This is a genomic window from Mycobacterium sp. Dal123C01 (genome assembly GCF_052566995.1).
Window position 1 is genome coordinate 57,672 of record NZ_CP199580.1, and the last position, 56,929, is coordinate 114,600.

At 66.5% G+C, this 56,929-nt stretch carries 50 protein-coding genes and 4 pseudogenes (2 of these 54 only partly in view); 29 read left to right on the plus strand and 25 right to left on the minus strand.

Annotation, left to right across the window (positions count from 1 at the left end; translation table 11 throughout):
- Positions 1–733, minus strand: partial view of an L-lysine 6-transaminase gene (lat, locus tag ACTXG5_RS00240; protein ID WP_445161799.1) — the 5' portion only. Its footprint begins 590 nt before the window's first position; the window shows 733 of its 1,323 coding nt (coding positions 1–733); its start codon is at positions 731–733; its stop codon lies off the left edge, out of view.
- Between the two features lie 43 nt (positions 734–776).
- A complete protein-coding gene (locus tag ACTXG5_RS00245) occupies positions 777–1,229 on the minus strand; it encodes an Lrp/AsnC family transcriptional regulator (protein ID WP_445161800.1) in 453 nt (150 codons plus the stop codon).
- A 15-nt stretch (positions 1,230–1,244) separates the two neighbouring features.
- On the opposite strand from ACTXG5_RS00245, the gene hglS reads away from it, so the two are divergent.
- From hglS to nei2, 5 genes are read left to right on the plus strand one after another with little or no spacing between them, the layout of a single operon-like run.
- Positions 1,245–2,495 (plus strand): 2-oxoadipate dioxygenase/decarboxylase, encoded by a 1,251-nt coding sequence (gene hglS, locus ACTXG5_RS00250; RefSeq protein ID WP_445161801.1) that lies wholly within the window; start codon positions 1,245–1,247, stop codon positions 2,493–2,495.
- Positions 2,492–4,015, plus strand: coding sequence for an L-piperidine-6-carboxylate dehydrogenase (gene amaB / locus ACTXG5_RS00255; protein ID WP_445161802.1), 1,524 nt, complete (start codon positions 2,492–2,494; stop codon positions 4,013–4,015). The genes hglS and amaB overlap by 4 nt, the downstream gene beginning before the upstream one ends.
- A gap of 46 nt (positions 4,016–4,061) precedes the next feature.
- The gene (locus ACTXG5_RS00260; RefSeq protein ID WP_445161803.1) at positions 4,062–4,736 is read left to right on the plus strand and encodes a TetR/AcrR family transcriptional regulator; all 675 of its coding nucleotides are present in this window, start codon (positions 4,062–4,064) and stop codon (positions 4,734–4,736) included.
- A 34-nt stretch (positions 4,737–4,770) separates the two neighbouring features.
- The gene (locus ACTXG5_RS00265) at positions 4,771–9,369 is read left to right on the plus strand and encodes an ATP-dependent helicase (protein WP_445161804.1); all 4,599 of its coding nucleotides are present in this window, start codon (positions 4,771–4,773) and stop codon (positions 9,367–9,369) included.
- 3 nt (positions 9,370–9,372) lie between these two features.
- Positions 9,373–10,128: an endonuclease VIII Nei2 gene (nei2, locus tag ACTXG5_RS00270; protein WP_445161805.1), complete on the plus strand. Its 756-nt coding sequence runs from the start codon at positions 9,373–9,375 to the stop codon at positions 10,126–10,128.
- 16 nt (positions 10,129–10,144) lie between these two features.
- Here nei2 and ACTXG5_RS00275 read toward each other — a convergent pair whose 3' ends face one another.
- Complete coding sequence (locus ACTXG5_RS00275) at positions 10,145–11,062, minus strand: alpha/beta hydrolase family esterase (RefSeq protein ID WP_445161806.1); 918 nt, start codon at positions 11,060–11,062, stop codon at positions 10,145–10,147.
- A 202-nt stretch (positions 11,063–11,264) separates the two neighbouring features.
- On the opposite strand from ACTXG5_RS00275, the gene ACTXG5_RS00280 reads away from it, so the two are divergent.
- A complete protein-coding gene (locus tag ACTXG5_RS00280; RefSeq protein ID WP_445161807.1) occupies positions 11,265–11,585 on the plus strand; it encodes a DUF732 domain-containing protein in 321 nt (106 codons plus the stop codon).
- A gap of 80 nt (positions 11,586–11,665) precedes the next feature.
- The gene (locus ACTXG5_RS00285) at positions 11,666–11,866 is read left to right on the plus strand and encodes a hypothetical protein (protein WP_445161808.1); all 201 of its coding nucleotides are present in this window, start codon (positions 11,666–11,668) and stop codon (positions 11,864–11,866) included.
- Between the two features lie 2 nt (positions 11,867–11,868).
- Here the strand turns inward: ACTXG5_RS00285 and ACTXG5_RS00290 are convergent, their stop codons facing one another.
- The 3 genes and pseudogenes from ACTXG5_RS00290 to ACTXG5_RS00300 form a co-directional block, all read right to left on the minus strand.
- Complete coding sequence (locus ACTXG5_RS00290; protein ID WP_445161809.1) at positions 11,869–12,732, minus strand: pseudouridine synthase; 864 nt, start codon at positions 12,730–12,732, stop codon at positions 11,869–11,871.
- Positions 12,729–14,435, minus strand: coding sequence for a glycerol-3-phosphate dehydrogenase/oxidase (locus ACTXG5_RS00295; RefSeq protein ID WP_445164623.1), 1,707 nt, complete (start codon positions 14,433–14,435; stop codon positions 12,729–12,731). Before ACTXG5_RS00295 ends, ACTXG5_RS00290 begins: the two co-directional genes overlap by 4 nt.
- A gap of 54 nt (positions 14,436–14,489) precedes the next feature.
- Positions 14,490–15,967 (minus strand): annotated as a pseudogene (locus ACTXG5_RS00300) (NAD(P)H-quinone dehydrogenase); the annotation flags it as partial.
- Positions 15,968–16,058: 91 nt separating this feature from the next.
- Between ACTXG5_RS00300 and ACTXG5_RS00305 the strand changes: the two are divergent.
- Positions 16,059–16,538 carry a gamma-glutamylcyclotransferase gene (locus ACTXG5_RS00305; protein WP_445161810.1) on the plus strand — a complete coding sequence of 160 codons (480 nt, stop codon included), beginning with the start codon at positions 16,059–16,061 and terminating at the stop codon, positions 16,536–16,538.
- Between the two features lie 68 nt (positions 16,539–16,606).
- On the opposite strand, the pseudogene ACTXG5_RS00310 reads toward ACTXG5_RS00305, so the two are convergent.
- The 4 genes and pseudogenes from ACTXG5_RS00310 to ACTXG5_RS00325 form a co-directional block, all read right to left on the minus strand.
- A pseudogene (locus tag ACTXG5_RS00310) lies at positions 16,607–16,870 on the minus strand (YbaB/EbfC family nucleoid-associated protein); the annotation flags it as partial.
- Between the two features lie 213 nt (positions 16,871–17,083).
- On the minus strand, positions 17,084–18,262 hold the full coding sequence (locus ACTXG5_RS00315; protein ID WP_445161811.1) for a M20 family metallopeptidase: 1,179 nt from the start codon (positions 18,260–18,262) through the stop codon (positions 17,084–17,086).
- On the minus strand, positions 18,259–19,443 hold the full coding sequence (locus tag ACTXG5_RS00320; protein WP_445161812.1) for a M20 family metallopeptidase: 1,185 nt from the start codon (positions 19,441–19,443) through the stop codon (positions 18,259–18,261). Before ACTXG5_RS00320 ends, ACTXG5_RS00315 begins: the two co-directional genes overlap by 4 nt.
- A gap of 50 nt (positions 19,444–19,493) precedes the next feature.
- Positions 19,494–20,102, minus strand: a complete 609-nt coding sequence (locus ACTXG5_RS00325) for a cutinase family protein (RefSeq protein WP_445164624.1) — start codon at positions 20,100–20,102, stop codon at positions 19,494–19,496.
- Positions 20,103–20,199: 97 nt separating this feature from the next.
- Between ACTXG5_RS00325 and ACTXG5_RS00330 the strand changes: the two genes are divergently transcribed.
- Together ACTXG5_RS00330 and ACTXG5_RS00335 are read left to right on the plus strand one after the other, a co-directional pair.
- The gene (locus ACTXG5_RS00330) at positions 20,200–21,006 is read left to right on the plus strand and encodes a purine-nucleoside phosphorylase (protein ID WP_445161813.1); all 807 of its coding nucleotides are present in this window, start codon (positions 20,200–20,202) and stop codon (positions 21,004–21,006) included.
- A 15-nt stretch (positions 21,007–21,021) separates the two neighbouring features.
- A pseudogene (locus tag ACTXG5_RS00335) lies at positions 21,022–22,509 on the plus strand (phospho-sugar mutase); the annotation flags it as partial.
- Here the strand turns inward: ACTXG5_RS00335 and upp are convergent.
- On the minus strand, positions 22,430–23,134 hold the full coding sequence (gene upp / locus ACTXG5_RS00340) for a uracil phosphoribosyltransferase (protein ID WP_445161814.1): 705 nt from the start codon (positions 23,132–23,134) through the stop codon (positions 22,430–22,432). The pseudogene ACTXG5_RS00335 and the gene upp sit on opposite strands and share 80 nt — an antisense overlap.
- A 103-nt stretch (positions 23,135–23,237) precedes the next feature.
- On the opposite strand from upp, the gene ACTXG5_RS00345 reads away from it, so the two are divergent.
- The 3 genes from ACTXG5_RS00345 to ACTXG5_RS00355 all read left to right on the plus strand — a co-directional run bounded on the left by ACTXG5_RS00345 (position 23,238) and on the right by ACTXG5_RS00355 (position 26,649).
- Complete coding sequence (locus ACTXG5_RS00345; protein WP_445161815.1) at positions 23,238–24,140, plus strand: alkaline phosphatase family protein; 903 nt, start codon at positions 23,238–23,240, stop codon at positions 24,138–24,140.
- A 93-nt stretch (positions 24,141–24,233) separates the two neighbouring features.
- Positions 24,234–25,577, plus strand: coding sequence for a protein export chaperone SatS (gene satS, locus ACTXG5_RS00350; RefSeq protein WP_445161816.1), 1,344 nt, complete (start codon positions 24,234–24,236; stop codon positions 25,575–25,577).
- 88 nt (positions 25,578–25,665) lie between these two features.
- Positions 25,666–26,649 (plus strand): VWA domain-containing protein, encoded by a 984-nt coding sequence (locus ACTXG5_RS00355; RefSeq protein ID WP_445161817.1) that lies wholly within the window; start codon positions 25,666–25,668, stop codon positions 26,647–26,649.
- Positions 26,650–26,659: 10 nt separating this feature from the next.
- On the opposite strand, the gene ACTXG5_RS00360 is transcribed toward ACTXG5_RS00355, so the two are convergent.
- Positions 26,660–27,667, minus strand: a complete 1,008-nt coding sequence (locus tag ACTXG5_RS00360) for a VWA domain-containing protein (RefSeq protein ID WP_445161818.1) — start codon at positions 27,665–27,667, stop codon at positions 26,660–26,662.
- Between the two features lie 47 nt (positions 27,668–27,714).
- Positions 27,715–28,749: a cupin gene (locus ACTXG5_RS00365; protein WP_445161819.1), complete on the minus strand. Its 1,035-nt coding sequence runs from the start codon at positions 28,747–28,749 to the stop codon at positions 27,715–27,717.
- 142 nt (positions 28,750–28,891) lie between these two features.
- Between ACTXG5_RS00365 and ACTXG5_RS00370 the strand changes: the two genes are divergently transcribed.
- From ACTXG5_RS00370 to ACTXG5_RS00380, 3 genes are all read left to right on the plus strand, one after another.
- Positions 28,892–29,569 (plus strand): GntR family transcriptional regulator, encoded by a 678-nt coding sequence (locus ACTXG5_RS00370; RefSeq protein WP_445161820.1) that lies wholly within the window; start codon positions 28,892–28,894, stop codon positions 29,567–29,569.
- A 159-nt stretch (positions 29,570–29,728) separates the two neighbouring features.
- Positions 29,729–30,967: a PPE family protein gene (locus ACTXG5_RS00375; protein ID WP_445161821.1), complete on the plus strand. Its 1,239-nt coding sequence runs from the start codon at positions 29,729–29,731 to the stop codon at positions 30,965–30,967.
- Between the two features lie 35 nt (positions 30,968–31,002).
- Complete coding sequence (locus ACTXG5_RS00380) at positions 31,003–32,421, plus strand: HNH endonuclease signature motif containing protein (RefSeq protein ID WP_445161822.1); 1,419 nt, start codon at positions 31,003–31,005, stop codon at positions 32,419–32,421.
- Between the two features lie 18 nt (positions 32,422–32,439).
- Here the strand turns inward: ACTXG5_RS00380 and ACTXG5_RS00385 are convergent, their stop codons facing one another.
- The 5 genes from ACTXG5_RS00385 to ACTXG5_RS00405 form a co-directional block, all read right to left on the minus strand.
- Positions 32,440–32,817, minus strand: a complete 378-nt coding sequence (locus ACTXG5_RS00385) for a hypothetical protein (protein WP_445161823.1) — start codon at positions 32,815–32,817, stop codon at positions 32,440–32,442.
- A 17-nt stretch (positions 32,818–32,834) separates the two neighbouring features.
- Positions 32,835–32,993 (minus strand): DUF6307 family protein, encoded by a 159-nt coding sequence (locus ACTXG5_RS00390; protein WP_445161824.1) that lies wholly within the window; start codon positions 32,991–32,993, stop codon positions 32,835–32,837.
- Between the two features lie 112 nt (positions 32,994–33,105).
- Positions 33,106–34,194 carry an adenosine deaminase gene (locus ACTXG5_RS00395; RefSeq protein WP_445161825.1) on the minus strand — a complete coding sequence of 363 codons (1,089 nt, stop codon included), beginning with the start codon at positions 34,192–34,194 and terminating at the stop codon, positions 33,106–33,108.
- Positions 34,191–35,477 carry a thymidine phosphorylase gene (locus ACTXG5_RS00400; RefSeq protein WP_445161826.1) on the minus strand — a complete coding sequence of 429 codons (1,287 nt, stop codon included), beginning with the start codon at positions 35,475–35,477 and terminating at the stop codon, positions 34,191–34,193. Before ACTXG5_RS00400 ends, ACTXG5_RS00395 begins: the two co-directional genes overlap by 4 nt.
- Positions 35,474–35,875, minus strand: coding sequence for a cytidine deaminase (locus ACTXG5_RS00405; protein WP_445161827.1), 402 nt, complete (start codon positions 35,873–35,875; stop codon positions 35,474–35,476). Before ACTXG5_RS00405 ends, ACTXG5_RS00400 begins: the two co-directional genes overlap by 4 nt.
- A 290-nt stretch (positions 35,876–36,165) precedes the next feature.
- Between ACTXG5_RS00405 and sdhC the strand changes: the two genes are divergently transcribed.
- Genes sdhC through ACTXG5_RS00425 form a run of 4 tightly spaced genes read left to right on the plus strand, consistent with a single transcriptional unit; the run spans position 36,166 to position 39,545 of the window.
- Positions 36,166–36,504: a succinate dehydrogenase, cytochrome b556 subunit gene (gene sdhC, locus ACTXG5_RS00410; RefSeq protein ID WP_445161828.1), complete on the plus strand. Its 339-nt coding sequence runs from the start codon at positions 36,166–36,168 to the stop codon at positions 36,502–36,504.
- A complete protein-coding gene (locus tag ACTXG5_RS00415) occupies positions 36,501–36,980 on the plus strand; it encodes a succinate dehydrogenase hydrophobic membrane anchor subunit (protein WP_445161829.1) in 480 nt (159 codons plus the stop codon). The genes sdhC and ACTXG5_RS00415 overlap by 4 nt, the downstream gene beginning before the upstream one ends.
- Positions 36,981–36,999: 19 nt before the next feature.
- On the plus strand, positions 37,000–38,754 hold the full coding sequence (gene sdhA / locus ACTXG5_RS00420) for a succinate dehydrogenase flavoprotein subunit (RefSeq protein WP_445161830.1): 1,755 nt from the start codon (positions 37,000–37,002) through the stop codon (positions 38,752–38,754).
- Entirely contained in the window at positions 38,754–39,545 is a 792-nt protein-coding gene (locus ACTXG5_RS00425; RefSeq protein WP_445161831.1) for a succinate dehydrogenase iron-sulfur subunit, read from the plus strand. The genes sdhA and ACTXG5_RS00425 overlap by 1 nt, the downstream gene beginning before the upstream one ends.
- Here the strand turns inward: ACTXG5_RS00425 and ACTXG5_RS00430 are convergent.
- A complete protein-coding gene (locus tag ACTXG5_RS00430; RefSeq protein ID WP_445161832.1) occupies positions 39,517–39,963 on the minus strand; it encodes a hypothetical protein in 447 nt (148 codons plus the stop codon). The genes ACTXG5_RS00425 and ACTXG5_RS00430 overlap by 29 nt on opposite strands.
- 91 nt (positions 39,964–40,054) lie before the next feature.
- On the opposite strand from ACTXG5_RS00430, the pseudogene ACTXG5_RS00435 reads away from it, so the two are divergent.
- Positions 40,055–40,648: pseudogene (locus tag ACTXG5_RS00435) on the plus strand (carboxymuconolactone decarboxylase family protein); the annotation flags it as partial.
- Between the two features lie 15 nt (positions 40,649–40,663).
- On the opposite strand, the gene ACTXG5_RS00440 reads toward ACTXG5_RS00435, so the two are convergent.
- From ACTXG5_RS00440 to ACTXG5_RS00450, 3 genes are all read right to left on the minus strand, one after another.
- On the minus strand, positions 40,664–41,650 hold the full coding sequence (locus ACTXG5_RS00440) for a hypothetical protein (RefSeq protein WP_445161833.1): 987 nt from the start codon (positions 41,648–41,650) through the stop codon (positions 40,664–40,666).
- 284 nt (positions 41,651–41,934) lie between these two features.
- The gene (locus ACTXG5_RS00445) at positions 41,935–43,545 is read right to left on the minus strand and encodes a metallophosphoesterase (RefSeq protein WP_445161834.1); all 1,611 of its coding nucleotides are present in this window, start codon (positions 43,543–43,545) and stop codon (positions 41,935–41,937) included.
- Positions 43,546–43,635: 90 nt separating this feature from the next.
- Positions 43,636–44,562 (minus strand): sigma-70 family RNA polymerase sigma factor, encoded by a 927-nt coding sequence (locus ACTXG5_RS00450; protein ID WP_445161835.1) that lies wholly within the window; start codon positions 44,560–44,562, stop codon positions 43,636–43,638.
- Between the two features lie 143 nt (positions 44,563–44,705).
- Here ACTXG5_RS00450 and ACTXG5_RS00455 point away from each other — a divergent pair, with 143 nt between their 5' ends.
- Complete coding sequence (locus tag ACTXG5_RS00455; RefSeq protein WP_445161836.1) at positions 44,706–45,527, plus strand: mycofactocin-coupled SDR family oxidoreductase; 822 nt, start codon at positions 44,706–44,708, stop codon at positions 45,525–45,527.
- Between the two features lie 67 nt (positions 45,528–45,594).
- The gene (locus ACTXG5_RS00460; protein WP_445161837.1) at positions 45,595–46,938 is read left to right on the plus strand and encodes an aspartate aminotransferase family protein; all 1,344 of its coding nucleotides are present in this window, start codon (positions 45,595–45,597) and stop codon (positions 46,936–46,938) included.
- Here the strand turns inward: ACTXG5_RS00460 and ACTXG5_RS00465 are convergent.
- Complete coding sequence (locus ACTXG5_RS00465) at positions 46,913–47,251, minus strand: hypothetical protein (RefSeq protein WP_445161838.1); 339 nt, start codon at positions 47,249–47,251, stop codon at positions 46,913–46,915. The two genes, ACTXG5_RS00460 and ACTXG5_RS00465, sit on opposite strands and share 26 nt — an antisense overlap.
- A 122-nt stretch (positions 47,252–47,373) precedes the next feature.
- Here ACTXG5_RS00465 and ACTXG5_RS00470 point away from each other — a divergent pair, with 122 nt between their 5' ends.
- The 4 genes from ACTXG5_RS00470 (at position 47,374) to ACTXG5_RS00485 (ending at position 52,432) form a co-directional block, all read left to right on the plus strand.
- Positions 47,374–48,618: a D-alanyl-D-alanine carboxypeptidase family protein gene (locus tag ACTXG5_RS00470; RefSeq protein ID WP_445161839.1), complete on the plus strand. Its 1,245-nt coding sequence runs from the start codon at positions 47,374–47,376 to the stop codon at positions 48,616–48,618.
- A 32-nt stretch (positions 48,619–48,650) separates the two neighbouring features.
- Entirely contained in the window at positions 48,651–48,980 is a 330-nt protein-coding gene (locus ACTXG5_RS00475; RefSeq protein ID WP_445161840.1) for a hypothetical protein, read from the plus strand.
- Positions 48,981–49,100: 120 nt separating this feature from the next.
- Entirely contained in the window at positions 49,101–49,538 is a 438-nt protein-coding gene (locus ACTXG5_RS00480; protein ID WP_445161841.1) for an MmpS family transport accessory protein, read from the plus strand.
- On the plus strand, positions 49,535–52,432 hold the full coding sequence (locus ACTXG5_RS00485) for an MMPL/RND family transporter (RefSeq protein ID WP_445161842.1): 2,898 nt from the start codon (positions 49,535–49,537) through the stop codon (positions 52,430–52,432). The genes ACTXG5_RS00480 and ACTXG5_RS00485 overlap by 4 nt, the downstream gene beginning before the upstream one ends.
- On the opposite strand, the gene ACTXG5_RS00490 is transcribed toward ACTXG5_RS00485, so the two are convergent.
- Positions 52,429–53,751 carry an MFS transporter gene (locus ACTXG5_RS00490; RefSeq protein WP_445161843.1) on the minus strand — a complete coding sequence of 441 codons (1,323 nt, stop codon included), beginning with the start codon at positions 53,749–53,751 and terminating at the stop codon, positions 52,429–52,431. The genes ACTXG5_RS00485 and ACTXG5_RS00490 overlap by 4 nt on opposite strands.
- 122 nt (positions 53,752–53,873) lie before the next feature.
- On the opposite strand from ACTXG5_RS00490, the gene ACTXG5_RS00495 reads away from it, so the two are divergent.
- Together ACTXG5_RS00495 and nagA are read left to right on the plus strand one after the other, a co-directional pair.
- Positions 53,874–55,244, plus strand: a complete 1,371-nt coding sequence (locus ACTXG5_RS00495; RefSeq protein ID WP_445161844.1) for a sugar porter family MFS transporter — start codon at positions 53,874–53,876, stop codon at positions 55,242–55,244.
- A complete protein-coding gene (gene nagA, locus ACTXG5_RS00500; RefSeq protein WP_445161845.1) occupies positions 55,235–56,362 on the plus strand; it encodes an N-acetylglucosamine-6-phosphate deacetylase in 1,128 nt (375 codons plus the stop codon). The genes ACTXG5_RS00495 and nagA overlap by 10 nt, the downstream gene beginning before the upstream one ends.
- Here nagA and yhjD read toward each other — a convergent pair.
- Positions 56,359–56,929, minus strand: the 3' portion of a protein-coding gene (gene yhjD / locus ACTXG5_RS00505; RefSeq protein WP_445161846.1) for an inner membrane protein YhjD. 458 nt of this gene lie beyond the right edge of the window; 571 of the gene's 1,029 nt are visible here — the last part of the coding sequence; its start codon lies off the right edge, out of view; the stop codon is at positions 56,359–56,361. The two genes, nagA and yhjD, sit on opposite strands and share 4 nt — an antisense overlap.

The following is a 56,929-nucleotide window of genomic DNA, read 5'->3' on the forward strand; positions in this document are numbered from 1 at the left end:
AGAACTCGGGCCGGAAGTGCCGGTCGCCGCCTTCGCCCTGGATGGGTTCGGCGACAAAGCACGCGATGTCGTGCGGGTACGCCTCGAAGGCGGCGCGGGCCTGGCGCAGCGACTCGGCTTCCAGCGCGTCCATGTCGGCGCCCGGCCGAACGTAGGGAGCGTCGATGCGCGGCCAGTCGAATTTCGGGAAGCGGGCGACGCTGACGGGTTTGGTGTTGGTCAGCGAAAGGGTGTAGCCGCTGCGCCCGTGGAACGCGCCGCGCAGGTGCAGCACCCGCGTACCGAGCTCGGGGTCGATGCCGCGCGCCTCGTTGTGCCGGCTCTTCCAGTCGAACGCGACCTTGAGCGCGTTCTCCACCGCCAGCGCGCCACCTTCGACGAAGAACAGGTGCGGTAGCGCCGGGTCGCCCAGGACACGGGCGAAGGTCTCGACGAAGGTGGCCATCGCCACCGTGCAGACGTCGGCGTTGCTCGGCTTGTTCAGCGCGGCCTCGATCAGTTCGGCGCGAAACTCCTCGTCGTCGGCGAGCGCCGGATGATTCATCCCCAGCGCCGACGACGAGACGAAGGTGAACATGTCGAGGTAGCTCCGGCCATCGCGGGCGTCGACCAGATAGGAGCCCGTCGAACGGGTCAGATCGAGCACCAAGTCAAAACCATCGACGAGCATGTTGCGGGACAACAGATCATGGACCCAGTGGGCTTCCGTCACGGCGGCAGTCATACCGACCATACTAGCCGTTTTTTACGGAATCATGACGCTATCGTCGTAAATATTATGGTATGTGTTGCCGATCACTGTAAAATGTATTGAGGATGATGGTGCTTCGGGTCTGGACATTTGCCGCTGTCCGGATCCGCTGCAGCAGCTCCTCGAGCACCCGCGCGGACCCGACACGCACCAGCAACACGTAACTTTCCTCGCCGGCCACCGAGTGGCACGCCTCGATCTCCTCGATGTGTGCCAGCCGGGCGGGCGCATCATCGGGTTGGGAAGGATCAAGAGGAGTGATGGCCACGAACGCCGACAGCAGCTGCCCGACCGCCTCCGGGTTGATCCGCGCGGAGTACCCCGAGACCACACCGCGGGCCTCCAGCCGGCGCACCCGCGACTGGACCGCCGAGACCGATAGTCCGGCGCTCGCGGCCAGCTCCGCCAGCGTGGCGCGTCCGTCGGCAACCAGCTGGCGCATCAGGATCCGGTCGATGTCGTCGAGCGTCTCACTCATGGCCGGAGATTATCCATGAGCCGCGCCAAAAGGCTGGTGAGCTGGCAGCTTCGCGAGCGCTTCGCGGCCGGGCTATCGGCCATGTACGCCGGCGAGGTGCCCGCCTACGGCACCCTGGTCGAGATCAGCGAGCAGGTCAACTCCGAACACGTGGCACGTCATCCGGGCGCCGAGCGTCTCGGCTCGTTGCAGCGGGTCACCGCCGAGCGGCACGGCGCCATCCGGGTCGGCGGCCCGGCCGAACTGGCTGCCGTCGCCGAGTTGTTCGCCGCGTTCGGCATGCTGCCGGTCGGCTACTACGATCTGCGCCGCGCCCGCTCGCCGGTTCCGGTGGTATCGACGGCTTTTCGGCCCATCGAGGCAAAAGAGCTGGCGCGCAATCCGTTTCGGGTGTTCACGTCGATGCTGGCCACCCGCGACGCCCGGTACTTCGATCCTGACCTGCGTACCCGCGTCGAGACGTTCATCGCGCGCCGCCAATTGTTCGACCCCGCCTTGCTTGACCGGGCGCGGATCATCGCTGCCGAGGGCGCCTGCGACGTCGAGGAGGCGCAGGCTTTCGTCGCAGCCGCGGTGGCCGCATTCGCGTTGTCGCGCGAACCGATCAACAAGTCCTGGTACGACGAGTTGTCGCGGGTGTCGGCGGTGGCCGCCGACATCGCGGGGGTGTGTTCCACCCACATCAACCACCTGACGCCGCGGGTTCTCGACATCGACGATCTGTATCAGCGGATGACCGAACGCGGCATCACCATGATCGATGCCATCCAGGGCCCGCCCCGCACCGACGGTCCCGCAGTGTTGTTGCGCCAGACGTCGTTTCGCGCACTCGCCGAACCATGCCTGTTTCGCGGCCGGGACGGCACGCTGAGCCCGGGAAATCTGCGGGTGCGATTCGGCGAAGTCGAGGCGCGCGGTGTCGCGCTGACCCCGCGCGGGCGCGAGCGCTACGACGCGGCGATGGCGTCCGGTGATCCCGCTCGAGGGTGGGGCGACTACTTCCCGTCGACCGACACCGAGATGGCCGCGCAGCGACTGGCCTACTACCGCGGCCGCGACCCGGCGGCACCCATCGTCTACGAAGACTTCTTGCCGGCGTCGGCGGCGGGTATTTTCCGGTCCAACCTGGACCGCGACACCCGGGCCGGGTTCCACACCGGGGACGTCGCCGCCGATTCCGAATACGACGTCGAGTGGCTGGCCGGGGCGATCGGCCACCATATCTACGACCCCTACGCTCTCTATGAGGAGGAGGCATCGGCGTGACGACCCCTGATGAGTTACGCGCCCGGGCACGTCAGGCCCTGCAGGCAATAGGCGCCGACGTCAGCCTCGGCGAGCCCGGCGGGCCGGGACTGCCGGCCAGCACGCCGATCACCGGCGAGGTGCTCTTCACCGTCGCACGCTCCACACCCGAGCAGGTCGATCACACCATCGCCGCGGCGGCCGAGGCGTTTACGGCGTGGCGAGACACACCGGCTCCGGTGCGTGGCGCGCTGGTGGCCCGGCTCGGCGAGCTGCTCGGCGAACACAAGAACGACCTCGCGACTCTGGTGACTCTCGAGGTCGGCAAGATCCCCTCCGAAGCCCTGGGCGAAGTGCAGGAAATGATCGACATCTGCCAGTTCGCGGTCGGCCTGTCACGCCAGCTCTACGGCCGGACCATCGCCTCGGAGCGCCCCGGCCACCGGCTGCTCGAGACCTGGCATCCGCTCGGCGTCGTCGGGGTGATCACCGCGTTCAACTTCCCGATCGCGGTCTGGGCGTGGAACACCGCGGTGGCACTGGTGTGCGGGGACACGGTGGTGTGGAAGCCCTCGGAGCTCACGCCGTTGACGGCGCTGGCCTGTCAGGCGCTGATCGACCGGGCCGCCGCCGACGTCGGCGCGCCACCCGCGGTGAGCGGACTGGTGCTGGGCGATCGTGACCTGGGCGAGCAGCTGGTCGACGATCCCCGGGTCGCGCTGTTGTCCGCGACCGGGTCGGTGCGGATGGGCCAGCAGGTGGGTCCGCGCGTGGCGGCGCGCTTCGGGCGGGTGCTGCTGGAGCTGGGCGGCAACAACGCGGCGATCGTGACGCCGTCGGCCGACCTGGACCTGGCGGTGCGCGCGATTGTCTTCGCCGCCGCCGGCACCGCCGGTCAGCGGTGCACCAGCCTGCGCCGGCTGATCGTGCACCGCTCGGTGGCCGACTCAGTCGTGAAGCGGGTGGCGGCCGCCTATCGGCAGCTGCCCATCGGCGACCCGTCGGCGCCGGGCACGCTCATCGGCCCGCTCATTCACGAGACCGCCTACCGCGACATGGTGGGGGCGCTGGAACAGGCCCGCGCCGAGGGCGGCGAGGTGATCGGCGGCGACCGCCAGGACAGCGGCGCCGACGAGCATCCCGGCGCCTACTACGTCGCGCCCGCCGTGGTGCGAATGCCCGCGCAGAGCGACATCGTGGCTACCGAAACGTTTGCGCCGATCCTCTACGTGCTGACCTACGAGGATCTGGACGAGGCGATCGCCCTCAACAACGGCGTGCCGCAAGGGCTCTCGTCGGCCATTTTCAGCACCGACCTGCGGGAGGCCGAGCGCTTCCTGCACGGGTCCGACTGCGGCATCGCCAACGTCAATATCGGCACGTCAGGGGCCGAAATCGGTGGTGCGTTCGGCGGCGAGAAGCAGACCGGCGGCGGACGGGAATCGGGTTCGGATGCGTGGCAGGCCTACATGCGACGCGCCACCAACACCGTCAACTACTCCAGCGATCTGCCGCTGGCCCAAGGTGTGGAGTTCGGATAAACGCAGTCTGAATTGTGACGTGTGCTTCGTGAGTACTATCTGACACATGCCAACGGCTAGGAGGCGGTTGTCCCCCGAGGATCGACGCGCCGAACTGCTCGCATTAGGAGCGGAAGTCTTCGGGAAGCGGCCCTACGACGAGGTCCGCATCGACGAGATCGCCGAGCGTGCCGGCGTCTCCCGAGCCTTGATGTACCACTACTTTCCCGACAAACGAGCGTTCTTCGCCGCAGTGGTCAAGGACGAGGCCGATCGGCTGTACGAGTCGACCAACAAAGAGCCCGTCACCGGCCTGACGATGTTCGAAGAGGCGCGGATGGGCGTGCTGGCCTACATGGCCTACCACGAGCAGAACCCGGAAGCCGCCTGGGCGGCCTACGTCGGCCTGGGGCGGTCCGACCCGGTTCTGCTCGGCGTCGAGGACGACGCCAAAAACCGCCAGCTGGAGCTCATCATGACCCGGATCGGCGAGGTGGTGGCCAAGACCCCCGGGCAAGCGGCGCTGCACAAGGACGTCGAGCGAGATCTGCGAGTCATCCTCAACGGCTGGATCGCGTTCACCTTCGAGCTGTGCCGCCAGCGCATCATCGACCCCACCACCAGCGCCGAACGCCTGGCCGACTCGTGCGCGCACACGCTGCTGGACGCGATCACCCGGGTACCCGAGATCCCCGACGAACTGGCCCACGCGATGGCCACCTCTCGTCACCAGCCGCAGTAGACGTTTTGTCGGTGGCTGTTGGCACCATGGCTAGGTGAGCACTCGTGACCCGCTAGGCCGGTTCAGCGCGATCACGCGCGAGTGGTTCGACAGCACCTTCCCCGCGCCGACCAGCGCGCAGGCCGCCGCCTGGGACGCGATCGCCGACGGCAACAACACCCTGGTGATCGCGCCGACCGGATCCGGGAAGACGCTGGCGGCGTTCCTGTGGGCCCTGGATAGTCTTGCCGGCTCGACCGAAAGGCCGGCTGGCACCCGCGTGCTCTATGTGTCCCCGCTCAAGGCGCTGGCCGTCGACGTCGAGCGCAACCTGCGCACCCCGTTGGCGGGGCTCACCCGAATCGCCGAGCGGCATGGTCTTCCCGCTCCCGACATCAGTGTCGGGGTCCGCTCCGGCGACACCCCGCCCGCGCGTCGCCGCCAACTCATCACCTCCCCACCCGACGTGCTGATCACCACCCCCGAGTCGCTGTTCTTGATGCTGACCTCGGCCGCGCGCGAAGCCCTGGCCGGCGTGCAGACCGTGATCGTCGACGAGGTTCACGCCATCGCCGCCGGCAAGCGCGGCGCACACCTGGCGGTGTCGCTGGAGCGGCTCCAGGACTTATCACAAGACCTCCGGGAAGGGCGGCCCGCCCAGCGCATCGGATTGTCGGCGACGGTGCGTCCACCCGAGGAACTCGCGCGGTTCCTGTCCGGACACGCCCCGACGACGATCGTGGCTCCCCCGTCGGCCAAGTCGTTCCAGCTCACCGTGCAGGTGCCGGTGCCCGACATGGCCAACCTGACCGACAACACCATCTGGCCCGACGTCGAGGCTCGCCTGGTCGACCTGATCGAAGCGCACAACTCGACCATCGTGTTCGCCAATTCGCGACGGCTGGCCGAGCGACTTACCGCACGGCTCAACGAAATTCACGCCGATCGTAGCGGTGTCGAGCTATCCACCGAGTCCAATCGGCGGGTACCCGGCGGGGCGCCGGCGCACATCATGGGCAGCGGGCAGACCTACGGGGCGGATGCCGTTCTGGCCCGCGCCCACCACGGTTCGGTCAGCAAGGAGCAACGCGCCCTGGTCGAGGAGGACCTCAAGCGCGGACTGCTCAAGGCGGTGGTGGCCACCTCCAGTCTGGAACTGGGTATCGACATGGGGGCCGTCGACCTGGTGATTCAGGTGGAGGCACCGCCCTCGGTGGCCAGCGGTCTGCAACGCATCGGCCGGGCCGGCCATCAGGTCGGTGAGGTCTCCCGCGGTGTGCTGTTCCCCAAGCACCGGACCGACCTGATCAGTTGCGCGGTCAGCGTGCAACGGATGCTGGCCGGACAGATCGAGACGATGCGGGTGCCCGCCAACCCGCTCGACATCCTCGCGCAACAGACCGTCGCGGCGGCCGCGCTGGAGCCGCTGGACGCCGACCGGTGGTTCGACACGGTGCGCCGCAGCGCGCCGTTCGCGACCCTGCCTCGCAGCGTGTTCGAGGCCACCCTGGACCTGTTGGCCGGTAAGTATCCGTCGACCGAATTCGCCGAGCTGCGACCGCGGCTGATCTACGACCGCGACACCGGCACGCTGACCGCCCGGCCCGGTGCGCAGCGGCTGGCCGTCACCTCCGGCGGCGCGATTCCCGATCGTGGGATGTTCACCGTCTACCTGGCTTCTTCTGTTGAAGAAGCCGAAAAACCCTCGCGAGTAGGGGAACTCGACGAGGAAATGGTCTACGAGTCACGTCCCGGCGATGTCATCTCGCTGGGGGCCACCAGCTGGCGGATCACCGAGATCACCCACGACCGGGTGCTGGTGATTCCCGCCCCGGGCCTGCCGGCCCGACTGCCGTTCTGGCGCGGCGACGACGTGGGTCGCCCCGCCGAGCTCGGCGCCGCGCTGGGTGCATTCACCGGCGAAGTGGCCGGCCTGGACCGCGATGCATTCGGGACACGTTGTGCTGCATTGGGTTTCAATGACTATGCGACCGACAACCTGTGGGTGCTGCTCGACGACCAACGGACCGCCACCGGGACGGTACCCACCGATACCACTCTGCTGGTCGAGCGATTCCGCGACGAGCTGGGCGACTGGCGGGTGATCCTGCACTCGCCGTACGGGCTTCGGGTGCATGGACCGCTCGCGCTGGCGGTGGGGCGGCGACTGGCCGAACGCTACGGCATCGACGAAAAGCCGACCGCCTCCGACGACGGCATCGTGGTGCATCTACCCGACACCCTCGAGGAAACCCCCGCCGGCGCCGAGCTTTTCGTCTTCGACGCCGACGAGATCGACCCCATCGTCACCGCCGAAGTGGGTGGCTCGGCGCTGTTCGCGTCCCGGTTCCGGGAATGCGCGGCGCGTGCGCTGCTGCTGCCCCGCCGCCATCCCGGCCGCCGCTCGCCGCTGTGGCACCAGCGCCAGCGCGCGGCCCAATTGCTGGAAGTGGCCCGCAAATACCCCGACTTCCCGATCGTGCTGGAGACCGTCCGGGAATGTCTGCAGGACGTTTACGACGTCCCGGCACTGGTCGATTTGATGACCGGCATCGCTGCGCGCCGGATCCGGGTGCTCGAGGTCGAAACCGCCAGGCCCTCACCGTTCGCGGCGTCGCTGTTGTTCGGCTACGTCGGCGCGTTCATGTACGAGGGCGACTCCCCGCTTGCCGAGCGCCGCGCGGCGGCCCTGTCGCTGGACAGCACGCTGCTGGCCGAGCTGCTCGGCCGGGTCGAGCTGCGCGAGCTGCTCGACACCGACGTCATCGCCGCGACCGGACGCCAGTTGCAGCATCTGTCCGCCGACCGGGCCGCCCGCGATGCCGAGGCGGTCGCCGATCTGCTGCGGCTGCTCGGCCCGCTGACCGAAGACGAGGTCGCCGCGCGAGCCGAGGCCGCCGACGGCATCGATATTGGAGGCTGGCTGGAGGGGTTGCGCGCCGCGCGGCGCGCGCTGACGGTGTCGTTCGCGGACCGCAACTGGTGGGTGGCCATCGAGGACATCGGCCGGCTGCGCGACGGGGTCGGCGCGGCCGTCCCGCCCGGCGTCCCGGCCACGTTCACCGAGCAGGTGGCCGACCCGCTGGGAGAGCTGCTGGGCCGCTACGCCCGTACCCGCACCCCGTTCACCACGGCCGAGGCCGCCGCCCGCTTCGGACTGGGGCTGCGAGTGACGGCCGACGTGCTGAGCCGGATGGCCAGCTCAGGTTCTTCGGGAGGCCGGCTGGTGCGCGGCGACTTCGTCGCGCCCGAAGCCGCCTCCGGCGGGTCCGGCGGCGTCGGCGGCGAGCAGTGGTGTGACGCCGACGTGTTGCGGATTCTGCGGCGGCGTTCGCTGGCGGCGCTGCGCGCCCAGGTCGAGCCGGTCAGCACCGCCGCCTACGGGCGGTTCCTGCCCGCCTGGCATCACCTGGGTACCGCAAGCGGCCTGGACGGTCTGATGGCGGTTATCGATCAGCTGGCCGGCGTTCGGATACCGGCGTCGGCGCTCGAGCCACTGGTGCTGGCGCCGCGGGTCCGCGATTATTCGCCGGCGATGCTCGACGAGCTGCTGGCGGCCGGGGAGGTCACCTGGTCGGGCGCCGGGTCGATCTCGGGTAGTGATGGGTGGATCGCGCTGCACGCCAGCGATTCCGCTCCGCTGACCTTGGCCGCGCCTGACGAGATCGACTTCACCGATACCCACCGCGCGATCCTGGACGCGTTGGGCGGAGGCGGCGCGTACTTCTTTCGCCAACTCGCCCAGGACGGGATCGGCGAAACGACGCTCAAAGATGCCCTGTGGGAGCTGATCTGGGCCGGCCGGATCACCGGCGACACCTTCGCCCCGGTGCGCGCACTGCTGACCGGCACCGGGGCCCGCAAGCGCTCGGCCCCCGCGCACCGCACCCGCCGGCCGCCCCGGCTGAGCCGGTACAACGTCGCGCATCCCCACGCTCGTACCACCGACCCCACCGTGGCCGGCCGCTGGTCGGCGCTGCCGGCTCCGGAGCCCGATTCCACCCTGCGCGCCCACTACCAAGCCGAGCTGCTGTTGAGCCGCCACGGCGTGCTGACCAGAGGCGCGGTGGCGGCCGAAAGTGTGCCAGGCGGATTCGCCACCCTCTACAAGGTTCTGAGCACATTCGAAGACGCCGGCAGGTGTCAGCGTGGGTACTTCGTCGAGTCGCTGGGCGGCGCCCAATTCGCCGTCGCCTCGACCGTCGACCGGCTGCGCAGTTACCTCGACGGTGTCGACCCGGAGCGACCGGAATACCGGGCGGTTGTACTGGCCGCTGCCGACCCGGCGAACCCGTACGGCGCCGCATTGCCCTGGCCCGCCGCAACGAGCGCGGGCTCTGATGCTGGGGCTCCTGGGGCACGCCCCGGCCGCAAGGCCGGCGCGCTCGTGGTACTGGTCGACGGCCAACTGTCCTGGTTCCTCGAGCGCGGCGGACGATCATTGCTGACATTCACCGACGATCCCGGCGCCGACCACGCGGCGGCCCTGGCGCTGGCCGAACTGGTCACCGCGCGGCGCGTCGAGTCGATACTCGTCGAACGCATCAACTCGGTGCCGGTGCTGCAGCCGCTCGCCGGCGGGCCGAGTCCCGTCGCCGCGGCACTGTCGGAGGCCGGCTTCGCCCGCACCCCCCGCGGATTGCGGCTGCGCTGAACCATGCCCGAGGGTGACACGGTCTGGCACACCGCCGCGACGCTGCGGGAGCACCTGGCCGGCCAGACGTTGACCCGCTGCGACGTCCGGGTGCCGCGATTCGCCACCGTCGACCTCACCGGCAACGTGGTGGACGAAGTGCTCAGCCGCGGCAAGCACCTGTTCATCCGGGTGGGGCGGGCCAGCATTCACTCGCATTTGAAGATGGAGGGCAGCTGGCGCGTCGGCAACCGCCCGGCGCGGGTGGATCACCGGGCCCGCATCGTGCTGGAAGCCAATGACGTTCGCGCCGTCGGCGTGGACCTCGGAGTGCTCGAGATCCTCGATCGCGACCACGACGGCGAGGTGGTCGCGCACTTGGGGCCCGATCTGCTGGGCCCGGACTGGGATGCCCGGGTCGCCGGCGCCAATCTGGCCGCAGACCCGGACCGGCCGATTGCCGAGGCGCTGCTGGACCAACGTGTGCTGGCCGGGGTGGGGAATGTCTACTGCAACGAGCTGTGTTTCGTCAGCGGACATCTGCCCACCGCGCCGGTCAGCGCGATCGCCGACCCGCGTCGTTTGGTCTCCCGAGCCCGGGACATGCTGTGGGCCAATCGCTTTCGTTGGAATCGCTGTACCACCGGCGACACTCGCGCCGGCCGGCAGCTGTGGGTCTACGGTCGCGCCGGGCAAAATTGCCGTCGCTGCGGGACATGCATCAACGTCGACGACACCGGTGAGCGGGTGGCCTATTGGTGCCCGTCCTGTCAGCGCTAAATCTGTTTGGCCTCAGTCAATCGCGGGCGTGCGCCAGGAAAAACTGCGCAATCGCTTCCGATCCGTCCAGCGCTCGCGTGGTCGCTCCGATAACCGCCTTGGGCAGATACTGCTTGCCGCCCGGCCAGGTGTGCCCGCCGTTGTCGATCTGATAGAAGACCACCTCGGTGGACGCCGCACACGCCGTTGAGTCATAACGGTGCACGACGGTGCCGTCGCCGACGTTGGGCAATATCTCTGCCACCGGATCGCCTTCGCATCCGTCGACCGAGCGCCACTGGTCCACCATGGTTTTGGCCGAGATGGAGTGGCTCAGCCCGCCGCGACCGCGTACGTCCCCACCATTGAAATGCACCAGGGGATCGGCGGTCCCGTGCGCCTCCCACACCGAAACCGGCTGTGACGGATTGCATGCCACGCCCATGCCCAGCGTGCCCGCCACGGGCGCGATCGCGGAGAAAACATCAGCACGATCGCAAGCCAGCCTGTTGGACATGAAGGCGCCGTTGGACATTCCGGTGGCGTAGACGTGGCCGGGGGCGATGTTGTAGTCGTTGCGCAGCTTGGCGGCCAGCCCAACCAGGAACCCGACATCGTCAATGTGACGGCGATCTGCGGGCGATGCCCCCCGTCCGTCGGCCCAGCTCTTGTCGTAACCGTCGGGGTAGACGACCAGAAGATTGTGGGCGTCGGCGACGGCATCGAAGTCGGTCAGACCCCGCTGACCCTTTCCGCTGCCGCCGCCGCCGTGCAGGCTGAGCACCAAACCGACGGGATCACCGGGCGGCACGTGCATGAGGTAGGTCCGGTCCATGCCGCCGGATCGGAATGTCCCGGACAGATCGCGAGGGGCGGCCGCCGATACTTGCCGCACGCCGCAGCCGACAAGGCAGACCGCCAGCAGCGCCAGCGATAACCATCGTTCGTACGGCATGGGGTCAAATTACCGACCGCGCTTGCGGAGCGATCAGGACGGGCGCCCCATACCCGTACCCGCGCTGAAAACGGACATGTTCACCCGTTCTTCAGACTCGTTCGCGTTGGCAACGATCGCGATATGCGCGATGATGAGTAGCGTGAAAATTGGCAAGCCCGGCCCCCTACACATGCCGTCAGGTACCCGGCTTGTAGTTGCGATGGCCGCGTCTCTCGGTGTGCTCGGAGCAGCCTTAGCCCCTGCCGCTCACGCCGATGCTAGCGACGACAAATTCGTACAACTCCTGATATCCGACGGCATCACCCATGACTCGGTCCCGGCCGCGATCAGTGCAGCTCGCAAGGTCTGCCAGTACATGGACGAAGGCATGACGCCCAACGAGGTCGTCGTCGACGTGATGAACAGCAGTAGCTTGCCCGACTACGACGCCGGCTACTTCGTCGGCGCGGCAATCCGCGCCTACTGCCCGAAGTACCTGCCACCGGCGCAGCCGGCACCCCCGCCGCCGCCCCCGTCCTAACGCCGACGGGCGAGCCGTCAACCTTTAGCCTCCGCCTGAGTGTAAAGTTTAACGCCAGGTAAACAAATGGAGGCTTGGAAATGATCACGAAGCTAATAATCGGCGCGGCAGTCGTTCTCGGTGCGACCGTTGGGCTGGCAGCGCCGGCCGGTGCAGACATTGCGTTCAACCAGTTGACCTGTACCTGCGGGGCACCGCCCCCGTTAGCCAGTCCACTGGTCGCGGATCGCATCAATCAGGGAATTCTGGACGCCGAAACCCGCCAACTGCCAGGCGATTGAGGTCAGCCCGCTATTTCTCGGCGGCTGACGAACTCACGGTGCGATCCGGTGAACGGATCGTCGAACTCGATGCGCTGTGCCAGCAATCCCAGCGGAGTGCTGAAGTCATCGGCGGGTACATCAATCACCTTGGGGTACAACGGATCACCGACGATCGGCAACCCCAGCGACGCCATGTGGACGCGCAATTGGTGAGTGCGCCCGGTGCGCGGCGTCAGCCGGTACCGGCCATCGGGAGATAAAAGCTCCACCAGCGTCTCGGCATTGGGCACGCCCGGCTCGATGACCGCCTGCAGGTGGCCACGGCGTTTGACGATGCGGTTTTTCACCACCCGCGGCAGCACCAGGGCCGGATCGACCGCCGCGCGGGCCAGATACGTTTTGCCCACCAGACCGCGGGCGAACAGCATCTGATAGGCGCCCCGCACCTCGCGCCGAGTGGTGAACAGCAGCACCCCGGCGGTCAGCCGGTCCAGCCGGTGGGCGGGGCTCAGCTCTGGCAACGCTAGTTCCTTACGCAGCCGCACCAGGGCGGTCTGCGCGACGTGACTGCCCCTCGGCATGGTGGCCAGAAAGTGTGGCTTGTCCGCGACCACGATGTCGTCGTCGCGATGGAGCACCGGGAGGTCGAACGGCACCGGAACCTCATCAGGCAGGTCCCGATACAGGTAGACACTGGCCCCGGCCGCCAGCACGGTGGCCTCGTCGATCACCACACCGTCGGCGTCGACGACCTCTCCGGCCAGAACCTTCGCGCGGGCCAGCTCGCCAAACCGCGCGGTCAGCTCGGCCAGCACTGTCCCGCCGTGCAGCCGTACCCGCGCGGGCCCCAATCCGTCGCGCACCGGAAGCGGTGCGGGCCTCAATTGAGGGGAACCGGCTCGAGGATCTCGGCGCGCGCTTCGGGCGCGCTGGCCCGCAACTCGTCGGCCGACACGTCGTCGGGCTGGGCCTGTGACAGGATCTCGGCCTCTACCCGTGCGGTGTAGTTGGCGACCTCACGATTGACGTCCCCGGCGCTCCACCCCAGCACGGGAGCGACCAGCTCGGCGACCTCCCGAGCGCAATCGACGCCGCGGTGCGGGTATTCGATGGAGATCCGCATCCGGCGGGCCAGGATGTCCTCGAGATGCAGGGCACCTTCGGCGGCAGCGGCGTACACGGCCTCCACCTTCAAGTAGCCCGGCGCCTCCTTGATTGGGCTCAGCAGGTCCGGACGATCGGCCGCCAGCGCCAGCACCTCGTCTATCAGCGAGCCGTAGCGGTCCAGCAGATGACGCACCCGGTACGGGTGCAGGCCCACCAGTTCGCCGACGTGTTCGACCTGATTGATCAGGGCGAAGTAGCCGACGGCGCCCAGCAGGCTCACCTTTTCGGTGATCGACGGCGCAACCCGGGCCGGGACGAACTGCACCGCCGTGTCGATCGCGTCGGCGGCCATCACCCGGTAGGTGGTGTACTTGCCGCCGGCGATGGCGACCAGACCGGGCGCGGGCACCGCGACGGCGTGCTCCCGGGACAGCTTGGAGGTTTCCTCGCTCTCCCCGGCCAGCAGCGGCCGCAGCCCCGCGTACACCCCGTCGATGTCGGCGTGGGTCAACGGGGTTGCCAGTACCTGGTTGACGGTCTGCAGGATGTAGTCGATGTCGGCCTTGGTGGCCGCGGGATGGGCCAGGTCGAGATTCCAATCGGTATCGGTGGTTCCGATGATCCAGTGGCTGCCCCACGGGATGACGAACATCACCGACTTCGCGGTGCGCAAGATGATCGCGACGTCGCTAACGATCCGGTCCCGCGGCACCACCACGTGCACGCCCTTGGAGGCACGCACCTGAAACCGGCCGCGCTGCTTGGACAGCGCCTGGATCTCGTCGGTCCACACCCCGGTCGCGTTGACCACGACGTGGCCGCGAACCTCGGTGATCGAGCCGTCTTCGGAGTCGCGCACGCGGACCCCGATCACCCGGTCGCCCTCGCGCAGCAGCGCGACCACCTGGGTGGAGCATCGGACGACCGCGCCGTAATGCGCCGCGGTGCGCGCGACCGTCATCGTGTGCCTGGCGTCGTCGACAACGGTGTCGTAGTAGCGGATCCCGCCGATCAAAGAGCTGCGCTTCAGCCCCGGGCTCAACCGCAGCGCGCCGGCGCGCGTCAAATGCTTTTGCGCGGGAACCGATTTCGCGCCGCCGAGGCTGTCGTAGAGAAAGATGCCCGCCGCGGTGTAGGGACGCTCCCACCACCGATGGGTCAGCGGGAACAAGAACGGCAGCGGCTTGACCAGATGCGGCGCCAGCGTGGTCAGCGACAGCTCACGCTCATGGAGCGCCTCGCGCACCAGCCCGAACTCGAGTTGCTCGAGGTAGCGCAGCCCGCCATGGAACATTTTCGACGAGCGGCTCGAGGTGCCGGAAGCGAAGTCGCGCGCCTCGACCAGGGCGACCTTGAGCCCGCGCGTGGCGGCATCCAGGGCGCACCCGGAGCCCACCACGCCGCCGCCGATCACCACGACGTCGAACTGTTCGGTGCCGAGTCGCTCCCAGAACGCGGCGCGTTGCTGCGGGCCGAGCATGGAAACCGGATCATTCACGACGAAGGACTCCTCACTGGGGAATTCGATGTCCGTGTTACTCGTCAGTAGGGCGTGCTCCACTAAGGCTAGTTCGTCGGGTGCCGGACGCGTCGCGGTCAGTCCAGATCGTCGTGTGCCATCAGCCGTCGAGCGGCCTCGGTGATCGAACCGGACAACGACGGGTAGACGGCCAGCGTCTGCGCCAGCTCGTTGACGGTGATGCGGTTTTGCACGGCCACGGCGATCGGCAGGATCAGCTCGGAGGCGATCGGCGCCACCACCACGCCGCCGATGACCACGCCGGTGGACTTCCGGCAGAAGACCTTGACGAAACCCTGCTGCAACCCCGACATCTTGGCGCGCGCGTTGGTCCGCAACGGCAACGTGACCGTCCGGGCAGGCACCGAGCCGTCGTCGATCATGGTCTGCGGCACCCCGACGGCGGCGATCTCGGGCCTGGTGAACACCGTCGCGGCGACCGTGCGCAACCGGATCGGGCTCACCCCTTCGCCCAGCGCGTGATACATCGCGATCCGGCCCTGCATGGCCGCGACCGACGCCAGCAGCAGCAGACCGGTGCAGTCGCCGGCCGCATAGATTCCGGGCACCGAGGTGCGCGAGACCCGGTCTACCTTCAGGTAGTCGCCGCGCCCCAGCTCGATGCCGACGCGTTCCAGGCCGAGCCCGCCGGTGTTGGGCACCGACCCGATGGTCATCAGGGCGTGACTGCCCTCGACGGTGCGGCCGTCGGTGATCGTCACCAGGACACCGTTGTCGGTGCGGACCACCGATTCGGCTCGGGCGTTCTTGAACAGCTGCACGCCGCGTTCGGCAAACGCCTCTTCCAGGACCAGCGCGGCGTCGGCGTCCTCGTAGGGCAGCACCCGGTCCCGGCTGGCCACCACCGTCACCGGCACGCCGAGCTCGGTGTAGGCGTGCACGAACTCGGCGCCGGTGACGCCGGAGCCCACCACGATCAGGTGCTCGGGCAACGACCGCAGGTCGTAAAGCTGCCGCCAGGTCAGGATGCGCTCGCCGTCGGGCTGGGCCGACGGCAGCACCCGCGGGCTGGCGCCGGTGGCGATCAACACGACGTCGGCCTCGTGTTCGGTGACGGTGCCGTCGGCGGCGGTCACCTTGATGTGGTGCCGGGCCAGGCCGGGCGTGGAGTCGCACAGTTCGCCCCGGCCCGCGACCAGACGCACACCCTGGGCGAGCAGCTGGGCGGTGATATCGGCGGACTGCTCGGCGGCCAGCGCCTTGACCCGCTTGTGGATCCGCGGCAGCGAGATCTTCGCGTCGTCGATGTCGATGTCGAAGCCCAGCCGGGGTGCCCGCCGCAGTTCGGTGCGCAGCCAGGTCGAGGCGATGAACGTTTTGGACGGCACGCAATCGTCCAGCACGGCCGCGCCGCCGATGCCTTCGGAGTCGATCACGGTGACGTCGGTGGTATCGGGGTGTGACGTGGCGGCCACCAGCGCGGCTTCGTAACCGGCCGGGCCTCCACCGATGATCACGATGCGGGTCACCACGGCCCTAACCTATCCGGACCACGGCACCCCCCGCACCCCGTCGAACCGTCGGATGAATACCGAGTGACCATCCGCCGTTTAAGCTTTCTGCGTGCCGATCTACGCCGCCTACGGGTCGAACATGCATCCGGACCAGATGCAGAAGCGTGCACCCCACTCCCCGATGGCAGGAACGGGCTGGCTGCACGGGTGGCGGCTGACCTTCGGCGGCGAAGACATCGGCTGGGAGGGAGCACTGGCCAGCGTCGTCGAGGATCCCGACGCCAAGGTGTTCGTCGTGCTCTACGACATGACGCCGGCCGACGAGATGAGCCTGGACCACTGGGAGGGCTCCGAGTTCGAAATTCACAAGAAGATCAGATGCCGGGTGGAGCGCCTCTCGTCGGACACCACCACCGATCCGGTGCTGGCGTGGCTCTACGTTGTCGACGCCTGGGAGGGCGGACTGCCGTCGGCGCGGTACCTGGGCGTGATGGCTGATGCCGCCGAAATCGCCGGCGCGCCAGCAGCATACGTCCATGACCTGCGGACTCGGCCGGCCCGCAACATCGGCCCGGGGACTACCGCGTAGGCGGAGCCCAGTACATCCTTGACGGAACCGGCGGCGTCGTCCATCAATTCGAAGAGCCGTTCCTGAGCTGCCCCGTTGGCCACTGTCGCGGCTGCCTGCGCCTCGAGAATCGCCTCGTTGATGCGCTGCGCGACCGTTTCGGCGCCTAACAGCAGCAGATCGTCCTTGATCTGCAGACCGGTGAGCCGTTGGCGTCCGTCGACGGTGACGGCGACGGTCAGGGCCTCGTCGGTGCCCCTGAACGATCTGGCGTTGAGCGCAAACAGCTGCTGGTCCACTGCGGACTGAATGTGCTGTGCGTGCCGCAACACGTCATGGAACTCAGTGGTCATGTGTCGTCCAGCTCCTTGAACCCGGGACTGTAGTCAACTGCCTACAGTGCGATGGACGGAAGTGTAGACACATGACTACACTGAGTGCAAGCCCCTCAACTAGTGCCCCAACGGGACCGACCGGACGGCCTGGTCTTTCGGGCATTTCGGCAGCACAAAGCAGCTGGTGATCTTCGTGGAGATGGGACGGCTCACCGTCCCGCATTGAGCCGCTTACGTCGCAGAGATTGCGGCCGACTGCTCGATGATGTTGACCATCACCCGCAGCCCGATCGCCAGGGCCCGCTCGTCAAGGTCGAACGTCGGCTGGTGCAGATCCAACTGCGGCCCCTCACCCGACCACACGCCCAGTCGGGCCATCGCGCCGGGAATCTCCTCCAAATACCAGGAGAAGTCTTCGCCACCGCCGGATTGCCGGGTGTCAGCGGCCACGTCGGGGCCGACGGCTTCGATCGCGTGGGTCAGGATGCGGGTGGAGATCTCCTCGTTGACCACCGGCGGCACCCCGCGCCGGTATTGCATCGTGTGTTCGATCGCCAGCGGCGACAGCAAGCCCGTCACGGCCTCACGGACGAGCACCTCGAGCCCGACCCAGGTCTGCCGGCTGGCGGTACGGATGGTGCCGGCCAGCACACCGCTCTGCGGGATGGCATTGGGGGCCACACCGGCATTGACCGCACCCCACACCAAGACCGTGCTGTTGCGCGGGTCGATGCGGCGGGACAGCACCCCGGGCAGTCCGGTGATCAGCGTGCCGAGCCCGTAGACCAGGTCGGCGGTCAGGTGTGGTCGGGAGGTGTGCCCGCCCGGCGAATACAGCGTGATTTCCAGCTGGTCGGCCGCCGAGGTGATCGGGCCTTGCCGGACCGCGACCTTGCCGACCTCCAGCCGTGGGTCGCAGTGCATGGCGAAGATCCGCGATACCCCGGTCAGGGCTCCGGCGGCGATGGCGTCGATCGCGCCGCCGGGCATCAGCTCCTCGGCGGCCTGGAAGATCAACCGCACCCCGACCGGCAGCTCCGGCACCGACGCCAGCGCCAGCGCGGTGCCCAGCAGGATCGCGGTGTGCGCGTCGTGCCCGCAGGCGTGCGCGACGTTGGGCATCGTCGAGGCATAGGGTGCGCCGGTCCGCTCGGCCATCGGCAGCGCGTCCATGTCGGCCCGCAGCGCGATCCTGGGCTGATGTTCCGGCCCGAAATCACAGGTCAGTCCGGTACCACCGGGCAGCACCTTGGGGTTCAGGCCCGCGTCGGACAACCGCTCGGCGACGAATTGTGTGGTGGCGTACTCCTGCCGCCCCAACTCCGGATAGCGGTGGATATGCCGGCGCCACTCGACCATGTCGTCGTTGTGGGCGGCCAGCCACGACTCGGCGGCGTCAACCAGGCTCATCTGCCGGCCCGGCGTTCCACCGCAGCCAATACCCGGTCCCGTTCGGCGCTGTCCTGGGCGAGGTGAACGACCGTGCGCGCCAGCATGACCGCGCCCTCGACCACCGCGCGGTCGGCGCTCGGACCGGCGGCGGCAGCGGCGAACGCGCGCTGGTGCACCGTGGCGCCACCGGCCTCGACACCGATCACCGGGTGAATGCCCGGCAGCACCTGCGTCACGTTGCCCATATCGGTGCTGCCCATCGGCAGCGCCGCCTCGATTTCGGGTGCGACCGGCTCACGCCCTAGCCGGCGCATCTCGTTGCGGCAAACCTCGGCCAGCCATCGGTCGGGTGTCAGCTCGGCGTATGCCGGTGACGGCGTGTTGATTTCGTATTCGCAGCCAGTGGCCAGCGCGCCTGCGGCAAAGCACGCGAACATCCTGCCCTCCAGCTGCCGCAGCGACTCAAGTTCGGCCGCCCGCATGGCGTACTGCAATGTCGCGTGGCCGGGGATGACGTTGACCGCCTGTCCGCCGTTGGTGACGATCCCATGGACCAGCTGGCCGGGCGCTAGTTGCTGCCGCAGCACGCCGATGGCGACCTGCGCGACGGTGATGGCGTCGGCGGCGTTGACGCCCAGATACGGGGCGACGGCAGCATGCGATTCCTTGCCGCGGTAGTCCACGACCACCTCGGACAAGGCCAGCGAGCGGGCCGCGGCGATGTCGGTCGGCCCGGGATGCAGCATCACCGCCAGAGCGACGTCGTCGAACGTCCCCGCCTCCAGCAGCAGTGCTTTGCCCCCGCCTGCCTCCTCGGCGGGCGTGCCGAGCAGGGCCACGGTCAGGCCCAGCTCATCGGCCACCTCGGCCAGCGCCAGCGCGGTCCCGACCGCCGACGCAGCGATGATGTTGTGGCCGCAGGCGTGTCCGATCTCGGGCAGGGCGTCGTATTCGGCGCAGACGCCGACAACCAGCGGTCCGCTGCCGAAATCGGCGCGGAACGCGGTGTCCAGGCCACCGGGTGCCGGGGTGACCTCGAAGCCACGCTCGGCCACCAGTGCCAGCGTTTTGGCGCAGCTCCGATGCTCGGCGAAGGCCAGCTCAGGTTCGGCGTGGATTGCGTGCGATAGCTCGACAAGATCGACGCCACGACGCCGCACTGCGTCCTCGACGCTGTCCAATGCGGTGTTGGTGGGCATCCTCGCAGTATCTCACCGACCGAAGCCGCGGCTGACCGCCCCGGCGGCCGCTATACCCGTCCGGCGATGAAGCTCGCCGCCTGGCCGGGGTAGGGCGGTATCGAATAGTCGTGGTGCGCTTCCCGATCGCGACCGCCGACGACGCAGACCGGATCGCCGGGGCTGCACAGATCGATGGCCCGGCCGGCGAACTGGCCCTCCGTCGACAGCGGGGTGTTGAACCGGTTGCCGGGATTGCCGAACACCGCGACCGCCCTGATCTTGCTGGCCAGCCCGGGGTCCAGCGCCGGAGCCGACCCGAACTCACCGATGGTGTTGCCCAGCGGCGGCACCCCGGCCAACATCGAGACGGCGGCGGCGCCCTGCGAGAAGCCGCCGAGGATCAGGTGGGTGCCCGGGCACTGGTCGACCATCGCTGCGATGTGATCGCGGGCGTCGTTGGCGCCGTCGCCGGTCTGCAGGAAGTTGTAGCTGGCCGGATAGTTCACCGCGTAGTTGTCGAAGTTGCGTCCGCCCAGGGCGGGCTGCAGCGCGGCGAAGAGCGCATCACCCACGACACCCAAGCCGGGCGGCTCGTTGGTACCGCGGGCGAAGATGAGTTGGACGTCGGGACAATCTGCTCCCGCCCTCGGTGCCGGCCCACCGACGAGCGCGGCCATCGAGACCGTTACAGCAACGAGCGCGCCGACAATCGGCCACCTACTAAAACTCATGCGGGAAATCCTGACATATATAGCGAAGCTAAGCTCGCACAGTGTGACCGACGTTGCATTCGAGACTCTTCAACTCGCGCGACGCGCGGCGCATTCCATCCGCGAGCTAACGGGGATAGCCGAGCACGACGTCGCGATCGTTCTCGGCTCCGGATGGTCGCCGGCGCTTGCCGAGCTGGGCTCCCCCGACGTCGTGCTGCCCCAGGCCGAGATTCCCGGCTTCGCACCGCCGCGCGCGGCCGGCCATCCCGGTGAGCTGTTGTCGGTCCGCATCGGTGAGCACCGGGTGCTGGTGCTGGCCGGGCGTGTGCACGCCTACGAGGGCCATGACCTCAGCCACGTCGTGCACCCGGTCCGGGCGGCCTGCGCGGCCGGGGCCGGCATCGTGGTGCTGACCAACGCGGCCGGCGGATTGCGCACCGACATGCGGGTCGGACAGCCGGTGCTGATCAGCGATCACCTGAACCTGACCGCGCGATCGCCGTTGGTCGGTGCCCAGTTCGTCGATCTGACGGATGCCTACGCCTCGCGGCTGCGGCGGCTCGCCCGGGAAGCCGACCCCGAGCTGGCCGAAGGCGTGTATGCCGGCCTGCCCGGGCCGCACTACGAGACGCCGGCCGAAATCCGGATGCTGCAGACATTGGGCGCCGACCTGGTCGGCATGTCGACGGTGCATGAAACGATCGCGGCCCGCGCGGCCGGGGCCGAGGTGCTGGGCATTTCGCTGGTGACCAACCTGGCGGCCGGCATCACCGGGACTCCGCTGAGTCACGCCGATGTGATGGCCGCCGGGGCCGCGTCGGCATCGCGGATCGGTGCGTTGCTTGCCGCCGTGATAGCCCGGATTTAGCGGCATGGTGTTGTGACACAACCATTGAAGTTCGGCACCGCGGGGCTGCGCGGCCCGGTGCGCGACGGCCCGGACGCCATGAACGTCGCGGTGGTGTCGCGTGCCACGTGGGCAGTGGCACAGGTGCTTGCCGATCGCGGCCTGGCCGGGTCGCAGGTGATCGTCGGGCGCGACGCTCGGCACGGCTCGGCGATCTTCGCCACGGTTACCGCGGAAGTGCTGGCCGCCGAAGGCTTTTCGGTGCTTTTGTTTCCCGTCCCGGTGCCCACGCCGGTGGTCGCATTCGCGGTGCGTCACACCGGCGCCGCCGCCGGGATCCAGATCACGGCCTCACACAATCCACCGTCCGACAACGGCTACAAGGTGTACTTCGACGGCGGCATACAGATCATCTCTCCCACCGACACTCAGATCGAAACCGCAATGGCGACAGCCCCTCCCGCTGGCCAGATCGCCCGAAAACCGGTGGCACCCGCGGAGACCGACCTGGTCGAGCGCTACGTCGAACGGGCGGCCGGGGTGCGGCGCGCCGCCGGTTCGGTGCGGGTAGTCCTGACTCCGCTGCACGGGGTTGGCGGCGCGGTGGCCGTCGAGACGCTGCACCGCGCCGGCTTCGAGCAGGTGCACACGGTCGGCGGCCAGTTCGCGCCGGACCCCGACTTCCCCACCGTCGCGTTTCCGAACCCCGAGGAGCCCGGTGCCACCGACGCGCTGCTCGCTCTGGCCGCCGATGTCGAGGCCGACATCGCGATTGCCCTGGACCCCGACGCCGACCGTTGCGCGGTGGGCATACCCACCGCGACGGGATGGCGGATGCTGTCCGGCGACGAAACCGGCTGGCTGCTAGGCGATTACCTCCTGTCTCACGAGCGCGCGGACGCTGCCGTGGTTGCCAGCACGGTGGTGTCCTCCCGAATGCTGGCCGAGATCGCCGCCCACTACGGCGCGGTCCACGTCGAGACCCTCACCGGCTTCAAATGGCTGGCGCGCGCCGATTCGAACGTGCCTGGCGGCAGCCTGGTCTACGCCTACGAAGAAGCGATCGGCCACTGCGTGGACCCGGCCGCGGTGCGCGACAAGGATGGCATCAGCGCCGCGGTGCTGGTGTGCGACCTGGTCGCCGCGCGCAAACAGCAGGGCCGTTCGATACCCGACGTGCTCGACGAACTCGCCCGGCGATACGGCGTGCACACGGTTGCGGCGGTGTCGCGCCGGGTCGCCGACAGCGCCGAGGCCGCCGAATTCATGCGGCGGCTGCGGAACGCCCCGCCCGGCAAGCTGGCCGGGTTCACGGCGAGCACCAACGATATCGGCGACGCGCTGATCTTCACCGCCGGTGACGACAACACCTCGATCAGGGTGGTGGTGCGGCCTTCAGGGACCGAGCCGAAGCTGAAGTGCTACTTGGAGATTCGCTGCGCGGCTACCGACGACCTGACTTCTTCCCGGACTTATGCCGATGCGCTACGCGCGGAGTTGGTCGCTTCGGTGGAGCACTGGTAAAAATGCGGGGCCCGAACTGGCGGTCGCCCGCATCGCCGAGACCCGGCACGATAAACGCCGACTTGTTGAGCCCTTTGTCGATGGCCGCGGTGAACACTCGCGCGTTCGGCGCTATTTTCTCCACTGCCGCAAGGCCTTCCGGCGCGGCCACCACACAGAGCACGCTGATATCGGTCGCGCCACGGCCCTGCAGCAGTTCGATCGTGTACGTCATCGACCCGCCGGTCGCCAGCATCGGGTCAAGCACCATGATCGGTCGGCCTTTGAGCTTCTCGGGCAACGATTCCATGTACGGAAACGGCTGATGGGTCTCCTCGTCGCGGGCGACGCCGACGAACCCGACCTCGGCCTCCGGGATCGCGGCATGCGCCTCGTCGACCATCCCCAGCCCGGCCCGCAACACCGGAACCAGCAGCGGCGGATTGACCAGTCGGCTCCCGAACGTCTCGGCCAGTGGCGTCCGGATCCGGACCGGCTCACTGGCCGCGTCCCGGGTGGCCTCGTAAACCAGCATCAGCGTCAGCTCGCGCAGCGCGGCCCGAAAGCCGGCCGCATCGGTGCGTTCGTCGCGCAGCGCCGTCAGCCGGGCTGCGGCCAACGGGTGATCAACCACGCGCACTTCCATTCACTCGAGGGTATATAACAATCCGACTTCGGTTGGCTAAAGTGCTGCTGACACGCTCGCGCGCCTGCCGTCGGTCGCACACTCGGGCTCATATGCTCCCCGGGTGTTTCGCGAGATTCAAAGTCCCAGAAGGATGATCAGCTGGGCGTGCCGCGCCCTCGTGGTGGCCGGCGCGGTGGCGCTCGCGTGGCTGGCGGCCACCCCGTTGGCTCCTCGCGTGATCGCCGCTGCCGCGCTGCCGCGGCCCGCGCACATCGTTATCGTGGTGGAAGAGAACCGCTCTGAGGGCCACATCATCGGCAGCCCGCAGAACCCGTTCATCAATGCCCTTGCCGCCCATGGCGCGAACATGGTCAAGTCGTTCGCCGAAACCCACCCCAGCGAGCCGAACTATTTGGCGCTCTTTGCCGGCAACACATTTGGGGTGACGAAGGACTCGTGCCCGGTCAACGCCGGCAATGCTCCCAACATGGCATCCGAATTGCTTGGCGCCGGCTACACATTCATCGGCTATGCCGAAGACCTGCCCGCCGTCGGCTCCCCCGCGTGCAGCGCGGGCAAGTACGCGCGCAAGCATGTGCCGTGGGCCAATTTCACCAATGTGCCGCCGGCGAATTCGGTGCCGTTCTCCGCATTTCCGATGGGCAACTACGACAGCCTGCCGACGGTCTCGTTCGTCATTCCCAACAACGACAACAACATGCACGACGGCTCGATCGCGCAGGGCGACGCCTGGCTGAATCGGCAGCTGTCCGGGTACGCCAACTGGGCGGTGGCCAACAACAGCCTGCTGATCGTGACGTGGGATGAGGACGACGGATCCGGTTCGCCAAGCAGCCACAACCAGATCCCGACGGTGATCTACGGCGCACATGTCCAACCGGGCACCTACAGCGAGCAGATGAGCCACTACAACGTGCTGTCCACCATCGAGCAGATGTACGGGCTGCCCAAGACCGGCAATGCGGCTCAAGCTCCCCCGATCGCCAGCATCTGGGGTGCGTAATCGATGGCCCGGCGCCATTGCGGCGCTCGCCGTCACCGGGCGTAGCGGCCACCGGGCCCGGCGGCTTCGTTGGCCGTCGCTATTCTGTGCCGCATGGCTGCTGACCTCGTCCCCATCCGTCTGAGCCTGTCCGACGGGGACCGCTACACCGTGTGGGCACCGCGCTGGCGCGACTCAGGCGACGAATGGGAGGCGTTCCTGGGCAAGGACGACGACCTGTATGCCTTCGAGGAGGTTGCCGATCTCGTCGCGTTCGTGCGGTCCGACGCCGACAACGACCTCGTCGATCACCCGGCGTGGAAAGACCTGACGACGGCGCACGCGCACAGTCTCGACCCCGTCGAGGACAAGCAGTTCGACCTGGTCGCCGTCGAGGAGCTGGTGGCCGAGAAGCCGACCGAGGAGTCGGTGGCCGCCCTGGCCGCCGCGCTGGCCATCGTGTCGTCGATCGGATCGGTGTGCGAGCTGGCGGCGGTGTCGAAGTTCTTCAACGGCAACCCCACCCTGGGCACGGTGTCCGGTGGGTTTGACCACTTCACCGGCAAGGCGGGCGGCAAACGCTGGAATTCAATCGCCGAGATCATCGGGCGCAGCTGGGACGACGTGATCAGCGCGATCGACGGCGTCATCAGCACTCCCGAGGTCGACGCGGCGGCGGCGGAAAAGGCCGCCGACGAACTCGCCGAAGAACGTGACGAGCCCGAAGAAGACACCGAGGACGAGTCCGACGACGAAGCCGTCGATGAGGCCGACGAAGCCGAAGACGATGAGGCTGAAGACGCCGACGAAGCCACCGACGACGAAGCCGACGAGGACGAGGACGAAGAGGACGCCGCGGCGGACGAAGTCGAGGAGCGCGCGCCCGGCGACACCGCCGTGCTGGGCAGTGACGAGGACTTCTGGATCCAGGTGGGTATCGACCCGGTCCGCATCATGACGAGTTCGGGCACGTTCTACACGCTGCGCTGCTACCTGGACGATCGCCCGATCTTCTTAGGCCGCAACGGACGGATCAGCGTGTTCAGCTCCGAGCGGACGCTGGCGCGCTACCTGGCCGACGAGCACGACCATGACCTGTCGGATCTGAGCACCTACGACGACATCCGTACCGCCGCGACCGACGGGTCCCTGGCCGTGGAGGTCACCGACGAGAACGTGTACGTGCTCAGCGGGCTGGCCGATGACTTCGCCGACGGGCCCGACGCCGTGGATCGTGACCAGCTCGACCTGGCCGTCGAGCTGCTCCGCGACATCGGTGACTACTCCGAGGAGAGCACCGTCGACAAGACCCTCGAGCCGGGCCGGCCCCTGGGCAAGCTGGTGGCCTACGTGTTGGAGCCCGGCTCGGTGGGCAAGCCCGCGTCGCCGTATTCGGCGGCGGTGCGGGAATGGGAGGAACTGGAAAAGTTCGTCGATTCGCGACTCCGGCGCGAATAGCACCCGTTTGACGGGCCATCGAGTCTCCTCTTTACTGGCGGCAGCGTCCGCCGGCGATCCAGGGCGGCCCGACGGGGAGGTGAACTGAATGTCGCTTCCAGTGATCGGACCGCTGCCGCTGTACGGATTCCAGCGTCCGGCCCTGTTGCTGTTCGGGTTGATCCCGCTGGCATTGCTCGCCGTTTACATCCTCGTCCAGGGCCGGCGCCGGCGCCGGCTGCGCCGGTACACCGATGCTGAAGTGCCCCAGTCGTTGTGGCGACACCTGCCGATTGCCGTGTCGCTGCTCAGCCTGGCGCTGCTGACCATCGCGCTGGCCACCCCGACCCACGACATGCGCATCCCGCGCAACCGCGCCGTGGTGATGCTCGTGATCGACAATTCGCAATCCATGCGCGCAACCGATGTCGAGCCCGACCGGCTCAAGGCCGCCGAGCAAGCCGCCAGCAAGTTCGCGGCTCAGCTGACGCCGGGTATCAACCTCGGACTCGTCGGGTTCGCGGGAACGCCCTACCTGCTCGTGCCGCCGACCCCGCAGCACCAGGCCACCATCGATGCCCTGCCGAAGCTGCAGTTCGGCGACGGCACGGCGACCGGTGAAGCCATCTACACCGCGCTGCATGCGATCGACGCGATCAACATCGCCGGCGGGGACACTCCGCCGCCGGCCCGGATTGTGCTGCTGTCCGACGGCGGCGAGAACCGGCCGACAGATCCCGGTGATCCGCACGACGGCGCCTACACCGCCGCGCGCCTGGCCAAGGACAAGGGCGTGCCCATCTCGACGATCTCGTTCGGCACCCCGACCGGCAGCATCAGCCTGGACGGGGTGCGAGTGAATGTCCCCGTCTCTGCGGACCAGATGAAGACGATCGCCCGGCTGGCCGGCGGACAGTCCTACACCGCGGCTAATCTCGCCGAGCTCAACAAGGACTACAACGACATCCAGAACGAGATCGGGTATCGCATCGTGGCCGGGCCCGGCGGTTCCGGTTGGCTGCGCCTCGGTGTGCTGACCGCCTTGATCGCCACGGTGTTGGCGCTGTTGATCAACCGGCGACTGCCGGCCTGATCCCGATCGCTCAGGCGGGCAGTCTGCGGTTGAGGAACAGCCCGGCCAAGACCGCGCCGGCCATCAGGACCGAACCGAGCAGCATCCACGCCAGGCTCGCGTCGCCCTTCACGGTCTCGTAGCCGATCTGGCGCTGCAGCGTCCCGTAGACCTCCTTGAGCGAATCGAGGCTGTTGGCATGGAACGCCTGGCCGTCGGTGATCTTGCAGATTTCCTGCAGGGTTTGATCATCGACCGGAACCGGGATGGTGGCGCCCTGATAGACGACGGTGCCGTCGGGCGTACCGAAGGAGATCGTCGATATCTGCACGCCCTGGTCCTTGGCCGCCCGCGCCGCGGTGAACGCTCCCTGCGGAGCGTTGGGGTCCAGCGGGACGTTCTCGGCGCCGTCGGACTCCAGCACAATGCGTGCCGGTGGCGGACCGTCGCCGCCGCCCATGACCGCACCGACCGTGGCAATTGCCTGCAGCGCGGTGAACAGACCTTCGCCAGTCGCGGTTTTCGGCGCCGGCTGCAGGCCGTCGATCGCGGCTTTCACGGCGCCGCGGTTCGTCGTCGGAGAAACCAGCAGGGTGGCGTTGGCCGCGAATGCCACCAGCCCGAGGTTGATGGCCGGCGTCAACTCGTCGGCGAATTGCTTACCGGCCTCCTGCGCGGCGGCTAACCGGTTCGGAGCCACATCGGTGGCGGCCATGGACTCCGAGACGTCGATCACCAGCATCACGACCGCGCGGTTGAGCGGAATCCGGACCTGGCTGGTCGGCCCGGCCATCGCCGTCGTCAGCAGCACCAGCGACGTCGCGAGCAGGATCGTCGGGACGTGCCGCCACCGGGACAGACGAGCAGGCGCGACGCGTTCCAGCACTTCCATGTTGGCGAACCGCAGCACCCGGCGCCGTCGGGCGAATTGCTGGACGACGTAGACCCCTATCACCAGCAGCACGACCAGAAGGACTAGGAAGAACCAGCCGTTCTGAAAGCCCGTGACCGACACCGGACCCAGCAGTGGCAACTTCATGTGAAATCACAGTATTCGTCCACTGTTAACGGCGCACGGCGCCCCGTTCAGCCTGCGACAAGGTCGCGACGCTGGGTGAACTTGATGTCGAGACTGCGCAGGTGAGTCTGCAGCCCCGCGTCCTGGACGGGAATCAAGTGGGCGGGCTTGTCGGTCTCGTTGAAGTGGGCGTGCCACATGCCCGGCGGCGTGGTGAAGGCACCGCCGGCCTGCCAATCCACCCGGATCGGATCGACGATATTGCCGTGCTCGTCCAGACGGGTGCCCAGCAGCGAGTAGCAGCCGCTGGGTGGCGCATCGAGGATCAAATCCAATGCGACCGACTGGTGCCGGTGCGGGCGCTGCTGCTGATTCGGTGGCAGCACCCCGAACATCGCCCACAGGACGTGGGTGATGGTCAGCGTCTGTTCCTGGTTCTCGTTAGCCAGCAGCACACTCACCCGGCTCTTGTCGTTGGCGCCGGGACGCGAGGCGATTTCCGCCAGCTTGGACACCGCGTCCGACCGGCGGAACTTGGTCGCCCGGAACCTCGGCTCGCGCGCTTCGGCCCCGAGATAGCGCAGCAGCGGCTCGTCGTGCACCCAGTACATGGCCGCCTCGGAGTCGGCGTAGAACACCGAGCGGGCACCCGCGGGCAGGGTCAGGAAGTCGCCCTTCTCCCACTTGACCAGCTGGCCGTTGACCGCGGCGAAGCCGTGCCCGAAGAGGACGTAGTACAGCTGCGAGGTGGCGTTGGGGCTGGTGTCGATCTGCTCGCCGGCGCGGATGCGCAGGAAGTTGGCCAGCAGCGCGGGACTGGTCGCCGCACCGGTCGTGATGCCCAGCTCCGTCGACAGATCCAGCGGCACCACACCGGTCGGCTGATCCATGTACACGTCGGGCCCGAACTGGGTAATTGGAACCTGCGGCGCAAATCCAGACCCGATCGGATTGGCGGCCTTGGAGTACTCGAAGTAGCAGGCGTCGTCCGCCCAGTCGGCGAAACGGCCCTCGAATCCGTACTCGGCCACGTTGGTCATCGGCGCGGGAATCGTCGGGTCCAGGTTCACTGCCACTGTCTGGGCTGGGTTCGCAGTGGACATTGCGCGTCTCCTTAAAACTGGGTGCATCTTGTGTTTGAATCGTATCTATCTTGTATCTTAGTGTCAATCCCAGCAGGTAGACTGGCTTGGTGTACCGTCATAGACGCAGTTGAGATACGACTTAGCTACCAGAAGGGGCGACGTGGCGGCAAAGGACTCCCGGCCGGGCACGGCCAAGGACCGCGCGCTGGACTACGTCAAGACGCAGGTGCTCACCGGAGCGTTTCCCGGCGGCGAGCTGATCAGCGAGGGTGACATCGCCAGCACGCTGGGGATGTCACGAACGCCGGTGCGCGAGGCCTTCCTGCGAATGGAGGCCGAGGGTCTGCTGCGGCTGTATCCGCAGCGCGGGGCTCTCGTTGTCCCGGTTTCGCCCGACGAGGTCCGCTCGGTCATCGAGGCCCGGTTGGTGCTGGAGCAGTTCGCCACCAGGAAGGTGGTCGGACGGGGTCCCGCCGCCTGCGCCGCAGTGTTCGAGCGGTTGTCGGGCGCGCTGGCGCGCCAGCGCGACGCCGCGGCCGCGGCCGACTGGCGAGAATTCGTCGACGCCGACCGGGCCTTCCACACCATCACCCTGGACGAGTCGGGGAACGGGATGTTGTCGGATTTCTACTCGTCGCTGCGCGACCGTCAGATGCGGATGATCGGTGAATCGTCGCTGCGCGAACCGGATCGGGTGACGACGATTCTGCACGAGCATCTCGGCATCGCCGAAGCGCTGCGCGACGGCGATCTCCCGGGCGCGCTGCAGGCCGTGCAGACCCACCTCGCCAGTACCGTGCGCGCGATCGGCCTCGCCGTCGATCCGTCGCTGCTCTGACTTGTCGGAGCCCGGGCCGACACGGTCGCCTGCTCGCGCCAAAACCGTCCAAATCCGAGTTCTGCCGTGCTAAAAATCCCTACTAGGTCACCCTCTTCGGGCGGGGGTTAACCGACGGCGCTTCGGCGCTTTACCCTGCCCACGAAAGGCAACGACGCCATGGATTTTGGGTTGCTACCGCCAGAGATCAACTCCGCTCGCATGTATGCCGGTCCCGGTTCGGGCCCGATGCTGGCCGCCGCGGCGGCCTGGGATGCGACGGCCGCTCAGCTGGAATCGGCTGCCAGCGGCTACTTTTCGGAAATCTCGGGGTTGGCCGGGCAGACGTGGCTTGGCCCGTCGTCGATGCGGATGGCTGCCGCAGCCGCACCCTATGTGGCGTGGCTGAACTCCGGTGCCGCGCAGGCCGTCCAAACCTCGGCGCAGGCGTATGCGGCGGCAGCGGCCTATGAGGCGGCGTTCGCGATGACAGTGCCCCCACCGCTGATCGCAGCCAACCGCGCCCAGCTGATGGCGCTGATCGCGACCAACTTTTTCGGACAGAACACCGCGGCGATCGCGGCCACCGAAGCCCAGTACGGCGAGATGTGGATCCAAGATGCCACCGCGATGTACACCTATGCCGCCGACTCGACGACCGTGAGCACCCTGACGTCGTTCAACGAGCCGCCGCAGACCACCAACCAGGCCGGGCAGAGTGATCAGGCCCGCGCGATGGCCCAGACCGTGGGTAAGACGACCAGCGCCCGCACCCAATCCCTGGTGCAGCAGGTGTCGACCAACATCACGGCCCAGCCCCCCGACTACACCATCTCCCTCCCGCCCGGCCAATCCGCCAACGTGTCTCCGGGCAGCGTCATCTCCGTCGGAAACAGCACCACCATGGCGGTCAACGCCGGCTCGGTCCTGTTGTCGCCCAACGACATCGCCGGCGGTTTCCTAGTCCACGCCACCAACGCTGCCTCCATCACCCTGCAGCCCGGCACCCTCTTCCTCGCCGGCCCTGGATGGTCGGAGGGGGGTGTCGCGGTCACACCCGGCCTCATCACCGTTGGCCCCACACCCGTCACCCTCACCTCCACCCCCCTGTTTCCCATAGTCGGGTCCACGGGCACCCTCAATGCCGGCTCCGTCATCCTCGGCCCGGGAACAAGCCTCACCACCAGCGCCGCCAACACCGCCACCGGCATCGCCGGCTTCGCCGGCGCGACCATCACCAACGTCTCCGGCACCGTCACCTATACCGCGGTCAGCCCGCTACCCGCATTGGCCACGGCGGCCAGCTCACCCGGCCTGGCCGGAACCGCCGGAATCCAACCCCAATTCAACGCCGACGGGCTCGCCGACTGGGCCCGCCGCCTCACCGAAGGCGAAGTCGCGGCGGCCGCTTTGGGGTAGGGCGTTTGTCGGAGCCCCTCGATATACTCGAACACATGTTCGATGCTTCGGTCTTGCTGACCCACATCACCGACGCCGCGCGCGCGGAAGCCCAGGCCGCGGCGGCTCGCCTGCTCGCGATCGGCGACCTGTTCAGGTTGCGGTTGGCCCAGCACGGCGACCGCGCGCAGTGGGCCGCGGACACCAGCGATGCGGTGGCCGCCGAAATCGCCGCCGAGCTCGGCACCAGCGTCGCTATGGGCCACAGCAACCTGCGTTACGCCCGCGCCATGCATGAACGGTTGCCGGCTGTAGCCGCCGTTTTTCGGGCCGGCGATATCGACTTCCGGCTGTTCCGGACCATCGTGTTTCGCACCGACCTGATCGTCGACGCCGAGGCGCTGGCCGCGGTGGATGCCCAGCTGGCCATCAAAGCACCGCGCTGGCCGTCGATGACCAGCTGGAAGCTCGCGACGGAGATCGATCGCGTAGTCACCAGGATCGACCGGGACGCGGTGCGCCGATCGCGCGAGTACGCGGCCGATCGCTATTTCCAGGTCACCGAGATGGACCCGGGAATGGCGCTGATCAACGGGACGGTTTTCGCGACGACGGGGCAAGCGCTCGATCGCCGGCTCGACGAACTCGCCAAGACGGTGTGCGATGACGATCCACGCACGGTCGGGCAGCTGCGCGCCGACGCGTTGGGCACACTGGCGGCCGGTGGCGACCGGCTGGCGTGCGGATGCGACAGCCCCGACTGCCCGGCCGGTTCGGCGCCCCGGCAGCCCAACTCCGTCGTGATTCACGTGGTCGCCGACAGCGCTACCGTGGACGGGTTCGGTGCGGCTCCAGGATTTCTCTACGGCGACGGCATCATCCCCGCCGAGATCGTGCGTGAGCTGACGAAATCAGCCAAGCTACAACCGATTACAACGCCGACGACTCCGGAATCCGGATATCTGCCGTCGCGAGCCCTGATGGACTTCGTGCGCGCCCGAGATCTCACCTGCCGGGCCCCGGGTTGCGACCGCCCGGCCACGCTCTGCGACATCGACCACACCGTGCCGCACGCCGACGGTGGTGCCACCCACCCGTCGAACCTCAAGTGCCTGTGCCGAAAACATCACCTGCTCAAGACTTTTTGGGGCTGGCGCGACCAGCAACTGCCCGACGGCACCATCATCTGGACACTGCCCGACGGGCACACCCACGTCACCACACCCGGCAGCGCTCTGCTCTTCCCCGCCCTGTGCGCCAGCGGCGACCCGCCGCCGGTCGTGAGGACGCCGGACACGCAGTCCGCCAACCGCGGAGCGATGATGCCGATCCGGATCCACACCCGCGCGCAGAACCGCGCCGCTTCCATCGCCGCCGAACGCCAGCACAATCGAACCTCCCGCGAAGCGCGCAAAAAGCGCTGGGAGTACGTCCACATTGGATCGTCCGATGACGACGAGCCGCCGCCGTTCTAGACGGTGGCTCGGAGGTGGCTAATGGTGGCGGATCGTCGCAGCGCTGTGCCGATGATTGCTCATCGGATCGCGCTCCGACTTCTGATGTTCGAGTTGCCGGATCAGCTCACGCTTTGCTTCGTTAAGAGCGTGGGTGATGTCCGGATTCTCAGCGACCGCGACTAGCGGCGCACGGCCGGGCAAGCTCGTCCGCAACGTGACGCGCTGCTCCTTGCCGTCGCGGTCCTGCAACGAGACTTCCACATCCAAGTCCCGCGGGTCCCATCGTCCGAGCAGGTGCGGACCGAGCGTCGATAACGCCTCCAACACGTGCGGGCGCTCTTTTTCTTTGAAGCCCGCACCGACATGGAGCACGTTCTCGCCGAAGATATCTCGCTGTTCGTCGTCAGATTTCATCTCGAGCGCCTAGCTGCTCAGCGACTCCGCTCGGGAATCGAATTCAGGGCGTGAAGTACATGTACCGCGAGGTCGCCGGCGGCGGCGTCGCCAATTGACGAGTGTGTCGTCAAGGTGTCCTGGATGAGTTTTACGCGCTTTTCATAGGGCGAGAGAACTGCTGGCTTAGTTGCCATGGTTACTTTCCCAAATCTTTTGAATCGGCGACGACACAACTTGAACAGTCATGTGACGATGTACCGCCGATAGATTCAGAGTACGCCGTTGCCGGCATGCACCGAGGGCAGGCTAACCGACCAGCACCGCGTAGCGCGGCTTGATCACCTCATCGATGACCGCCAGTCGCTCGTCGAACGGAATGAACGCTGACTTCATCGCATTGATGGTGAACCGCTCGAGATCGCTCCACCCGTAGCCGAAAGCCTGCACCAGACGGTGCATTTCGAGGCTCATCGTGGTGTCGCTCATCAGCCGGTTGTCGGTGTTGACGGTGACCCGGAACCGCGCCCTGGCCAGCAGATCGAACGGGTGGTCGGCAATGCTCTTGACCGCGCCGGTCTGCACGTTGGAGCTGGGGCATAGTTCCAGCGGAATTCGCTTGTCGCGCAGAATCGATGCCAGCCTGCCCAACTGGACGCCGCCTCCCTCGACGATCTCGATATCGTCGACGATTCGCACCCCATGACCGAGCCGGTCGGCGCCGCAGAACGCGATCGCATCGTGGATGGACGGCAGGCCGAACGCCTCACCGGCGTGAATAGTGAAGCGCGCGTTATGATCTCGCATATATTCGAAAGCGTCCAGATGCCGCGTCGGCGGGTTTCCGGCCTCGGCGCCGGCGATGTCGAAGCCGACAACGCCCTTGTCCCGGAACCGGATTGCCAGCTCGGCGATCTCGCGGGACAGCGCGGCGTGGCGCATCGCGGTGACCAAGAGACGCACGACGATCGGACGCCCGGCCGCGGCCGTCGCCTTCTCGCCGGCGGCGAAACCCTCCAGCACGGCGTCGACGATCTCGTCGAAGGACAGCCCGCGGTTGATGTGTAGCTCCGGAGCAAACCGGACCTCGGCGTAGACCACGGAGTCGGCGGCCAGGTCTTCCACGCACTCGTAGCCGACGCGGTAGAGCGCCTCGGGGGTCTGCATCACCGCCACGGTGTGCGAGAACGGCTCCAGGTACCGCTCCAGCGAGCCGCTGTGCGACCGGGTGCGAAACCAGGTCGCCAGCTCTTCGGCGTCGGTCGCGGGCAGCCCGTCGTAACCGATCTGGCCGGCGATCTCCAGCACGGTCGACGGACGCAATCCCCCGTCGAGGTGATCGTGCAGCAGCGCCTTCGGTGCCTTCTGGATCTGCCGCAACTCCAGCGGGGCGCTCATCCGACGATCCGATCGATGATCAGCGGCCGCGGCGCCGGTGCGGTGTCCCCGACGCCCCAGCCGCCGTCCAGCTCGGCCAGCGCGGCGCCAAGACGTTCGGGGGTGTCGGTGTAGAGGCTGAACAATGGCTCACCGGCCGCAACCGGCTCGCCCGGGCGCCGATGAATCCTGACCCCGGCACCGGCCTGGACCTGCCCGCCCGGGCGGGATCTACCCGCACCGAGTCGCCAAGCTGCTAGCCCCACTGCCATAGCGTCGATATTTCCCATTGTGCCGCTCCGCGGGGCGATCACGGTCTCTGAATGCGAACCGATTGGCAACGGTACCGACAAGTCGCCGCCCTGCGCGGCGACCAGCCGGCGGAATCGGTCCATCGCGGTGCCGTCGCGCAGCGTCTGGGCGGGATCGCGACCGTCGATCCCGGCCAGCTCGAGCATCTCGGCGGCCAGCCGCAACGTCAGCTCCACGACGTCGGGCGGCCCGCCGCCGGCCAGCACCTCCAGCGCCTCGGCAACCTCGAGCGCGTTGCCGACGGTCGCGCCCAACGGGCAGTTCATCTCCGTCAGCAGCGCACGCGTGGGCACGCCATGCGCCGCGCCCAACTCGACCATGGTGTGGGCCAGTTCGCGACACTGCGCCTCCGAGGCCATCAGCGCCCCGTCACCGACCTTCACGTCGAGCACCAGCGCGCCGATACCCTCGGCCAGTTTCTTGCTCATCACCGAGCTGGCGATCAGCGGCAGCGACTCGACCGTGGCGGTGATGTCGCGCAGCGCGTAGAGCTTCTTGTCGGCGGCTGCCAGCTGTCCGGCGGCGAATATCGCCGCCCCGATGTCGTACAGTTGTTGGCGCACTTGCCCAATCGAGATTTCTGCGGTGAAGCCCGGGATGGATTCCAGCTTGTCCAGGGTGCCGCCGGTATGGCCCAGCCCGCGCCCCGAGACCTTGGGTACCGCACCGCCGCAGGCGGCGACGATGGGCACCAAAATCAGCGTGGTCTTGTCGCCGACCCCGCCGGTCGAATGCTTGTCCACGGTGGGGACCCCAAGGTCGCTGAAATCCAGCCGGTCCCCCGACGCCAGCATCGCCGCCGTCCAGCTGGCGATCTCGCCGCGGTCCATGCCGCGCCAAAAGATCGCCATCAACAACGCCGCCATCTGCTCGTCGGCGACCCGGCCATCGGTGTAGGCATCAATGACCCAGTCGATCGCGGCGTCGGACAACCGGGCCCCGTCGCGCTTGGTCCTGATGACCGTCGGGGCGTCGAATGCGAAGTCGGTCAACGACGTTCCCGGGCCAGATCGTCGGCGTCGAACGGGTCGGGCAGCAGTTCCTCGAGGCGGCGGGGGCCGGCCGGATGCGCGATCAGCAGTTCGCGTCCGCCGTGCTCGAGCAGCAGTTGGCGGCATCGCCCGCACGGCATCAACAGCTCCCCTTGTGAGTCAACGCACACCACCGCAATCAACCGGCCGCCACCGGTCGAATGCAGGGCAGACACCAGTCCGCATTCGGCACAGAGACCCAGGCCATATGAGACATTTTCCACATTGCAACCGGTGACCACGCGACCGTCGTCGACCAGCGAGGCGGCACCCACGGGAAATTGCGAATACGGGGCATAAGCTCCCGCTGCTACTTGTATTGCTTTGTCCCGCAGCATATCCCAGTCAATGTCAGGCATACTGCCGCAACCCCAATCACCGATGGACTTACTCGAGAAAGCCACCCTAACTCTGACACGAAAACACTGGTCGCGGATAGCGCTGATTGGTTCCGGACGCACCGTTGCCGGGCTAAGCTCGATTGCCCGGCCTTAGTTTCGCGGACAACAGGTTATTAGCGGTTTTGAAGGCGGTGAGGACTGGTTTGAGCACACAGGCGACAACCGCAGATTCTGCATCCCCGACACCCCCATCGGAGTCGTCACGCAAGCGGCGCCCACCACGGACCCTCTATCGGGGAGATCCGGGCATGTGGTCGTGGGTCCTGCATCGCATCACCGGCGCGACGATCTTCTTCTTCCTGTTCGTGCACGTTCTGGATACCGCGCTGGTCCGGGTGAGCCCGCAGACCTACAACGAAGTGATCCAGACCTACAAGACCCCAATCGTGGGCCTGATGGAGTTCGGCTTGGTCGCGGCGGTGCTTTTCCACGCACTCAACGGGATCCGCATCATCTTGATCGACTTCTGGTCGGAGGGCCCCCGCCACCAGCGGCGGATGCTGTGGATCATCGCCGTCATCTACCTGCTGGTCATGGTGCCGGCCGCGGTGGCCATCGGCATTCACATGCTGGAGCACTTCCGATGAGCAGTCCCGACCTTCAGCTGGGCTCCCCAAACCCAAGAGGCGACGTAGCGCCGGTCCAGCAGCGCAGCCACGATCGCCCGGCCAGCCTGGACAATCCGAGGTCACCGCGGCGGCGCGCCGGCATCCCCAACTTCGAGAAATTCGCGTGGCTGTTCATGCGGTTTTCCGGCGTCGCGCTGGTGTTCCTGGCGATCGGGCACCTGTTCATCATGCTGATGTGGGAAAACGGCGTTTACCGCATCGACTTCAACTACGTGGCGCAGCGCTGGGCGTCGCCGTTCTGGCAATTCTGGGACCTCGCGCTGCTGTGGCTGGCGCAATTGCACGGCGGTAACGGCCTGCGCACCATCATCGACGACTACAGCCGCAAAAACAGCACCCGGTTCTGGCTGAACAGCCTGCTGCTGTTGTCGATCGGGTTCACGTTGGTGCTGGGGACCTACGTATTGATGACGTTCGACCCCAACATTTCCTGATTGAGGGAGGCAACCGGAGTTGATCCAGCAACACCGATACGACGTGGTGATCGTCGGCGCGGGCGGTGCCGGAATGCGGGCAGCCGTCGAGGCCGGCCCGCGGGTTCGCACCGCGGTGCTGACCAAGCTCTACCCCACCCGCAGCCACACCGGGGCCGCCCAGGGCGGCATGTGCGCCGCGCTGGCCAACGTCGAGGACGACAACTGGGAATGGCACACCTTCGACACCGTCAAGGGCGGTGACTACCTGGCGGACCAGGACGCCGTCGAGATCATGTGCAAGGAAGCCATCGACGCGGTGCTCGACCTGGAGAAAATGGGGATGCCGTTCAACCGCACCCCCGAGGGCCGCATCGACCAGCGCCGGTTCGGCGGTCACACCCGCGACCACGGCAAGGCCCCGGTGCGCCGGGCCTGCTACGCGGCCGACCGCACCGGTCACATGATCCTGCAGACGCTCTACCAGAACTGCGTCAAGCACGACGTCGAGTTCTTCAACGAGTTCTACGCACTGGACCTGGTGCTCACCCAGACCCCCAGCGGCCCGGTGGCCACCGGCGTGGTCGCCTACGAGCTGGCGACCGGCCGCATCCACGTCTTCCACGCCAAGGCCGTCGTACTGGCCACCGGCGGTTCGGGCCGGATGTACAAGACCACCTCCAACGCGCACACACTGACCGGTGACGGCATCGGCATCGTCTTCCGCAAGGGACTTCCGTTGGAGGACATGGAGTTTCACCAGTTTCATCCGACCGGCCTGGCCGGTCTGGGCATCTTGATCTCCGAAGCCGTGCGCGGCGAGGGGGGCCGGTTGCTCAACGGCGAGGGCGAGCGCTTCATGGAGCGCTACGCCCCGACGATCGTCGACCTCGCTCCCCGCGACATCGTCGCCCGCTCAATGGTTCTCGAAGTGCTGGAGGGTCGTGGCGCCGGCCCGCACAAGGACTACGTCTACATCGACGTCCGCCACCTCGGCGCGGACGTGCTGGAAGCCAAGCTGCCCGACATCACCGAGTTCGCCCGCACCTACCTGGGCGTCGACCCGGTGCACGAGCTGGTGCCGGTCTACCCGACCTGCCACTACGTGATGGGCGGCATCCCGACCACCGTCACCGGACAAGTGTTGCGGGACAACACCTCCACCGTCCCGGGTCTGTACGCCGCCGGTGAGTGCGCGTGCGTGTCGGTGCACGGTGCCAACCGGTTGGGCACCAACTCGCTGCTGGACATCAATGTCTTCGGCCGGCGCGCCGGTATCGCCGCGGCCAGCTACGCCCAGGGCCACGACTTCGTCGACATGCCACCGGATCCGGAGGCGATGGTAATCGGGTGGGTGGCCGACATCCTGTCCGAGCACGGCAACGAGCGCGTCGCGGATATCCGTGGCGCCCTGCAGCAGACGATGGACAACAACGCCGCGGTGTTCCGCACCGAGGAGACACTCAAGCAGGCGCTCACCGACATCCACGCGCTCAAGGAGCGCTACTCCCGAATCACCGTGCACGACAAGGGAAAACGTTTCAACAGCGATTTGCTGGAAGCCATCGAGCTGGGCTTCTTGCTGGAGCTGGCCGAAGTCACCGTGGTCGGCGCCCTGAATCGCAAGGAGTCCCGCGGCGGCCACGCCCGGGAGGATTACCCGAACCGGGACGACGTCAACTACATGCGCCACACGATGGCGTACAAGCAGGGCAGCGAGCTGTTGAGCGACATCACGCTCGACTTCAAACCCGTCGTGCAGACGCGCTACGAACCCAAAGAACGGAAGTATTGATGTCTGTTGACACGGCGGACGAGACGCAGGACCCGCCGTTGCCGCCGGTCCCGGACGGCGCGGTGATGGTGACCCTCAAGATCGCCCGATTCAATCCGGACGATCCCGATGCGTTCACCAAAACTGGTGGCTGGCAAAGCTTTCGGGTTCCCTGTCTGCCCAGCGACCGGCTGCTCAACCTGCTGATCTACATCAAGGGTTATCTGGACGGCACGCTCACCTTCCGGCGGTCCTGCGCCCACGGAGTGTGCGGGTCGGACGCGATGCGGATCAATGGCGTGAACCGGCTGGCCTGCAAGGTGCTGATGCGAGACCTGTTGCCCAAGAAGGTTGGCAAGCCGCTGACCATCACGGTGGAACCCATCCGCGGGCTGCCCGTGGAGAAGGACCTGATCGTCGATATGGAGCCGTTCTTCGACGCCTATCGCGCGGTGAAGCCGTACCTGATCACCACCGGCAACCCGCCGACCCGGGAGCGGATCCAAAGCCCGACCGACCGTGCCCGCTACGACGACACCACCAAGTGCATCCTGTGCGCGTGCTGCACCACCAGCTGCCCGGTGTTCTGGAGCGAGGGCACCTACTTCGGTCCCGCCGCGATCGTCAACGCGCACCGGTTCATCTTCGACAGCCGCGACGAGGCCGCCGGTGAGCGCCTCGACATCCTCAACGAGGTCGACGGCGTGTGGCGTTGCCGCACCACGTTCAACTGCACGGAGTCCTGCCCGCGTGGCATCCAGGTCACGAAGGCGGTCCAGGAGGTCAAGCGCGCGCTGCTGTTCTCACGCTGAGAGCACCGGCGTTGTACTCGGCGACCAGGTCCTCGACCACGGCCAGCCAGGCCTGTTCGTCGATGCAGAGCTGGCTGGCAGTGAGCACCACGCGGTCGGGTTCTCCGGGCAGCAAGGAGACCGCGAACAACCTGCCGGTGTGCATGTCGAAACTGGCGAGTTGACGCGCGACGACGTCGGTGACGGTGCCGCCGGGGGGTTCGACCGCCCAGCCCCATCCGCCGCCCGGGCGAGTCATCCAGATGTTCAGCCTCGATTCGAACACGGTGCCCAGGTCGGGGTGAGCGGCGAAGACCGCGTCGACCGCCGCGCGGATGCGCCCCTGGTCAAGCCCCGATTCGGCGACCAGCACCTCGGTGTGGGTGGCGGGCTCGATGTCTTCCAATCGCGGCGGCTCGTCGAAATAGCAGTACGTCATGACCCCAGACTTGCCGGGGATCCTCAGCGGATTCTTGGCAAATTCTTGGGATCAAAAATGCCGGCGTCGGTCACACTTGGCTGACCTGTGTCGTCTGAGGGGTATGACACAGAAAACCCGTATCGAGCCCCTACCGCCCAAGCGCGCCGGCCTACTGACCCGCGCCATGTACCGGGTCGCCAAGCGCCGCTATGGCCAGGTTCCCGAACCGTTCGCCGTGGCCGCGCATCATCGCCGGCTGATGATCGCCGGCGCCGTGCACGAGACCATGATCGACCGGGCCTCACGGACGCTGCCGGTCAGCGTGCGTGAGCTTGCGGTGTTCTGGACCGCGCGCACGATCGGCTGCGCGTGGTGCGTCGACTTCGGGTCGATGCTGCAGCGCCTGGACGGGCTGGACATCACGCGGCTCAAGGAAATCGACAACTACGCCACCTCAACGGCTTTCACCGACGACGAGCGCGCCGCCATCGCCTACGCCGAAGCGATGACCACCGATCCGCACACCGTCACAGACGAACAGGTCGCCGACCTGCGGGCCCGCTTCGGCGATGCCGGGGTGATCGAGTTGACCTATCAGATCGGAGTGGAGAACATGCGCGCACGGATGAACTCCGCGCTGGGCATCACCGAGCAGGGCTTCAATTCCGGTGACAGCTGCCGGATCCCGTGGGCGACCGCCTAAAGCCGAGCCTTGCGATCATGACGCAGGGGTTGGCTGCGCCGCCTCGCCGAGCGTGCCGAGGCGATGCGGGCGACCAGAGGTCACCCGTGGCCGGTACCGCATGGAGTGCCAGAGGTCACGTGTCTGCATCAGCCAAAAAGCGGCGAACTCAACGATGAGGGCGATCTCCAACCACAAGACTGCATGTCCGGGCTCGATGCCGCCGATGCCCAGAATGACAACGACCAGCGCGATCAGCGTGACAGTCAAGAAAATCGCGATCACTGCGTACATCTTCGCTTCGGGTTTCCCTTCGAGTGCCGCATAGGACGCATAGAAGATCGCGACTACGACAACGCCGGCGAACAGCCCGAGGGCCGCCAGGCGGTGCGCATTCGCTTTGAACTGATCTGGCGCCGCGACGAACCAGACGATGCCGGCGACTAGATAGAGAACTGCCACCGCCGAGACCGCCACCTGACCGCCTCCCAGTAAGGATTTCGCGAAGCGCGGGGCCCAACCCGCGGCCTGCGCTGCCTGCTGGGCGGCGCTAGAGGTGTGGGTGGCGCTGCTCCGCCGCCTGACCACTTGGTACGTCACGACGATGACGGCCCCCGTGACGAGTAGGGAGCTGAAGTTGTTGACTGACCCGACGGCGCCGTTCGCATCGGTGGGTAGCGAGAGCCCGCAGGCCGGTTCCGCGTCGCCGCCGTCTGCGGGACCCAGTGTCACCGGTACAAGTGCGACGACGATCGCGAGAACGCCAGCGACGTCGAGAACTACTTCCTCTGCCAGAACAGTGCCCTGATATGCGATCAGCATCACACCAATCGCAGATAGCGACGCGACGAATACCGCGTGTGATGTCGTGTAGTAGAAGGCGCTCAGCGACGTCTGCACACACTGCGTCGAGATCGAGGTCTCGGCAACGGAGATGAGGAGCCAGACAACCGCCGCTACCAGGCCGAGCCTAAGGTACCTGTACGTCTTCACGGTGTCGTCAGAAAGTGTCTTGTCTGTCATTCTTTTTCCTAACGGGTCTTTAACGTTGTGACGCTGGATGATTCGGCTTGCCGTATATCCCGCAACGCACCGTGCTCGGCGGCCAACGCGTTGATGCTCGCTGCTATCGCCTCTAGAAAACATACGCCGTAGACCAAAGAAAATTACCCGGTCTTGCAATGCTCAACCTGTGTGCTCAGTCACGGCTGCGCGCTACGATCGGATCCGTTCTACCGCACGGATACTCAACTTCGTCGGTCTCGGCGGCCGGTTCGCCGAAGCTGCCGCGCAACGCTAGTCGAGCGTCAGGCGATGGTCTCCTCGTGAATCAACAATGGGGTCGGGTCGAGGCGGGCGACCTGGAAGTAACGGACCCGCATGGGTTGTCCCGCTCCGCGCAGGTCCAGAATCTGAAAGCCGCGGTGGTACCAGCCCCCATCCTGGCCAAGCTGAAGGTCGCGCTGCTTGAGCGGCACCGGATACGGCGTCGCGTACGGCCGATCCCTGACGTTGACGGACATCGCCGCGTGGCCACAGCAGCGCCCCTTGGGCAGGCGCCGCAACGTGGGCGCATCGGTGCTTGGGTCCGGGGGCCAGTCCGGCGGCAGATAGTCGTCAACGAAGATTTCTAAGTTGTGCTCGTGACCCCAAAACCAGGCAGCCACCTGCAGACCCAAAATGGGGTCGAGCTGGCGCCACAGATCAGTGTCAATCCAGATTCGGTTGAGATCGGCAGGGTCGGCGTGGATGCCTCCGCCGGGCGCCGTCACCTGCCGCTGCGCCTTTCCGATCTCCCAACGGGCCGTGTACAGCTGATGATGGGAGAGGAGCACCGACCGGCCGGGGAATGACGTTGCGTGCCGGATGTGCCAGGCCGCTTCGTCATTGCGCAGGCGCACCATATCTGTGTCGAGCGTCGGTACCACAACGGCAGGCGACGAGGGATCGAGTGGAATGTCGGGGTCGCGGCGGTGTAACACCGCAAGTGCCGCCTGCTGCGCCGCCACGGGCATGCTGATCGTGTGGCCGAAGAAGCCGGTGTCCATCCCGAGGAATTGCCATTCGTCGTCCGCCGAGCGCAGCGCAAAATAGCTGGCGGACTGGCGCTGGTCGGGCGTGACCCGCAACGTCCCGCCGTCCAGGCAGGCCAGGTATGCGTGGCCGCCGGTAAAATACTCGTGGTTGCCCGGCACGCCGAACACCGGTGCGCGGTGGCCGGCGGTGGCGAACACCGATTCGAACGGCCCGATGTAGCGATGGTCGAACTCGAAGGTGGTCCCAGAGTAGTAGACGTCTCCAAGGTGCAGAATCGCGTCCGGCTTGAACGACAGCGCGGCCTCCAGCGTCGCGACGGCCAGATCGGTGCCGGTGCCGACGTCGCCGATGACGACGATCGTTGCGTCGGCGGGAAGCCGCCAGTCGATCACCCCGAAGTCGGCGTCCCCGTTGCCGCCGTCGGGCGTCTGCCAGGAGCGGTACGCGGGAGTGCCGGCGAGGTGATAGGGGTACTTGGCGTAGTACTCGAAGTACTTCTCTCCCAACTGATCCAATGCCGAGTCCTGGTGAGCGAACGTCCTCAGCTGCTGCTGAAGCTGGGATACCAGGAGGGGATCGTTGTTCAGCCTCGCGTGCGCGACCCGCTGCTGCAACTCGGACAGGTAGGCAGCGACCCTCGGGTCCGGTTCGCCGGGCCGGGGCCGCCGGACCGGACGTCCGGCTTCTAGCGCCTGCAGATGCCTGTCGATGCCCGCCAGCGTGGAGTTGGCGCCCCAATCGACATCGGCTGCGCGGCCGGCCGGACCGCCCAGCACCTCGGCGGCCACCGAGCGCCACAGCGCGGCATGGAGATTCTCCGAGTAGACGACGGGTCGAGGCGTCCACACCGGTTCAGCAGGTGTCGCGATGTCATCCGGCACCTTGGCGATTCTAAACATCCCAAGGGGATTGACGGTTCGCCGCGATAGTTAAGGCCTATCAAGGCCTTTCATGGACGAGACCGGGCAAACTCACCGGGCCACCTCGCGCAACGGGGAGCCGGTGAACTTGTCGGGGTTGGCGATATCCCATAGGGCGCAGACTTTTCCGTCGCGCACCGTCATGGCCATGATCCGCGGCATCATCTCCCGGTACCCGTCGCTGGCGGGGCAACCGGCCGTGTAGCCGCCGAGTTCGCCATTGACCAGCCCCAGCTGATATGAGGTGAACATCGCTGGGCCGTAGCGGCGGGCCAAGCCGAACATGAACCGGGCCACCTTCTCCGCCCCGTGGATGACGTTAATTGCGGTGGACGCCTTGCCGTTCGAATCGCCGGTCAGGGTCACGTCCGGATGCAGCAGCGACACCACTGTTTCCAGGTCGCCCTCGGCCATCGCGGCCAGCAGCTGGCCGACCACCTCGTTGTGCGACGGATCGGGTTTCGGCGGCGCCGGGTCCCCTTGCCGATGCAAGGCCTTGCGGGCCCGCGACGCCAGCTGCCGGGCGGCGGGCTCGTTGGTGCCCAGCACCTCGGCGACTTCGGAGAACGGCAGGGAGAACCCGTCGTGCAACACGAACGCGACCCGCTGATCCGGCGACAGCCGCTCGAGCACCACCATCGCCGCAAACCGGGCGTCCTCGCGGGCCACCACCGAGGACAGCGGATCGGCACCGTCGAAGCCGGTCACCACCGGCTCGGGCAGCCAGTTACCGGTGTAGGTCTCGCGGCGGTGCGCGGCCGACCGCAATCGGTCCAGTCCGAGCCGGCTCACCACGGTAGTCAGCCAGGCGCGCAGGTCGGTGATCGCTTCTCCCTTTTTGGGGTCCTGCTTGTCCCAGCGCAGCCAGGCGTCCTGGACGATGTCCTCCGCGTCGGCGACGGTGCCCATCAGCCGGTACGCGACCGCCATCAGATGCGGCCGTAAGGCTTCGAAATCACTGACCTGCGTTAAGGTCATGCGCCCCAGCCTACTTGACAGGGCACGTTGTCAAGCGCGTCTGAACGGGTTCTGTGCGCACTTCCCAAGCGACGATGAAGTGTCCGCCCAGTTAATGGTTGTGGACGACGACGAACAGAGCGAATAGAGCATTGGGGGATGCGATGACGGGGCAATTTGACGGCAAGGTTGCATTCATCACGGGCGCCGCCCGCGGGCAGGGTCGCGCGCACGCGGTGCGATTCGCCGAGGAAGGCGCGGCCATCATCGCCGTGGACATATGCGAGCAGATCGACACCGTCGCCTATCCGATGAGCTGCCGAGAAGATCTGGACGAGACGGTCAACCTGGTGGAGAAGACCGGCGGCCGCATCATCGCTGAGCAAGCCGACGTGCGTGACTTTGCCCGGCTGCAGTCGGTCCTGGCCGACGCCGTAGCCGAGCTCGGCCGCCTTGACTTTGTTCTCGCGAACGCCGGCGTGGCGCCGGGCATCGGTCTCGCGCACCCGACGGTTAGTGCGTACGTAGACGCGATCGACGTGATGCTCAACGGCGTCTACTACACGATCGAGGCGGCACTGCCGCACCTACTCGAGCACGGAGACGGCGGGGCAATCGTCATCACCAGCTCGGCAGCGGGCTTCAAATCGATCGTGCGCACCTTCGAGATGCGGAACCCGGGCCTCGCCGGCTACACCGCCGCCAAGCATGGGGCCATCGGGTTGATGCGCTACTACGCGACCGCGTTGGCGGAGAAGGAGATTCGGGTGAACTCCGTGCATCCGACCGGGGTGGCAACGCCGATGATTCAGAACGAGATGATGGATGATCAACCGTCGTTCGCGGCGGTCTTCGCAAACCTGCTGCCCGTCGGAGCGATTGAGCCCGAGGACGTCACCGAGGCGATGGTCTACCTGTGCGGCAGGTCCGGTCGCTACGTCACCGGCGTGACGCTGCCAATAGACGCGGGCATACTGCTCAAATAATCGGCGCGAGCGTAACGCCACAATCATTCTGGCCGCCGAAAGCCGCAGTGGCGTTACGCTCGCGGCAATGACTGACAACCTTTGGCTGCACTTCACCCGGCACGGTCCGGACTTCACGCCGCCCATCATCACGCGCGGCGAGGGTGTCACCATCTTCGACGACCGCGGCAAGAGCTACCTGGACGGGCTATCCGGGTTGTTCACCGTTCAGGTCGGCCACGGCCGTACCGAACTGGCCGAGGTCGCGGCCCGCCAAGCGAGCACGCTGGCGTTCTTTCCGCTCTGGGGCTACGCCACGCCCACCGCGATCGAGCTCGCCGAGCGTCTGGCTCATTACGCCCCGGGCGACCTGAACCGGGTCTTCTTCACCTCCGGCGGTACCGAGGCCGTCGAAACCGCCTGGAAAGTGGCCAAGCAATTCTTCAAGCTGACCGGTAAACCCGGGAAACACAAGGTGATTTCGCGAGCGATCGCCTACCACGGCACCACCCAGGGCGCGTTGGCGATCACCGGACTGCCGCGGTTCAAGGAGCCGTTCGAACCCGTGACGCCGGGCGGCTTCCGGGTGCCGAACACGAACTTCTACCGCGCACCCGAACCGTTCAGAGCCGGTCTGGAAACCGACCAGAAAGCCTTCGGGCAGTGGGCCGCCGACCGGGTCGCCGAGGCGATCGAGTTCGAAGGACCCTCGACCGTGGCCGCGGTGTTCCTGGAACCGGTGCAGAACGCCGGCGGCAGTATCCCCGCTCCCCCAGGCTATTTCGAGCGAGTCCGGGAGATCTGCGACGAGTATGACGTGCTGCTGGTCTCCGACGAGGTGATCTGCGCGTTCGGCCGGATCGGGTCGATGTTCGCCTGCGACGACGTCGGCTACGTGCCCGACATGATCACCTGCGCCAAGGGCATGACGTCGGGCTACTCGCCGATCGGCGCGATGATCGCCAGCGACCGGTTGTTCGAGCCGTTCAACGACGGCGCCACGATGTTCCCGCACGGGTATACCTTTGGCGGCCATCCGGTTTCGGCCGCCGTCGGGCTGGCCAATCTCGACATTTTCGAGCGCGAGGGCATCAACGACCACGTCAAGACCAACGCGCCGATCTTCCGCGCCACCCTGGAAAAGCTGTACGACCTGCCCATCGTCGGCGACATCCGCGGCGAGGGTTACTTCTACGGCGTCGAACTGGTCAAGGACAAGGCGACCAGGCAAACCTTCACCGACACCGAACGCCGGTCGCTGCTGGGCTACGTGTCGTCGGCCCTCTTCGAGGCGGGGTTGTATTGCCGCACCGACGATCGCGGCGATTCCGTCGTCCAGTTGGCGCCGCCGCTGATCAGTGGTCAGGCGGAGTTCGACACGATCGAATCGATCCTGCGCGGCGTGCTCAGCGAGGCGTACACGCGCCTCTAGCGGTACCGGTGGCCATCACCAGCTGGCGGGCGTGGGCCGCGCTCGGGTTGCTCACGAACCGCGATAGCGAGTTGCACAGCCAGGCGAGCGCGGACCGCGCATCGGGATCCGGTGTGGCGTCGCGATGCATCTCCAGCTCGGTCAACACCTGGTCGAGTCCGGTGCGCCGCACCTGGGTCGATTTCTCCACCTGTTTGAACAGCTGTTCCAGCGATCGCGGGGCGGTACCGGACCCATTGGTGCCTTCGCGCTGGCGCCGCCACTTTGACCACACTCGCTCGTTTGGAATGGCAATCCTCAAGTCGGTGGACATTGGCCCTCGCCAGCGTAGTGCGTCGGCCCGGCCGCGCTCCGGATGTAGATGTCACATCTGCCTCAGCAGTCACAGCGCGGCTCCCCCAAATCGGGCGGCCAATCGCCTAGTCTGCTCAATCAATGAGGTTCATACGTTCTGTATCATGCCTGGCAGCGGCCATTTTCATGGTCGCCGCTCCGGTCACGCTGGGTGCGCCGGCGGCGATCGCTGAGCCGAGCCCCGGACCTAATGCGGGGGCGCCAAATTGCCCGTACAAGGTGAACACCCCGGCCGCGGTGGACTCGTCGGAGGTGCCTCAAGCCGGTGACCCGCCGATCCCGCTGGCAGTGCCCCCCAAGCCGGTGGGCGGCGACGCGCTGAGCAGCTGCGGCATCGTCGCGGCGCCGGACACACCGGCGCTGCCCACCGACGTTTCCGCCGAGGCATGGGTGGTGGCGGATCTGGATAGCGGCGCAGTGATCGCGGCCAAGGATCCGCACGGCCGGCACCGCCCGGCCAGCATCATCAAGGTGCTGGTCGCGATGGCGTCCCTGAACACACTGCCGCTCAACAAATCAGTGGTCGGAACGGCCGACGACGCATCAGCCGAGGGCACCAAGGTCGGCGTGGACGACGGCGGCGTCTACACCGTCAACCAGCTGCTGCACGGGTTGCTGATGCACTCGGGCAACGACGCGGCGCACGCGCTGGCCATGCAGCTGGGCGGGATGCAGCAGGGACTGGAGAAGATCAACGTGCTGGCCGCCAAGCTCGGCGGCCGCGACACCCGGGTGGCCACACCGTCGGGGCTGGACGGGCCCGGTATGAGCACCTCGGCCTACGACATCGGCCTGTTCTACCGATACGCCTGGCAAAACCCGACTTTCGCCGACATCGTCGCGACCCGGACCTTCGACTTCCCCGGCCACGCCGACCACCCCGGCTACGAGCTGGAAAACGACAACCAGCTGCTCTACAAGTATCCGGGTGCGCTGGGCGGTAAGACCGGCTACACCGACGATGCCGGTCAGACCTTCGTCGGCGCGGCAAACCGCAACGGCCGGCGGCTGATGGCGATATTGATGCACGGCACCCGGCAGCCGATCGCACCCTGGGAGCAGGCGGCGCACCTGCTCGACTACGGCTTCGCCACCGCGCAGGGCACCCAGGTCGGCGCGCTGATCGAACCCGACCCTTCTTTGGCGCCCAGGCAGGACAGCGCCGCCGACCCGCACAGCAACGGCGCCCAAGCCGCGGGGTTGCTGCCGTCGGCCGACGCGTTGCCAGTGCGGGTGGGTGTTGGCATCATCGGCGCCATTGTCGTGTTCGCGTTGATCATGGTCGCGCGCTCGATGAACCGCCGGCCCCTACATCAGCACCGTTGACCGCCAAAGTTTGCTGTGGCACCGTCTCTGGGATGACTGAAGCCCTGTACGAGGATTCCGGCCTCCGGCTCGACGAGGACGGGATTACCATTCGGCGCTACTACTTCCCGCTGGCCGCGTCCAAGCGGATCGCCTACAGCGAGATCCAAAGCATCAAGTCCGAGCAGATGACCTGGAATTCCGGCAAGGGCAGGATCTGGGGAGCGACCGACCCGCGCTACTGGTTCCCGCTGGACATCCGCCGGGGCCGCAAGCAAACCCTGCTGGTGCTTGGGCTCGGCCGACGCGTGCGGCCGTGCATCAGCCCCGACGACCCCGCCCGTGTGATCGAGTTACTCCGCGAACGGGTACGGCCGAGCTGAGCCACATAACGATTAGCTGAAAGCCTCGATGCTTTAGCGCATCGACGGTAGCGTCTAACTCGCTAACGCAACGAAATATCAAATTGTTATAGCGACCCGGTGGCAGGCACGGGGGTAAAGATGAGTTCGGTTACCCGAGTCGTCAAGCGAATGTGGTTGCTGCTGGCCGTCATCACCATCGCCAGTGTTGCGGGGTTGGGTATCTATCGCCTCCATAGCATGTTCGGTGTTCACGGACATCCCGTTGTCAGAGTCAAGGCCGATCTCGACGATCCGTTGTTCGACCCGAAACGCGTGACCTATGAAGTCTTCGGCCCCGCCGCGACCGCAAAGATCGCCTATTTGGACCCCGACGCGCGCGTGCAACGGCTGGAAAATATTCCGCTGCCGTGGTCGCAAACGGTGGCGACGACGCTGACTTCGGTCACCGTCAACCTTTTGGCGCAAAGCAATGGCAGCGTGATCGGGTGCCGGATCATGGTGAACGGCACGACGAAGGACGAGAGATCCGAGACCGGACCGAAAGCCCTGACCTTCTGCCAGGTGAACGCCGGATGAGCGAAACATCCGAGGCTTCCAGTCCCCCGTTGTTGCCAAGGATGATCCGCCGGTTTGCGGTGCCGATCGCGCTGTTATGGCTGGGGCTCACCGCAATCCTGAATATCGCCATCCCGCAACTGGAAGTAGTAGGCAAAGAGCACTCGGTTTCGATGAGCCCTGCGGGCGGCGCTTCGATTCAGGCGCTCAAGCGGGTGGGTCAGGTGTTTGGTGAGTCCGGTTCCGATACCGCGGCCACGATAGTGCTGGAAGACGAGAAACCACTCGGCGATGACGCTCACCGTTTCTATAGCGAACTGTTGCGGCGGCTTTCGGCCGATACCCGGCACGTCGCGCACATCCAGGACTTCTGGAGTGATCCGCTGACCGCCGGCGGATCGCAAAGTGCGGACGATAAAGCCGCCTATGTCGTGGTCTACCTCGCCGGCAAGAATGAAACTGCGGCATACAATTCGGTTTACGCCGTGCGGCATATCGTGGAGACCACGCCGGCGCCGCGCGGGATCAAGGCATATGTGACCGGTTCGATGGCGCTGATCGCCGATCAATCGGAGGCGGGCGACAAAAGCATTGCCAAGGTCACCCTGATTACCGGCGTGGTGATCGCGGCGATGTTGCTCTTCATCTACCGGTCCTTCGTCACGATGATCCTCGTCCTCGTCGTGGTCGGGATTGAGCTGGGGGCAATTCGCGGAGTCGTCAGTTTTCTGACTTATCACGGTGTTTTCGGCCTTTCGACCTTCGCCGTCAACTTGCTCACACTTCTGGCCATTGCTGCCAGCACGGACTACGCGATATTCATGCTTGGCCGTTACCACGAGGCACGCTACGCGGGTAAGGACCGCGAAGCCGCGTTCTTTGCCATGTTCCACGGGACCGCCCACGTGATTTTGGGCTCCGGCTTGACCATTGCCGGCGCCATGTATTGCCTCAGCTTTGCCCGACTGCCGTACTTCAAGTCGCTCGGGCCGCCCTGCGCGGTGGGCATGTTGGTTGCGGTCCTCGCCGCGCTCACGCTCGGACCGGCGGTGCTGACCGTGGGCAGCTTGTTGAAGCTCTTCGAACCCAAGCGGAGGATGGCCACTCGGCGGTGGCGCCGGGTGGGAACCGCAATCGTTCGTTGGCCCGGCCCGGTGCTCGCGGGGACCTGCGCGGTGGCGTTTATCGGGCTGCTGGCCTTGCCGAGTTACCGGACAACTTACGATCTGCGCAGATTCGTGCCGGCCAGCATGCCGGCCGTTGTCGGGGATGCGGCCGCGGGTCGACACTTTTCGCAGGCTTGGCTAAATCCCGATGTGCTATTACTCGAGACCGATCATGATATGCGGACTCCCGTTGACATGCTGATCTTGGACAAGGTCGCGAAAGCTATCTTTCACAGCCCTGGAATCTCACAGGTTAAATCCATAACCCGGCCGCTGGGAACATCCCTCAAGCACACGTCGATTCCGTTCATTATGAGCATGCAAGGCGTCTCGAACGCCGAAAATATGCAATTTATGAAGGATCGGTTGGACGACATGCTGGTGCAGGTTGAGGCCATGAATGTGTCGATCGAAACGATGCACCATATGTATGCGCTGATGGGCCAGATCGTCGACAATACCGTCGACATGGATCACCTCACGCATGACATGTCGAACACGACCGACGACATAAGGGATCACCTTGCGGACTTAGCGGATTTTCTTCGACCGATTCGCAGCTACTTCTACTGGGAGAAGAACTGCTTCGATATTCCTGCCTGCTGGGCGATCAGGTCGATATTCGACACGTTCGATAACGTCGATCAGCTGAGCGAGAAGTTGGAAGGTCTCGTCAAGGATCTGGATGTCCTGACCCGACTCTTGCCGGAGATGCGTGCGCAAATGCTGCCGATGATTTCAACGATGACCATCATGCGCGACATGATGGTCGTATGGCACGGCACACTTTTGTCTTTCTACAAAGAGCAGGAGATGAATAGCAAAGACCCCGGCGCAATGGGTCGGGTCTTCGACGCCGCTCAGGTTGACGATTCCTTCTATCTGCCGCAGTCGGCTTTTGAAAATCCGGATTTCAAGCGGGGCCTGAAGATGTTCTTGTCTCCGGATGGCAAGGCGGCCCGCTTCATCATTGCCCTGGACGGAGATCCGTCGACGCCCGAGGGCATTGCTCGCGTCGAGCCGATCCAGCTGGCGGCCAAAGAGGCCATCAAGGGAACTCCTTTGCAGGGTGCCGCGATCTCTATGGGCGGCACCGCTTCGACGTACCGGGACATCCAAGAGGGCGCCTTTTACGATCTGCTGATTGCCGGAGTGGCAGCGATCAGTCTCATTTTGATCATCATGATGATCGTCACCCGAAGCGTGATTGCCGCTGCGGTCATCGTCGGGACGGTGCTGGTTTCTTTGGGCTCCTCCTTCGGCCTGTCCGTGCTCCTCTGGCAAGACATTCTCGGCATCGATTTGTATTGGCTGGTGTTGGCGATGTCGGTAATCCTGCTCTTGGCCGTGGGATCGGACTACAACCTGTTGCTGATCTCGCGACTCAAAGAGGAAATCGGCGCCGGTTTGAATACGGGCATTATCCGCGCGATGGCCGGCACCGGAGGGGTGGTGACGGCTGCCGGCATGGTATTCGCCGTCACCATGTCGCTCTTCGTGTTCAGCGATTTGCGGATCATCGGCCAGATCGGCACCACTATCGGCTTGGGCTTGCTTTTCGACACGCTGATCGTGCGGTCCTTCATGACGCCGTCGATTGCCGCGTTGCTGGGACGCTGGTTCTGGTGGCCACAACAAGTACGCCCGCGCCCGGCCAGTCGGATGCTCAGGTCCTCCGGACCCCGTCGTTTGGTGCGTGCCCTGTTGCAAACGCCGGTCGATAAATCGCCGGAGTCGGCACTTCCCTAGGCCGCCTGCAGGCTCACCGACGGGGCAATGCTCGAGAAGGACCGGCCCTGGTGTGCCACGTCGCGCACGCGGCGACGGATTGCCGGCCGTGTCTCCGACGGCGGAGCGCCCAGCGAGGCAATGCCGGCGCCGATGGCCAGGATCAAGACAATGACGTCCGGCCAGATCGTGGAGTGGTTCTGCGCGAGCCCGCCGAGCGCACCTGCCAGGGCCATGGTTTCGATAGCAAGCAGCGTCGAGCTGAACGCGATCAATGTCGCGCGGTGCGATTCGGCGGCCGCCACGCTGATCCACGAAATCGTCGCGGCAACGACGGCCTGGCCGGCCACCGTTGCCAGTAGGAACACCGTGCCGTACGCCCAGATGTGGAACCACTGACCGCACGATTCGGCCGCGACGGTCAGCGTGGCGGCGGCGATGCTGAGCAGGGCACTGCCCAGCATCATGCCGCGCACTCCGAATACGCGGTAGACCTTGCGCCACAGCGGCGAGCCGAAAACCAGTCCGATGCTGGACAGGATCACCAACACATGCAAGCTGCCGCTTTGGTGGGCGGTGCGCAGGGCATAGAACGTGGTGCCCAAGGTGACCGGGGCGAACAACAGGCACGCGATCACGTACCGGCGAAACCACGGCTGGGAGCGGGCGACCGTGAAGCCCTGTCGGTAGGTATCCCGCATCGACAGTCGGGTGGTCACCGAGGTGGACCGCACCGGGCCGACGGACAGCGCGGCGATGGCGGAGACGGCCAGTCCGGCTGCACCCAGCCACAGCAGATCGCGGCGATAGGTCATCTCGTTGCCGTGGGCCAGCGCCGGCACGACGAACAGTATGACAACGGTGGCCAGCACCGACCCGATGGCTCCCTGGAACAGGAGCAGCTCCCCGCGCCGCGCCGCGGACAGCTTGCTGGAGATCATGTCGGGGTAGGCGACGCCGGAGATCCCGAGCAGAACTCCGGCTGCCGCGCAGGTCAGCAAAAACACCGCCGCGACGAGAACGCCGTGCCAGGGAATTACCGCGTCGCACAAGATCAGCGCGGCCACGCTCGCCGCATTCACGGCCAGCAGCAGGTGCCGCTTCTGACCCGCCCGGTGCAGCACCGCCGGAGACAGCGAATTTCCGACGATATCGCCGAGGCTGAAGGCCGGAAAGAGCAGCGCGGCCACCCAGGTGAGACCCTGATGTGCGCAAATCAACGGCAGTACCACGGCGCCATTGCTGAGTTGCATGCCGGCGGTGTAGAAGGTGCCCTGGGAAAGCAGTCGCCCGAATGTGCCTGGCTGCGCCGGGGTGGCGGGCACGAGTGTGACGGGCATAACAAAAGAATCTACGGTTGGTAACCAGTCAATAACATCCACCGATCGGATATGGCGGGGGGAATTGTGTGTCCCCCGATCGGGGGACAAGGCCACGATCCCGCGACACTAAGCTCACCGAGATGACTGAAGCCGGTCGGCTGGGTGGTTCTTCGCGCGTTGGGCTCACCGGCGCCAGTGTCGGCGTCATTTACGGGTACGACCTGTCCATCATCGCCGGAGCGCAGCTGTTCGTCACCGAGGACTTCGGACTCACCACATCCCAACAAGAACTGCTCACGACGATGGTGGTGATTGGGCAGATAGCCGGAGCGCTTGGCGCCGGCGTGCTCGCCAATGCGATCGGTCGAAAAAAATCGATCGTGCTGATCCTGGTGGCCTATGCGGCGTTCGCGCTGCTGGGTGCGTTCTCGGTCGCATTTCCGATGCTGCTGGCGGCACGACTGCTGTTGGGCACCACCATCGGTGTGATGGTGGTGGTGGTTCCGGTTTACGTGGCGGAATCGGCTCCGGCGGCGGTGCGCGGCGCGCTGCTGACGACCTATCAACTGACGATCGTCAGCGGACTTATCGTCGGGTACCTCACCGGCTACCTGTTGGCAGACACCCACAGCTGGCGATTGATGTTGGGGCTGGCTGTAGTGCCCGTGATGCTGTTGCTGCCGTTGGTGATTCGGCTGCCCGATACGGCTCGGTGGTACCTGCTCAAAGGGCGGGTCGATGACGCCCGCCGCGCGCTGCTGCGGGTGGAGCCCGCCGCGAATGCCGACGAGGAGCTTGCCGAGATCGGCCGCGCGCTCAGCGAAGGCTCGTCCGGTTTCGGAGGCGGCATCTCCGAGATGCTGCGGCCGCCGTATTTACGGGCCACCATCTTCGTCATTACGCTCGGCTTTCTGCTCCAGATCACCGGCATCAACGCGATCATCTACTACAGCCCCCGAATATTCGAAGCCCTGGGATTCACCGGCAATTTCGCGCTGCTGGGCCTGCCGGCGCTGGTCCAGGTCGCCGGTTTGGCCGCGGTGGGCGTCGCACTGACACTCGTCGACCGGGTGGGCCGGCGCCCAATCCTGTTGTGCGGCATCGCCATGATGATCGTCGCCGACATCGTGTTGTCGGCGGTGTTCGCCCGGGGCCTCGGCGGCGCTGCCCTCGGACTTGCCGGCATAGTGTTGTTCATCATCGGCTACACACTCGGTTTCGGCTCCCTGGGCTGGGTGTACGCCAGCGAAAGCTTCCCCACGCGGCTGCGGTCCATCGGGTCGAGCGCCATGCTCACCTCCAACTTGATCGCCAACGCGATCATCGCCGCAGTCTTTCTGACCATGCTGCATTCACTTGGCGGCGCCGGGACTTTCGCGGTGTTCGCGTTCCTCGCGGTGTTCGCTTTCGGCTTCGTCTACCGGTATGCGCCGGAGACAAAGGGACGTCAGCTCGAGGAGATTCGGCACTTCTGGGAAAACGGGGGCCGCTGGGAAGACCCGTGCCCCTGATCCGCGCGGGCACCGTCGTACTCGACGGCCAGATCTGCCGGCCGGGATGGCTACAGGCCGCCGGTGCGCAGATCCTCGCCTGCGGGGCCGGTGCGCCGCCCGGGCCGCCCGACCAGGATTTCTCGGATTGCATTGTGGTGCCTGGATTTATCGACATGCATGTGCACGGCGGCGGCGGCGCCTCGTACCTGGACGCCGGACACATCGCCCAAGCCGCGCAGTTTCACCGCCGGCACGGCACCACTACGACGCTGGCCAGCCTGGTCACCGCCGCACCCGACCAGCTGATCGCGGGTGTGCGTGCCCTCGCCGACGCCACCCGAGCGGGCATCGTCGCGGGGATCCATCTGGAGGGGCCGTGGCTGTCCGCCGCACGGTGCGGAGCACACGAGCCCACCCAGATGCGCGACCCCGAGCCCGCCGAGGTCGACGACGTTCTGGCCGCCGGGGCCGGCGCGATCCGGATGGTCACGCTGGCACCCGAGCGGCCGGGAAGCAGCGAGGCGATCCGGCGATGTCTGGATGCGGGTGTCGTTGTCGCCGTGGGACATACCGACGCGACCTACGAGCAGACCCGGCAGGCGATCGCTCTGGGCGCCACGGTCGGCACGCATCTGTTCAACGCGATGCCGCCCCTGCATCACCGCGAACCCGGGCCGGCGCTCGCGTTGCTCGAGGCCCCGGGCGTGACCCTCGAACTGATCGCCGACGGCGTGCACGTGCACCCCGCCATGGTGCGCGCGGTCCTCGGAGCCGCCGGGCCCGACCGGGTAGCCGTCATCACCGACGCCATCGCCGCGGCCGGATGTGACGATGGAGCGTATCGGCTTGGCGCGGTCGCGATCGACGTGGAATCCGGTGTGGCCCGGGTGCGCGCAACGTCGGCGATCGCCGGCAGCACCGCCACGATGGATCAGCTGTTCCGCACGGTTTCTCGACTCGGCCCGGACGCCGATGCGGCGCTGGCCGACGCGGTACAGATGACCTCGGCGACGCCGGCGCGGGCGCTCGGCCTTGACCAGGTGGGCGTCCTGCGCGCCGGCTACAACGCCAATCTTGTTGTATTGGATCGTGATTTGCAGGTCAGCGCCGTCATGGTGCGCGGCGGTTGGTGCTAACGCCGCCAGCGGGTCAGCCGGGAAAAGGCCAGTGCGCCAACGGCTCCCATCGCCATCGCGGTCAGCGTCTGACGCGTGCTGATCCCCTCGTCCAGCAGGACCCGCGGAGCGATAATGGCCGGCGCCGGAGGGTGGGCATACTTGCTGCGCGGATCATTGGAAAGGGTAGCGGCCCAGGCGGTGGCGAAGAGCACGAGATAACCGGTGATGTAAGAGAACACCATCAAGCCCAACACCGGCCCGAACGTCGCTCCCGCCGGACTACGCAGCACGACCCGCAGGTAAATCGACGCAACCTGCTTGAACAACTCGAAGCCGACCGCCGCCAGCAAGCCGGCCCGCGCGGAGTCAACCAGGTTGACCCTGTGCCGCGGCAGCCGGCCGATCATCCAGGTGAACAGCATCCACGACACCAGCAGCGATACCAATATCGAAATGCCCCGGAAGATCTCGCCGAACACCGAAAACTCGGGTACGCCAAACCATTTCAGTATCGATCGCATCGGCGCGGCGTGGCTGAGCCCGGTGAGGGCAATCGTGGCCACGATCACCACGAAGGTCCCGAAC

Excerpts from the sequence above, each read along its gene's own strand:
- upp (WP_445161814.1), bottom strand. The coding sequence starts at position 23,134 with ATGGAAGTGCGCGTGGTTGATCACCCGTTGGCCGCAGCCCGGCTGACG.
- ACTXG5_RS00475 (WP_445161840.1), top strand. The coding sequence starts at position 48,651 with ATGACTGAAGCCCTGTACGAGGATTCCGGCCTCCGGCTCGACGAGGAC.
- ACTXG5_RS00485 (WP_445161842.1), top strand. The coding sequence starts at position 49,535 with ATGAGCGAAACATCCGAGGCTTCCAGTCCCCCGTTGTTGCCAAGGATG.
- ACTXG5_RS00320 (WP_445161812.1), bottom strand. The coding sequence starts at position 19,443 with ATGCCCACCAACACCGCATTGGACAGCGTCGAGGACGCAGTGCGGCGT.
- ACTXG5_RS00450 (WP_445161835.1), bottom strand. The coding sequence starts at position 44,562 with ATGACCTTAACGCAGGTCAGTGATTTCGAAGCCTTACGGCCGCATCTG.
- ACTXG5_RS00280 (WP_445161807.1), top strand. The coding sequence starts at position 11,265 with ATGGCCGCGTCTCTCGGTGTGCTCGGAGCAGCCTTAGCCCCTGCCGCT.
- ACTXG5_RS00315 (WP_445161811.1), bottom strand. The coding sequence starts at position 18,262 with ATGAGCCTGGTTGACGCCGCCGAGTCGTGGCTGGCCGCCCACAACGAC.
- ACTXG5_RS00395 (WP_445161825.1), bottom strand. The coding sequence starts at position 34,194 with ATGAGCGCCCCGCTGGAGTTGCGGCAGATCCAGAAGGCACCGAAGGCG.
- ACTXG5_RS00480 (WP_445161841.1), top strand. The coding sequence starts at position 49,101 with ATGAGTTCGGTTACCCGAGTCGTCAAGCGAATGTGGTTGCTGCTGGCC.
- ACTXG5_RS00465 (WP_445161838.1), bottom strand. The coding sequence starts at position 47,251 with ATGTCCACCGACTTGAGGATTGCCATTCCAAACGAGCGAGTGTGGTCA.
- ACTXG5_RS00355 (WP_445161817.1), top strand. The coding sequence starts at position 25,666 with ATGTCGCTTCCAGTGATCGGACCGCTGCCGCTGTACGGATTCCAGCGT.
- hglS (WP_445161801.1), top strand. The coding sequence starts at position 1,245 with ATGAGCCGCGCCAAAAGGCTGGTGAGCTGGCAGCTTCGCGAGCGCTTC.
- ACTXG5_RS00245 (WP_445161800.1), bottom strand. The coding sequence starts at position 1,229 with ATGAGTGAGACGCTCGACGACATCGACCGGATCCTGATGCGCCAGCTG.
- ACTXG5_RS00275 (WP_445161806.1), bottom strand. The coding sequence starts at position 11,062 with ATGCCGTACGAACGATGGTTATCGCTGGCGCTGCTGGCGGTCTGCCTT.
- ACTXG5_RS00440 (WP_445161833.1), bottom strand. The coding sequence starts at position 41,650 with ATGACAGACAAGACACTTTCTGACGACACCGTGAAGACGTACAGGTAC.
- ACTXG5_RS00455 (WP_445161836.1), top strand. The coding sequence starts at position 44,706 with ATGACGGGGCAATTTGACGGCAAGGTTGCATTCATCACGGGCGCCGCC.
- ACTXG5_RS00425 (WP_445161831.1), top strand. The coding sequence starts at position 38,754 with ATGTCTGTTGACACGGCGGACGAGACGCAGGACCCGCCGTTGCCGCCG.
- sdhC (WP_445161828.1), top strand. The coding sequence starts at position 36,166 with ATGTGGTCGTGGGTCCTGCATCGCATCACCGGCGCGACGATCTTCTTC.
- ACTXG5_RS00495 (WP_445161844.1), top strand. The coding sequence starts at position 53,874 with ATGACTGAAGCCGGTCGGCTGGGTGGTTCTTCGCGCGTTGGGCTCACC.
- ACTXG5_RS00375 (WP_445161821.1), top strand. The coding sequence starts at position 29,729 with ATGGATTTTGGGTTGCTACCGCCAGAGATCAACTCCGCTCGCATGTAT.
- ACTXG5_RS00360 (WP_445161818.1), bottom strand. The coding sequence starts at position 27,667 with ATGAAGTTGCCACTGCTGGGTCCGGTGTCGGTCACGGGCTTTCAGAAC.
- ACTXG5_RS00415 (WP_445161829.1), top strand. The coding sequence starts at position 36,501 with ATGAGCAGTCCCGACCTTCAGCTGGGCTCCCCAAACCCAAGAGGCGAC.
- ACTXG5_RS00365 (WP_445161819.1), bottom strand. The coding sequence starts at position 28,749 with ATGTCCACTGCGAACCCAGCCCAGACAGTGGCAGTGAACCTGGACCCG.
- ACTXG5_RS00260 (WP_445161803.1), top strand. The coding sequence starts at position 4,062 with ATGCCAACGGCTAGGAGGCGGTTGTCCCCCGAGGATCGACGCGCCGAA.
- ACTXG5_RS00380 (WP_445161822.1), top strand. The coding sequence starts at position 31,003 with ATGTTCGATGCTTCGGTCTTGCTGACCCACATCACCGACGCCGCGCGC.
- ACTXG5_RS00385 (WP_445161823.1), bottom strand. The coding sequence starts at position 32,817 with ATGAAATCTGACGACGAACAGCGAGATATCTTCGGCGAGAACGTGCTC.
- ACTXG5_RS00390 (WP_445161824.1), bottom strand. The coding sequence starts at position 32,993 with ATGGCAACTAAGCCAGCAGTTCTCTCGCCCTATGAAAAGCGCGTAAAA.
- ACTXG5_RS00490 (WP_445161843.1), bottom strand. The coding sequence starts at position 53,751 with ATGCCCGTCACACTCGTGCCCGCCACCCCGGCGCAGCCAGGCACATTC.
- ACTXG5_RS00470 (WP_445161839.1), top strand. The coding sequence starts at position 47,374 with ATGAGGTTCATACGTTCTGTATCATGCCTGGCAGCGGCCATTTTCATG.
- ACTXG5_RS00405 (WP_445161827.1), bottom strand. The coding sequence starts at position 35,875 with ATGCCTGACATTGACTGGGATATGCTGCGGGACAAAGCAATACAAGTA.
- nei2 (WP_445161805.1), top strand. The coding sequence starts at position 9,373 with ATGCCCGAGGGTGACACGGTCTGGCACACCGCCGCGACGCTGCGGGAG.
- ACTXG5_RS00285 (WP_445161808.1), top strand. The coding sequence starts at position 11,666 with ATGATCACGAAGCTAATAATCGGCGCGGCAGTCGTTCTCGGTGCGACC.
- ACTXG5_RS00325 (WP_445164624.1), bottom strand. The coding sequence starts at position 20,102 with ATGGCCGCGCTCGTCGGTGGGCCGGCACCGAGGGCGGGAGCAGATTGT.
- ACTXG5_RS00460 (WP_445161837.1), top strand. The coding sequence starts at position 45,595 with ATGACTGACAACCTTTGGCTGCACTTCACCCGGCACGGTCCGGACTTC.
- satS (WP_445161816.1), top strand. The coding sequence starts at position 24,234 with ATGGCTGCTGACCTCGTCCCCATCCGTCTGAGCCTGTCCGACGGGGAC.
- ACTXG5_RS00430 (WP_445161832.1), bottom strand. The coding sequence starts at position 39,963 with ATGACGTACTGCTATTTCGACGAGCCGCCGCGATTGGAAGACATCGAG.
- ACTXG5_RS00295 (WP_445164623.1), bottom strand. The coding sequence starts at position 14,435 with ATGCTCGGCCCGCAGCAACGCGCCGCGTTCTGGGAGCGACTCGGCACC.